Origin of the sequence: Saccharicrinis aurantiacus (assembly GCF_001660705.2) — a bacterium.
Taxonomy (GTDB): Bacteria; Bacteroidota; Bacteroidia; order Bacteroidales; family Marinilabiliaceae; genus Saccharicrinis; species Saccharicrinis aurantiacus.
On record NZ_LYBV02000051.1, the window covers coordinates 1 to 44,301 of the forward strand.

36 protein-coding genes are annotated in these 44,301 nt (G+C 34.1%); 12 read left to right on the plus strand and 24 right to left on the minus strand.

Annotation, left to right across the window (positions count from 1 at the left end; all coding sequences use genetic code 11):
- The 23 genes from A8B35_RS22025 to A8B35_RS22135 all read right to left on the minus strand — a co-directional run.
- A partial coding sequence (locus A8B35_RS22025) for a hypothetical protein (protein WP_139314986.1) occupies positions 1 to 2,450 on the minus strand: 2,450 nt, incomplete at its 3' end.
- A 259-nt stretch (positions 2,451 to 2,709) separates the two neighbouring features.
- A complete protein-coding gene (locus A8B35_RS22030) occupies positions 2,710 to 3,870 on the minus strand; it encodes a BamA/TamA family outer membrane protein (RefSeq protein WP_075604043.1) in 1,161 nt (386 codons plus the stop codon).
- A 28-nt stretch (positions 3,871 to 3,898) separates the two neighbouring features.
- Positions 3,899 to 4,972: a PCMD domain-containing protein gene (locus A8B35_RS22035; RefSeq protein WP_075604044.1), complete on the minus strand. Its 1,074-nt coding sequence runs from the start codon at positions 4,970 to 4,972 to the stop codon at positions 3,899 to 3,901.
- A 17-nt stretch (positions 4,973 to 4,989) separates the two neighbouring features.
- The gene (locus A8B35_RS22040; RefSeq protein WP_075604045.1) at positions 4,990 to 5,751 is read right to left on the minus strand and encodes a hypothetical protein; all 762 of its coding nucleotides are present in this window, start codon (positions 5,749 to 5,751) and stop codon (positions 4,990 to 4,992) included.
- A gap of 12 nt (positions 5,752 to 5,763) precedes the next feature.
- The gene (locus A8B35_RS22045; protein ID WP_075604046.1) at positions 5,764 to 6,936 is read right to left on the minus strand and encodes a DcaP family trimeric outer membrane transporter; all 1,173 of its coding nucleotides are present in this window, start codon (positions 6,934 to 6,936) and stop codon (positions 5,764 to 5,766) included.
- 50 nt (positions 6,937 to 6,986) lie between these two features.
- Positions 6,987 to 7,970: a hypothetical protein gene (locus A8B35_RS22050; RefSeq protein WP_075604047.1), complete on the minus strand. Its 984-nt coding sequence runs from the start codon at positions 7,968 to 7,970 to the stop codon at positions 6,987 to 6,989.
- Between the two features lie 11 nt (positions 7,971 to 7,981).
- Entirely contained in the window at positions 7,982 to 8,158 is a 177-nt protein-coding gene (locus tag A8B35_RS23480; RefSeq protein WP_171973258.1) for a hypothetical protein, read from the minus strand.
- A 19-nt stretch (positions 8,159 to 8,177) separates the two neighbouring features.
- Positions 8,178 to 9,491, minus strand: coding sequence for a carbohydrate porin (locus A8B35_RS22055; RefSeq protein ID WP_075604048.1), 1,314 nt, complete (start codon positions 9,489 to 9,491; stop codon positions 8,178 to 8,180).
- A gap of 44 nt (positions 9,492 to 9,535) precedes the next feature.
- Positions 9,536 to 10,357 (minus strand): hypothetical protein, encoded by an 822-nt coding sequence (locus A8B35_RS22060; protein ID WP_075604049.1) that lies wholly within the window; start codon positions 10,355 to 10,357, stop codon positions 9,536 to 9,538.
- Positions 10,358 to 10,365: 8 nt separating this feature from the next.
- Positions 10,366 to 10,926: a PepSY-associated TM helix domain-containing protein gene (locus tag A8B35_RS22065; RefSeq protein WP_075604050.1), complete on the minus strand. Its 561-nt coding sequence runs from the start codon at positions 10,924 to 10,926 to the stop codon at positions 10,366 to 10,368.
- Between the two features lie 53 nt (positions 10,927 to 10,979).
- Positions 10,980 to 14,210 (minus strand): VPS10 domain-containing protein, encoded by a 3,231-nt coding sequence (locus A8B35_RS22070; RefSeq protein WP_075604051.1) that lies wholly within the window; start codon positions 14,208 to 14,210, stop codon positions 10,980 to 10,982.
- A gap of 106 nt (positions 14,211 to 14,316) precedes the next feature.
- Entirely contained in the window at positions 14,317 to 14,562 is a 246-nt protein-coding gene (locus A8B35_RS22075; RefSeq protein ID WP_075604052.1) for a hypothetical protein, read from the minus strand.
- Between the two features lie 325 nt (positions 14,563 to 14,887).
- Positions 14,888 to 17,524: a LuxR C-terminal-related transcriptional regulator gene (locus A8B35_RS23830; protein ID WP_075604053.1), complete on the minus strand. Its 2,637-nt coding sequence runs from the start codon at positions 17,522 to 17,524 to the stop codon at positions 14,888 to 14,890.
- 275 nt (positions 17,525 to 17,799) lie between these two features.
- The gene (locus tag A8B35_RS22085; protein WP_075604054.1) at positions 17,800 to 18,033 is read right to left on the minus strand and encodes a DUF4248 domain-containing protein; all 234 of its coding nucleotides are present in this window, start codon (positions 18,031 to 18,033) and stop codon (positions 17,800 to 17,802) included.
- Positions 18,034 to 18,710: 677 nt separating this feature from the next.
- Positions 18,711 to 21,815, minus strand: a complete 3,105-nt coding sequence (dnaG, locus tag A8B35_RS22090; protein ID WP_075604055.1) for a DNA primase — start codon at positions 21,813 to 21,815, stop codon at positions 18,711 to 18,713.
- 3 nt (positions 21,816 to 21,818) lie between these two features.
- Entirely contained in the window at positions 21,819 to 22,391 is a 573-nt protein-coding gene (locus tag A8B35_RS22095) for a KilA-N domain-containing protein (RefSeq protein WP_171973259.1), read from the minus strand.
- Between the two features lie 58 nt (positions 22,392 to 22,449).
- A complete protein-coding gene (locus A8B35_RS22100; RefSeq protein WP_075604057.1) occupies positions 22,450 to 22,785 on the minus strand; it encodes a DUF4406 domain-containing protein in 336 nt (111 codons plus the stop codon).
- A 176-nt stretch (positions 22,786 to 22,961) separates the two neighbouring features.
- Positions 22,962 to 23,264, minus strand: a complete 303-nt coding sequence (locus A8B35_RS22105; protein WP_075604058.1) for a helix-turn-helix transcriptional regulator — start codon at positions 23,262 to 23,264, stop codon at positions 22,962 to 22,964.
- 214 nt (positions 23,265 to 23,478) lie between these two features.
- Positions 23,479 to 24,435 carry a hypothetical protein gene (locus A8B35_RS22110; protein WP_075604059.1) on the minus strand — a complete coding sequence of 319 codons (957 nt, stop codon included), beginning with the start codon at positions 24,433 to 24,435 and terminating at the stop codon, positions 23,479 to 23,481.
- Positions 24,436 to 24,841: 406 nt separating this feature from the next.
- Positions 24,842 to 25,318, minus strand: coding sequence for a hypothetical protein (locus A8B35_RS22115; RefSeq protein WP_075604060.1), 477 nt, complete (start codon positions 25,316 to 25,318; stop codon positions 24,842 to 24,844).
- Between the two features lie 295 nt (positions 25,319 to 25,613).
- Positions 25,614 to 26,303, minus strand: coding sequence for a hypothetical protein (locus tag A8B35_RS22120; protein ID WP_075604061.1), 690 nt, complete (start codon positions 26,301 to 26,303; stop codon positions 25,614 to 25,616).
- Between the two features lie 259 nt (positions 26,304 to 26,562).
- The gene (locus A8B35_RS22125; RefSeq protein WP_075604062.1) at positions 26,563 to 27,456 is read right to left on the minus strand and encodes a BRCT domain-containing protein; all 894 of its coding nucleotides are present in this window, start codon (positions 27,454 to 27,456) and stop codon (positions 26,563 to 26,565) included.
- 1,234 nt (positions 27,457 to 28,690) lie between these two features.
- Positions 28,691 to 29,401, minus strand: coding sequence for an SDR family oxidoreductase (locus A8B35_RS22135; protein WP_075604064.1), 711 nt, complete (start codon positions 29,399 to 29,401; stop codon positions 28,691 to 28,693).
- Positions 29,402 to 30,188: 787 nt separating this feature from the next.
- On the opposite strand from A8B35_RS22135, the gene A8B35_RS22140 reads away from it, so the two are divergent.
- The 8 genes from A8B35_RS22140 (at position 30,189) to A8B35_RS22175 (ending at position 38,903) form a co-directional block, all read left to right on the plus strand.
- Positions 30,189 to 31,424, plus strand: a complete 1,236-nt coding sequence (locus A8B35_RS22140; protein ID WP_075604065.1) for a site-specific integrase — start codon at positions 30,189 to 30,191, stop codon at positions 31,422 to 31,424.
- A 112-nt stretch (positions 31,425 to 31,536) separates the two neighbouring features.
- Positions 31,537 to 32,496 carry a hypothetical protein gene (locus tag A8B35_RS22145; RefSeq protein WP_075604066.1) on the plus strand — a complete coding sequence of 320 codons (960 nt, stop codon included), beginning with the start codon at positions 31,537 to 31,539 and terminating at the stop codon, positions 32,494 to 32,496.
- 220 nt (positions 32,497 to 32,716) lie between these two features.
- Positions 32,717 to 33,019, plus strand: a complete 303-nt coding sequence (locus A8B35_RS22150) for a helix-turn-helix transcriptional regulator (RefSeq protein ID WP_075604067.1) — start codon at positions 32,717 to 32,719, stop codon at positions 33,017 to 33,019.
- A gap of 180 nt (positions 33,020 to 33,199) precedes the next feature.
- Positions 33,200 to 33,535, plus strand: a complete 336-nt coding sequence (locus A8B35_RS22155; RefSeq protein ID WP_075604068.1) for a DUF4406 domain-containing protein — start codon at positions 33,200 to 33,202, stop codon at positions 33,533 to 33,535.
- A 62-nt stretch (positions 33,536 to 33,597) separates the two neighbouring features.
- A complete protein-coding gene (locus A8B35_RS22160; RefSeq protein ID WP_075604069.1) occupies positions 33,598 to 34,140 on the plus strand; it encodes a phage antirepressor N-terminal domain-containing protein in 543 nt (180 codons plus the stop codon).
- A gap of 4 nt (positions 34,141 to 34,144) precedes the next feature.
- Positions 34,145 to 34,435 (plus strand): hypothetical protein, encoded by a 291-nt coding sequence (locus A8B35_RS22165; protein ID WP_075604070.1) that lies wholly within the window; start codon positions 34,145 to 34,147, stop codon positions 34,433 to 34,435.
- Positions 34,436 to 34,440: 5 nt separating this feature from the next.
- Positions 34,441 to 37,662, plus strand: a complete 3,222-nt coding sequence (gene dnaG / locus A8B35_RS22170; RefSeq protein ID WP_075604071.1) for a DNA primase — start codon at positions 34,441 to 34,443, stop codon at positions 37,660 to 37,662.
- Positions 37,663 to 38,012: 350 nt separating this feature from the next.
- Positions 38,013 to 38,903, plus strand: coding sequence for an Rpn family recombination-promoting nuclease/putative transposase (locus tag A8B35_RS22175; RefSeq protein WP_075604072.1), 891 nt, complete (start codon positions 38,013 to 38,015; stop codon positions 38,901 to 38,903).
- 62 nt (positions 38,904 to 38,965) lie between these two features.
- Here A8B35_RS22175 and A8B35_RS22180 read toward each other — a convergent pair whose 3' ends face one another.
- Entirely contained in the window at positions 38,966 to 39,253 is a 288-nt protein-coding gene (locus tag A8B35_RS22180; RefSeq protein ID WP_075604073.1) for a hypothetical protein, read from the minus strand.
- Between the two features lie 590 nt (positions 39,254 to 39,843).
- Here A8B35_RS22180 and A8B35_RS22185 point away from each other — a divergent pair.
- The 4 genes from A8B35_RS22185 (at position 39,844) to A8B35_RS22200 (ending at position 44,234) form a co-directional block, all read left to right on the plus strand.
- Positions 39,844 to 40,077 (plus strand): DUF4248 domain-containing protein, encoded by a 234-nt coding sequence (locus A8B35_RS22185; RefSeq protein WP_075604074.1) that lies wholly within the window; start codon positions 39,844 to 39,846, stop codon positions 40,075 to 40,077.
- Positions 40,074 to 40,421 (plus strand): J domain-containing protein, encoded by a 348-nt coding sequence (locus A8B35_RS22190; protein ID WP_075604075.1) that lies wholly within the window; start codon positions 40,074 to 40,076, stop codon positions 40,419 to 40,421. Before A8B35_RS22185 ends, A8B35_RS22190 begins: the two co-directional genes overlap by 4 nt.
- 113 nt (positions 40,422 to 40,534) lie before the next feature.
- Positions 40,535 to 42,547 (plus strand): hypothetical protein, encoded by a 2,013-nt coding sequence (locus A8B35_RS22195; RefSeq protein WP_075604076.1) that lies wholly within the window; start codon positions 40,535 to 40,537, stop codon positions 42,545 to 42,547.
- On the plus strand, positions 42,540 to 44,234 hold the full coding sequence (locus A8B35_RS22200; RefSeq protein WP_075604077.1) for a hypothetical protein: 1,695 nt from the start codon (positions 42,540 to 42,542) through the stop codon (positions 44,232 to 44,234). Before A8B35_RS22195 ends, A8B35_RS22200 begins: the two co-directional genes overlap by 8 nt.
- The last annotated feature ends 67 nt before the right edge of the window (positions 44,235 to 44,301 follow it).

Here is a 44,301-nt window from a genome sequence, read left to right on the forward strand (position 1 = left end):
GGGTTCTTATCCTTAAAAAGGTAATAAGCGCCTGTTCCGATTAGGGCTGCTACTCCTATTCCGATGCCCATTTTAGCTCCTTTACTAATGCCTTTGGGCGTACTAACATTGCCTGGTGTTGTAGGCATCCGAGCCATTGGTGGTGAGGGTTGTACAGCCCTATAGGATTGTCGTGGTACTTCTGTTCTTATTTCTGGTAAAATATTATCTGGGGTTTCTGCAGGTAAGGCGTTCTGCGATTGCATTTGTTGGTATTGTTTTGCCCTTTGTTGAATGGCATCACTCACCTGCTTGCCTTGTTTTGCGTATTTCTCAATCTTTTTAACGGCTGCTTTGCCTCGTATTTTATTGAAGATGTTCTTCACGGGCTTTAACCAGTTTTTGATCTTGGTTAATACGCCTGTTGCTGCTCCTATGGATGCTGCAGTGGCAACAACGCCCAGGTTACCTAAATCATTTAATTCTCCTACCGAATCCAAGCCTTTAAGGTCTGATAATAAGCCTTCCACTCCTTTTAATGAGAAATCAGAGCTCTTCTGCTTGGCTCCTTTTAAAATGGCATTCTTCAGGTTCTTTTCTTTGCCCTGAAGACCATTGAAAAGCTTTCTTACTTTATTGTGTCGCTTCTTTAAGTCCTTTAGCTTGCTTAACGAAATATTGTGTTTTGAAGCTACTGCATCTGGTAGATAAGCGTATTGTAGTTTCTTAGCAATGCCAAACATATTTAGGCGCAATGCTGCTAGTAATCCGCCTCTGATGGCAATGGATAAGGGATTGAAGCGAACAATGGCTTTTACCACCTTTTTAGCTGCTTTACCAATAGCTTTACCGGCTTTCTTGATGCCTTTGCCAACCTTCTTTCCAATTCGTTTGATGGCTCTCCAAAAACGGCCTCTTCGCTTTCTACGCCCCAGACCATCCATCTCATTTTCTAAATCATCGAAATCAAGTAATCCTTCAATAGCATCTCTATCGTATTTAATGAGTCCATTTTCGGCAAGTTTTTCTTCTATTATAGATAGTTTATCTAATACTGCATCACGCTTTGGTGTATTCCAAAATTTAATGGCCTGATTGAGCATGCTAATAAACTGATCTGGATTTTGGATATGTGCCATTTTAGCCTTGTTACTCTTGCTTTTCAATAAGAAGTCACGAGTGCGTATGAGATATTTTAATGTGGCATCTTCTGCGTTACCTAGACCATTGATGCTGTCCTCAAAATCCAATCCTGAAACGATCGACATCAACTCTGTATACTGATTTCCTTCATTGGTATCAATACCTGATAGTGCGTAGATGGGTAAGCCTAAGGTATTGGTTCCCGATATGCCATCGACACCTCTTATACCTGCGACCATTTGAAGTGGTGACATATTAAAGTCAGATTGTTGAAAGCTGTAGGGCTTTTGGTAATCAAATTTTGATAGCACTGGATCGATGATTATTTCGTTTTCACTATCACCGGCAGCAGGCACAAAAACATAAATGTGCTGAAAGTTCTGTTTGCCATCGTACTTGGTAATGCGGAACTTAAATGGAATATCCAAACACTTCAAAATTGACCCACAGAAGATGCTGTAATCATCACAATCAATACCTGATGACTTCTTTCCTTGTTGTTTGAATTTGATTTGACCATCTAGCCAACTACGAGCGGGTGTACGCAGTTGCTCTGTGCCATCTTCATCTTTTTGATATTGTAGATGCTTATAGGCAAAATTAAAGATGTTGCGACAGGTTTCTTTGAGTGTATCAGCTTGTAAATACTGAGCTAGATCTTCCACCTCATGGTAATGGGATGCTACAATATCAATACAGCCTTCAACGGTTTCTAGTACATTGCCATTTTTTACCAGGACTTGATTGCCGTCGGCTTTTTTAATGAGTTTATTGTACTTGGTTCCATCTTGTGTATTACGAGGACCGGATACTATACCGAGTTGTCCCAATGCTAATCCGCTCATATGTTGTTCTTCTTTTAGATTTTGTGTGGTGGTAATGGTCTCGCCATTGATACTTAGCGTTAAGGCAAAACTCATATCAGCTTTTAGCTGTGCAGTGTTTTGAAGCAGTGCCATGGATAGGCCTTTACCTAATAGGTTGAGAAAGGGTACTTGAAAAACGATTTGTGGTTCTTGTGTGGTTCCTGGAGCAATAGTAAGTGCCTTAATCCTTGGAGTTGAATAGGCAATGGCTGCACCTTTATATTGCGCTACAACTTGATTTATAGCTAATGAAACAGCGGCTTTTGTGGGATTATAACAACGCAGTTTAACGGCAAAATGAACTTCTTGTAAATTCAGTTTATGGATGCGAAAGCCAAGCAGTGCGAAGTTCATTTTTGCACCTGAAAGAAGGTTCTGCCCCTTCTTAATAAGGTAGAATCCTCCGCCAATAGCTGCTAAAATGCCAAGTGTGCCTAATATCTTTTTTGTGTCTGCTTCCATAGTGAGAGCAAACATATAGTAGGAGGTAGATTGAAAGTTGGTTAGATTTGGTTAGCGTATCATAAATTTGGTTAGATTTGTTTAATTATGGTTGTTTAAAGCAAAATATTAATTGGAAAATTATTTATGTTTCAAATAAACCTTTGGTGTAAAAAAAGCTAATTTACTTATCCGCAAACAATTCTGTCTTTCATTTCAGTAAGACATTAGAAAATTTAGTCTATAACAGTCACCTTTATTTATTTCTTTACTAAATAGTTTAAAAAGAACTTCCAAAAACTATATAAAATGCAAATTCTTTACCATTACCCCAAGCAAAATCTGTTCCCATGTGAACGCCTAGCATGCGAGCAATCTCATACCTAAAACCAGTACCTACTGTATATGCCCAATCTATTCCATCAAATGCATCAAATGACTGAAAAGCCTTGCCAGCTCCTGTAAAGCCAACTACCGACCATCGTTTATATACATTGTATCTCCATTCGGTTTCTGCCACCATAACATTGTCGCTTTGATATCGCATGGCAGGAATTCCTCTCATTTGTATAAAAGGGTAGGCATAAAAAGGTGCATCGCCAACTAAATAACTTCCTGTGAATTTCCAAGTTGAGTAAGTTTTTTCACCAAAGGGCACAAAACCTTGTATATCTGTATCTAAAACACCATAATCTTCATCAGCTCCCATCCATTTGGCAGAGTAATTATAGGCAAGTTCAGCATTAATACCTTTAGTTGGAGTAAATACATTATCTCTGCTATCATACTCAATCATTGGCTTTAAGGTACTAATAACGGATTCTGTTTCTAAGCGTTTAATAATTTCATTCACCAATGGTTTACCAGGGATCGTGTCTATCCTTATTTGATTATTGAAGTATAGGTAAGAAGCACCTATATAAAACTTGCTTGATGAAATTCTGACTTGTGCACTTTGATAGATAAGCCATGCATCTATGTTTAATTTGATGGGATTTTTGTTTAATAGTGGATTGTTGTTTCCATAATAATTAATCCATACATCTGGTTTAAAGAGAGCCGTGATTGTACGTACTCTATTCTCTCCAAAAATATGTGAATGGAAAGCACCTGCACCCCAGGTTCTATTTTCTGTTCCAAAGCCGGCAATGCCTGTTACGTTAGGAGGCACATTAACGTTATACTTCTTTTTACGAGTATGAAAATAGAGCAGAGCACCACCACCACCATAACCAACAGCAGGTTCAGTTATTAGTACAGGAACAGGGAGAAGCCCACGGTGTTCAATCAAAAAAGAACTCACATCAAAAGCATTATCAACAGGGTCTCTAAAGGAAATTTTATTTTTCTTCTTACTCACAGAAATACTATCATTATTCGCCAACAAACATTGCGGAATGGCAAAAATAAGCACTATAAATAAACTTCTTAAATAACACATAACAAAACCTCCTTAATAAAGACTTTCTTTACTCATAGATTAATTGTACATCATCTATAATTAACATACTCCCAACTGCACCAGAAAAGTTAGCACCATCATAGCTAGAAGATGCAACAAAGGTGATATGTGTTGGCAAAATATACTCAACTACTTCATTCTCTACATAAAGACCATTTTCTGGCTTCATATAATCTGGCGTATCTGGAGGAAGTTCTCCATAAATAAAATCTAATGTTAACTCACTTAAATTTGGTTGCTCATTCCCATCTCTAAACCAAACAGTAGCCAGGCGTCTTATATCATCTGTTCTTATCTCTAAGTAGGCATAAATATCACACATATCCCCATCTGGCAATATATTTCCATCTTTATCTTTATTTTCAGTTCCAGGAGTATATTGGTATTTAAATTTCAATGATTTAGGACGCCCTGCAAATGGAGAACCAAACTCAATGGCAGCCTCTGGATCTGAAGGATCTATAGCATCTTTATCAAATTTCCCCACAAAAATAGAACCTGCGGAAATAGGAGTTCCGAATGCGGCAGCTAAACTTCCATTATCAAGGGTTTCCATTTTAGCAGCGTAATTATCACTTTCAAGTTCAATAGGTGTAGTTGCCGTAAGTCCAAGAATCTGTGTACCTGCATTACCTGTTCCCCAAATTGTTGTAGATTCTGACTCTCCAGGTTCATAATATCCACCTGCAGCTTGGTACCATAAACTAAAATCTCCATTTGGTAATGAAGGGGTTGCGGAGGCGATATAAGGTATAATTTGCCACTTTATAACAGAACCTTCCTCAGACGTTATATTAACCTCCACTTTGTCTGAAAGATCTATAACATCCCCAACATTAATATCTGATTTCGCAAAAGAGGAAAGCTCAAGCGTTTTTACTATCAAACCACTAAGTTCAACTCCTGGAGGTATTTCAACTGTAGCTGTTAAACTATCAGAGTTAATTACAGCCTGACTAGCTTGATTGCTTACCTCTATCATTTTAATATTACCATATTTCGACAATCCAAAATAATCTTCTTTTACACATGCTGATAAAAAAAGAATAACTATTACTGTTATGATATTTAGTTTTTTCATTACAATCAATATTTAAATTAAAAATAATAGGCTAAGCCCATATCAAGAGATAGAATGTCGATATTAAAATTAACATTATGCCTAACATCTTTGGATTGTTCAATCCCGTCAATTTCAGTATTAGTAATTTTAACATCATAACCTAGTACATTAAGCTGTACCTCAAAAGCAAAGTTTTCCATAGCAAAAAAGGTAACCCCAGGACTTATTCCAATCCCAATATTATGGGTTGTAGAAAAGGTTTTCGAAATTTCATCAATATTTTTTATATCCCTCGTATTAGTAAGTTCAATTCCATAACCAACACCAATCATAGTGAAAAAACTTAAACGTTCATTTCTCGTTAAAGGAACAGATGATCTAATATTAGGCTGTATACTATAGCCTCTTGTAATAGAGTTAGTTTGAAGTGTGTCGGGATCTCTAAATACCATACCAACAAATTCACTTTCATACATTTCTAAATTAAGACCTACCATACCATAATCTCCTGTATAATAACCACCCTTAAGTTGTATACTATAGTTTAGATCATTACCATCAAGCACATTTTGCAAGAGTCCCTTAGTGTTCAGACTCTTTTGATCACTAAAATCAAATCCCATTCCCACATACCAACTTCCTTTTTTAAAAGGTTTAAAATCATTATGATAATAACTCGAAAGCAATTCATAAGGAGAGTATTCCGAACTTTTTTTATCGTCTTGACCATATGCCAATAAAAAATTGAATGCAAGAGATAGAACAACACCAATCGATTTTGTTTTTTTTAGTCTCATAAGTTAAAGGTTTTAACGTTTTTCATCAGCTACTGAGTTGTGATAACCAAAGGTATATTTTGCAGCAAATTGAATTCTATGAAAAGTGCCACTTGTACCATCAAGTAGTTCACGTCCGGCGTAGATATACTCAACACCTAAACGCAGTTTAGATACTGGATCCCACTTTAGATTACCTGAAATACTATAACTCATATCGTTAATATCATTAGATACAAGTTCGTTGTTATGCATGGCTTTATAGGCTGATAAACTAAAACTAGAACTCAGGGTTTTAGGTTTCCAAAAATGATTATATGCTATATATCCATTTATGGTTTGTATTACATTAAGTTTTTGATTTTCGTCTACTACTGCTCCAGATAAGAACCCTGCTGCTAAATATCGGCCTAAGCCACTTCCGTAGGTAGCCACCGCTCTAAAGTCGTCCCCTTGACCACCGACAACAAGTTTTCCACCTGTTGTAAGTCCAAAACCGACTGTACTATTGCTTAGAGAGTCTCTTTTATGCAAAGTTCGTCCTATAGCTGCAATTGTCCAGTTACCCCAATGACCCGAAAAGTTTTTACGCACTATAATATCTGGTAATATTTCAGAATCTGTTACATTAGTAGCGCTGCCTTGGTATTCGGTAATTGTTGTTTCCGGATTTTCGAGGGCAAACCACCAACTACCAGCTTTATATCTTATTTGCAGTTGGCGCACAAACACTAAACCATCCAAAGCGCCTGAAAAGTCGATTTCATCTGGCACAACTACAACCATAAAACTACTCCACGTTTGCCCAACTAATAATCTATCCCATTCAAAATAAGCATGTCGCAATCTAGGATTAAAAGAGTTACTTACTTTCTCATCACCTGCCGACGACAGCATAAAATCAAGCTCTATGAAACCATGAATTTCTTTTCCTAAAATATTACTTTTTACATCGAAATTGAATCTTGATTCTTTGGTATGATAATCTAAATCAAAATTTTGGTCAGATGGCCCAACAGGTATATGTCCGGGTAAATGAAAATCTCTCAAAGGACTTCGTTCACCAACATCACCATTTTGATACCATGTATTGATAAAATCGGCTTTAATGTATCCACCAAAATTGAAGGAAGTAACTTTTTCTACATCTTGAGCACATAATAAGATGTTACTTAAAAGAAAGAAAGAAGTGAATAGGTATTTCATATGCTAGTTTTTAAAGTTTAAACTATACAGCCTTTTTCAAAAGGGGATATTTAAAAACCAAAACGGTAATTCGCAGATATCATTACTTGATATTTTCCGGGTAGAAAACCTGCCTCAGTTCTAATTTGCCAATCTCTATTTATTTGCCATTGACCCCCAACTATAAAATTCCAGTTACGCTCTAACCTTTTATCAAATTGGTAATGAACAGTTGTATTCTCAAGGTCATCTAATCCTTCATTCATTTTGTTATACAAATAATCATGTAGTTCATTAGGATTTTCGATAGAACCATACCAATCGTCAAGATCTTGCCTTGCTCCTCCCTCTACATCAATTACATCAGCAAGCCTTACGTTCCCTACTGTACCGGCATCAAGGAATTGAAATTGAGCACCTGCCCATGCTCCTACAAACATGTCGGACTTATTTTTTATACCCCAATTTTTTATAAACCTTACTCCAGCAACATTTACTAATACAGGTTTATCTAATAATTCATTTTGTGACCAAGACCAACTATAATCTACTCCTAAGTTTATTGGACCCAAAGGAGCTACAGCCAGTACATTAAACCCCCAATAAGCACCATCACTTTCTGATTTAGCATTTAACTCCAATGGCTTTTCAAGTGAAATACGTGTTTCGCTAGTAAAACGCCCATAATAACCTCCCAAACTTAAAAATGGTAATATCCATACATCCGCACGAGCGTTCGCTGTAAGTACTTTTACTGTTGAAGGACCAAAATCTATTATATCACTCAAATCTTTTAAGTCAGGTGTTTCTCCTGATTTTACAAAATCGAGCATAAAATTTTCTAAAACAATATTTTGTTTCGTAAATATTGAATTAAGCATTACACCAAAGGGCTTAGGTAATTTGTAACCTCGCTCATATGATTTTTGACCTAAAATAGGCAATATATATGGATATTCTTTCCCCACCTGTGTACTATCTATCCCTTGAGAGTATATAGAAGTAATGGATATTAGTAAGGCCAGTACAGTAATTAATTTTTTAACTTTTGACATACCTTAGGTTTTTAATAATTCTGTAATTCGTGCGAGTGGCGATAATCTTTATCTCCACCAAAAACAACTTTATTTCCTAACAGAAACCAGTTATCCCATCGGTCGATATCATCCTGTCCAAAACAGAACTTACATTGGATGATAATGAATAAAAATGTTAATAATTTTAATTTGGTTTCTCCATCCATATTTATAATACTTATGCTACTACATTGTTATTCTTCCTCTAATACCAAAATAACTTAATGTATTAGAATCTGGGTTAAATGTTGGATTAATTATAAACTGATAATCCGGAGTAATTTCTAAATGGGCAGTCAAATTAAAGCGATAGAAAACTTCAACGGTCATTTGATCTTTTGAGCCAGGAATATTTGTTTCGGCCCAACTGAATGAGGTACCTAAAATATCGTGGGATTTAAACCTTAAGCCATGACCAATCTGTAGATCTTTTTTATAAAAAGCATTCTCCCCGTTGCCATTGGAAAAACCGAATCTCAAATGAGGAATGAATCTTTCTGCGAAAAACCAATGCGATGATATAGCTAATCCTTGCGCAAATGCGACTTCTCCTCCTGCAGGGTTAGTATATGCATCAGTATCCCAATATGTAACACTTATTTTTTTGAAATAACGTTCTGCCATGCTTGGCACATAACCTACCTCTAAAGCCTTAAAAAAATTACCTTTAAAAAACTGATCTCCAAAATGTAAAAACTCACCATCATTGAATCGATCACCATAAGCATCAGTTAGGGCTCCCATAGCGTAAATATTATCTGTAATTTTATATCCGGCAACTATACCTACTCCTTGATTTGGCCAATTTACAGTTCCTGAAACTGAAGATCCATAACCCAAATAATGTTGCCAGGGCACAATTAACCCATGAAAGTTAAAGTAGTTTGTTACATCTACTTTTCCTAAAACTATGGTCAACTTATCGTTTATCAAGTTTTGTTGCCAATTTAACTCTAGTGCTCTAATACTATAGTTATTAAAGCCCGTAGCAGGCAGTCCATAATAACCCGATTCGAAAATCCCATGAAACATTGGGTTAGTAAAGTCGCCGTAGGCATGCCGACTATTAATTTTAAGAAATAAAGTTCCTTTGTTCTTACCAGTCTTCCTGTTAACCAGATTCCACCCAGCTTGTAGATCCAAAATCCCACTACTAGTATTATTGCGATTGACATCTGATATAGTGGCTGTTGAATGCATAAATACCGAGGTGTAATTTACCCCAAACTGAATCCCGAATTTTTCATTAACCTTTTGTTTCATCTCATACCATGGCTGCATAACCCTCACCGGAACTCTAAAATAAAAGTCCTTTTTCTGATTGTCTGCCTGCAATTGAGCCCCAACTGTTTTTGGTCCTCCCATAGCGTCATTATTCTGATAATTCGATTCTGTTGAGTCTGTTAATACTACTGTTCCTTCATTTTGTGCCTGTGAAGTACCAATACTAACATCAAGAATGAGTATTAATACCAGTATTATTGCGTATTTGTATTTCATTACCTATATGTTTTTATAAAACTGGTTATTAGCGTAACTATTAACTACCCCCATGGTAGTTTTATCACCGGAGTTATCTGAAAAAACACACCCCAACTTTGCCCCGCATAATCTGGTCGAGTTACAAAATATTGCCCTTGCAGAGTAAGTTTAAGAGGCATTTTGCCTACAATTACTGTTTTGGCTAAGCCAAGGTTCACAGGAACTGAAAAATCAGTATCAATTGCATTAACATAATTTGCAGTTAATGTAGGGCTTCCTCCAACTTGCCAACCATTTCCTATTCCGAACCAATAAAACGCCTGAAAAGTACCTAGATTAACGTTATCATCACCGTGTCCTACTCCATAGTAGTGTTGCCATAAACCTCCAAACACCCCCCATTTCCGTATAAATGCAAATACTGCTGAAGGTCCTACCTGAAACTGTCCACTGCCAATAGCTTCGTCAGTTGCTGTTGGAAAAAGAAAATTTGGACCTCCTCCTAAAACGATACCGCTTTTAAAGATATACCCATACATCGCCATCAGACCCAAATCACCTAAACCTCGTTTTTTTTGCCAATTACCATATTGGTCTACCGTTAAACCCGCAGAAACAGGAACAATAGGTCGAAAAATTAAATTACCAGTCTTTAAGGATACGGGAAGTGTAGGAAGGAAGGTTAGTGTGCTAGTATTTTGCGAAGTAACATCTTGCGCAGAACCTCCCCATTGTGCATAGTTACCTTGAAAAATAAGACTACCTAAAGCACTTACGGGATTAGACAATTCACGAGCTATTTCATCTGCCGATTTTTGCTCTGTCTGAGCAAAAACACCAGAAATACATACTGTTATAAACAAGAGGGTTATAAGTATTTTCATAGAAATAGTTAATTATATTTTTGATAGAGAATTGGTGTATACCAAATAATAAATCCGGTAATAATAAATAATAAAAGCGCTAAGCCGAGTGTGGTGGAAAATACCAATTTGAAAAAACCATTAGAAAAACCAAACCACTGATCAACAATGCTGCCATCATGAATTTTTTCAATTATATCAGCATTTCTTTTACCTATATGTAACAATTGTCCATTACTTCCATCTACCTGAACCATCCAATAATTAGAAAATCGAACTTTAGCCACTCCTTTTTCCGGCCTGATATCAATTCTATCAATTCGTAAAGTGTTTTCCGAAATTTTATCAGATAAATAAAACTTTGCCATTTCACTGATAGAATCTAAAGGAATCCAATCTTTTAAGTGAACGGATCTGCCACTATACGTATTTGGTGTAATAAATTCACCACTATGCTTCTTCCAGCCTAATAATATACCTGTTATAGAAAGTATTAATATAAAAACCATTAAAGTTATACCCGATTTTCTATGCACTTGTCTAGCAAATCGAGCATTTTTTGATAATTGTTGTAATTTTTTTTGGTTCATGTATGAAATAATAATGTGGAAGACTATGTTTCAAGTCTCCCACATTGATTTACCTATTTTAGCAGTTTATTGAATTTCGCTAGTTGAGGTTCTATATTTTTTTTATAGGATGCATCTGCTTTTTTAGCATCATTTAACACACCTTGATACTCAACTTTCATACTTTCGGAAACAGGTCCTTCAGAATGATCTAAAATTCCGCTCATAAACGACATTTTAAACAGCAAAGTAGCTGGTAAATTAATAACCTCAGCCAAAGTTCTACCTGTTGAAACAAATGCTGCTTCATAATTATTTACCGTAGAGGCAATAATATCGTATTGTTTTTGAGCTTTCTTAATAGTACCTGCCGATGCACCTGACGTTTTCAATGTCTCAAGCTTTTCTTTGGCTTCATCTCTTACTTGCAAGGCTTGAATAACATTGTCGGTCATTTGTGCAGCCTCATTATACATTTCCATCCAAAATTCAAACTTGGCATCGGCTTGTGCCTGTGTATAATTTTCTTTAGGACTCATATTTATCTTAAAGTTCTGCGTTTCAGTAGTACCATCAACCAACAGTTTCACCTGATACTCTCCCGGAGGAACAATTGGCATAATTGCTGTTGGAGGTCTTGTTGGTACTCTAGGTAGCATATCTATGCGCATGTCCCAAACAAACTTATTTAGTCCTGAGTTAAAATCGTCCTCTTTACCATAGTTTAGCATCATTTCTGCTTTACCATAATTTCTAATAACTTTGCCATCCTTGTTTAGAATCTGAATAGCAATTTCTTTAGGCTCTTTTTCTAACTTAAAATAAAACACAGGGCCTAATGGTTTTGGGTCTCCAGCATCGATAAACTTGCGCTTACGCTCACCATTTACTAGTTTAAAAGTTTCTTCATAATAGGTTAAACCAGGGCGCATATTTTGAACAAAGTAGTTCTTTTTTGTACCAGGGTCACCGCCTGGAACATAATCTAACCACCAATTATATCCAAAGCGAGTGTAATCAGGAATTGGATATAGATGAACAGATTTTTTATCTGATTCGGTTCGTAATTCACGTAATGGAGTTATATCATCCATAATCCAAAAACCACGACCGTTAGTAGCAATTACTAAATCATTGTCTTTAACTTTCATATCAACCACAGGTACTGCTGGTAAATTAGCTTTTAACTTATCCCAGCTTTTTCCATCGTTTAACGAATAGTAAACACCATTTTCTGTACCAACAAACAACAATCCTTTGCGCACTTTATCCTCGCGAATGGTACGAGAGATCTCCGTTTGTGGAAAATTTTCTGATAGGTTTACCCATGTTTGTCCATAGTCCGTTGTTTTATAGATGTATGGTTTGTAGTCGTTATAGGTATTGAAATTTGAAAACACCACATAAGCTGTAGCAGCATCGTATGGCGATGGCTCTATTTCATATACCTGAGAATATTTTGGCAAGTACTTATCTTTAATAGAAATATCTGTCCAATTGGCTCCTCCATCTTTGGTAACATGAATTCTACCATCATCAGAACCTGTCCATATAACACCCTGTTTAACAGGTGATTCATCCATGCGCTTGATGGTTGAGTATATTTCTTGACCAAAATATTCAGATAACCATGGCGTACCTGTTATTTTCTGGCGTTCTTTTAAATCATTGGTTAAATCAGGACTAATAACTTCCCAGGTTAAACCTTCATCGGTAGTTTTAAATAATACATTACCACCCAAGTAAATCGTTTTAGAATCGTGTGGAGATAAGAAATAAGCTAAATCCCAGTTGAAGCGGTATTTTAAATCGTAGCCATTTAAGCCGAATAATGGCACAGGCCATACTGAGCGTACTTCGTTTTGTCCGGTGGCGATATTATTTACTGTAAAAGGAGCTCCACTACCCATTGGCGAGCCACCTGAAATGTTGTATACAATATTTAAATCATCCGGATTAGGGATAACACTACTAATTTCACCATTACCAATAATAGTAGTCTCATAACCTGAGATACCACCCCAGCGAGAAGCACTAGGTACTTTATATGCCAAAACATCTTGTCCACTACCATATACATTATACGGGAAATCGTTATCCACGTTTACACGATAAAACTGTGCGGTTTTCTGTGTATACTGACTGCTCCAGGTTTTTCCGCCTGTCATACTCACCTGGCAACCACCATCGTTTGTACCAATGATGCGGTTAGGGTCTTTAGGGCAAATCCAGAAATCGTGGAAGTCATCTTTAATACCCGGTTGAAGTTCCCATGTTTTACCACCATCGTTAGAACTAAAGGTACGGTTATTAGGACACCATAGTACTTTGGCATCGTGCGGACTTGCCATAATATGACTGTAGTAGAAAGGACGACCAATTATCTGGAAGAAATCAGAAACAAATTCCCAATTCTCACCCAAATCGTTGGAAACATATAAACCCGGTTTTGTTTCAGAATCAATTAAAGCATAAATCTTTTTAGCATCGGCTGCCGACATGGTAATACCTGTACGACCACGTCCTTTTGCAGGTAAACCATTATTGTAAGTAATCTCGGTCCATGTATCACCACCATCGGTAGATTTGTACATACCAGACTCAGGTCCACCTGTTTTTGGTCCCCATGCTTTACGCTCAAACTCCCACATTACAGCAAAAAGCTCATCCGGGTTCGATGGGTTCATCACCAAATCAATCACCCCGGCTTTTTCACTTTTAAACAGTACTTGCTCCCAAGTTTTACCACCATCTTTGGTGCGGTAAACACCTCTGTCTTCATTAGGTCCAAAAGCATCGCCAAAGGCACCAACAAAAACTACATCAGGATTTTTAGGATGCACACGCACCTGAGAGATATGCTTAACATTTTTAAGTCCTACATGCGTCCAATTATCGCCGCCGTCGGTAGATTTGTAAACACCATCGCCCCAACTAACGTTGTTTCGCATTTGTGGTTCACCTAAACCTACATAGGCAATTTTGGGGTTTGATTCTGAAAACTCCATAGCTCCAATACTACCATAATTAAAATCATCGTCGCCAACAGGTTCCCAATACACGCCGGCATCTTCAGTTTTCCAGAGTCCGTTACCGGCTCCGTGAAAAAATGTATAAGGTTCAGTTGGGTGCCCAAGAACTACAGATCCACGGGTTCCAATCATAGGACCAATAAAACGCCACTCTAGTGCGTCAAATTTTGTTGGACGCTCATATGCGTTAATGGTACTCGTTTGTGCTTGAATGTGAATTCCTAAAAAAAGAAAGAGCACAGCTAGCAAATTTAAGTTTAAATAACTTTTCATAATTTGATTATTTAATAAGAAAGATTAGCATTTATTTATATCGGATAATAATTTACATTTACTATTTATGTATTAGTAAAAACTAATGATGTTTTTGTTTGAAAGATTAACACAGTTTTAAAACAGAAACGATAGTGTATCTATTATCTGTCAATGAGGTGAGCAGCCCGTTAAGTGCAGCTTGATCCTTTACTACACCCGTTATAGTAGAAAGTAACTTAGCATTAAAACTAGTTTTATTGATACTCATGCCGTATATGAGCGGAAGATTAGTATCGTTAATATTACCTTCCACCGTAATTTGATAGGTGGCTGTACATATAAATGTCTGAACTATGTTATGAACCTTCATTTTTTTAATTAGATTGATTCTAAACAAATTTAAAAAACGCTTTACTATTGCCAGTATATTAGGGGGTGTAAAAAGGGTGTAAAAATTGTAATGAAAATGAATTTCTTCGATTACATATGGGGGCTATACATGGGTATGTTGTGGGTAATCTTCTATTGATGACCAGAAATGATTTCATTGTAAAACTGAAAACATAAGTAACCTTTTGTAGATGTATATTTTGTTTAAATATACGATTTAATAAAAGTACGCTATCTAAAATAACCGTGGTGAGGATTGGAAAGCAAATTATATTTCTTGTTTTGTGATTTAATAAAGTAAAGCACTAATTGTGAATTTCATGTGCCATTTTAACAGCCTGTTTTCTGTTTTTAATATTCATTTTTTTATAAATATTTGCAATGTGTCTTTTAACCGTTTTTTCAGAAATATAAAGGGTTGCACCTATTTGCTTATTTAACAAACCCTGTTCTATCAATCGAAATACTTCTAGTTCTCTTTTTGATAAGAGTTCTATATTTGTACCGTCAGCTTCGGTATACATTGATAATAGCTCCTTATAAAATCTTAAATCAGAATCATTAAACATTATATCGGAGAAAGCATACAAATAGTCTCCCAGTATAGCAAATGGTAGCTTAATTTGAAACGATCTTGCTGTTTGTATTAGCTCTGCAAATAACAATCGAGCATCTTCTACCCTATTTAGATGTGATAAAACTAAAACTTTAAGGATATTGGTATTTATTGTAAAAACAATATTGTTATTACCTTTCAAAAAAAGAAGCAGATCATTTAATAGTTCTAAGGCCTTGGTATAACCCTCTATTGTGTTGGAGGTGGCTAATATTGAGGCTTGTTGTATTGGAGCTGAGGTGAAATCAGACATTGGTATAAATGGTCTTAAATCAGTTGTCATCGCCCAATCTAAAGAAGCCGGGTCTTGATTAAACACCCATTTAGTGCGTGCTGAAATAGCCAAATACAAATCAATATAAGTTTTTGATTTGCTTTTGAATGCTATAAGTTCCAACTTATTCAAGAATGCATCCATATGATTCTTGCTATCATTTTTTAAGCTAAATAAAACCATTGCTGCTAAACCGAAAAATTGATGAACAATAATGGTAAAGTGCTTTAACTCTAAAAATTCATTAAAGTCATCTTTGGCATCATCTTTATTACCTAAATAGTAGTTTGCTATTCCGGAAAAGTAATAACTATTTGCCAGGGCTTCTTTATTATTTGCGTACTTAGCAAATTTATTTAAATATATTGCGATATTCTTCAATTGTAAAATATTACCATCCAACCAGTTTATATAACAAAGTATTAAATACAGATTGGACTTAATACAATTCTGCTCTATCTTATTTATTTGAATATTAATATTTTCTACTGCTTTCTTACTTTTACCCAAAGCTTGCATTGATCCTCCATAAAAAACCCATGCTATTCCGATGGCATAGCAGTTGTTTTCCGTTAATAAGTTGAGAGCCTTTACAGAATAATCTAAGGATTTATGCATATCTACATCATAATTGTAATAATAGTAGGCTTTCAATGCAAAAAGTTCACCCATATAATGGGAATAATCCGGCTTATCTTGGAAATCTTTTTTGATTGATGCCTCTATTTTGTCAAAATTCTCCTTGAGGTTTAGGATATCTCCTGAATATATATTTGACCAAGCTTTTGTAATAAATAGTATAGCATAATCAAGTTGGTTCGTATCCTCAAATACATTCATCAAAACTTCCAATGAAATCCAGTCAGAATTGTTAAAATATCGTGATCGAGCAATGCCAAAAACCTTTAAGGCCATGTGTATATTATTTCCTTTAAGGTAGGAGACAGAGGCTTCTCCGTATTCAAATTTTGACAATTGCATGTGTCCTACGGCAGAATAGAGGGCTTGAATAGTTTCATTCGAAAACTCAACCTTTGCAATGTTCTGCAATAACTTTTGAAATAGATGGTGATATCGGTAATGGTTGTCATCATTATCCAAAGCAATAATAAAAATACTGTCTTTAATAAGTTTTTGTTTTATAGCCGTAAATGAGATTTTTTCGTTCTTTGCTATTACACTCTGGAGTTCGTTAAACAAATCACAATTAAATTCATTAGAAAATGATAGTGCCAGAATAAGTTTCCTTTCACTTACAGAATATGCATTGAGTAAATGAACAACATACTGTGTTAACACCTTTGAGTCCAAATGATGATTTTGCATATCAACTTTAGATATTGGAACATTGGCTAATTGTAATATTTTTAATCCTGATACCCAACCTTCCGTGATTTGATTAAGACTTTGAACATAGTTTTCTTGCGGATATTGAGCCTTGGAGGCTTTTAGAAAGGCATCTGTTTCATATTCGTTAAATTGTAAATCATTCACTCGAAATTCACAAATGAGTTGCTTCATCTTCCATTCTAGTAATGGCAAAGATGGGTCGTTTCTACTAATTATAATCAACTTAAAGTTTGGGATGTCATAACAAAATAATTCATTTATGAAATCATTTACCGTTTTTGTATTAACGGTATGGTAATCATCCAAAACAAAGCAAATAGTTTTATTTAGTCGTTCAAGGTTTTTAACAAACAATTGAACAACTATATCTATATCATCTAATGCTAGTGCTTGATTACAAATTTCAATAATATCATCGCCGAACGAGGGAACCTCTTTTTTTATAGTGTATATAATATACTCTATAAAAGTTTTGAGTTGCTTGTCATGCTTAGTAAGGGTGAGCCATACGGAACAATTTTCAGTATTAGCAAAAGATGCTCCTAATAAACTCTTTCCATATCCAGAAGGGGCAGCAATAAGTACAATTTTACATGTGCTATGTTGTTCATACCTTTCATGAAGATAACTCCGTTTAATGTAATTAAACGGGAACTGAGGTAGGTGCATTTTTGTTTTTAAAATATGAACTGGTAATTTCATTCGTAGGTTTTGATTCAAACTGGCTTTAACATAGTTGTTCTTATCGTATTATTGCATATAAGTGATAAACAAATTTTTGTCAATAATGTTTATTGCCTGATAATTCAAGCATAATTCTACTATTTATTTGCCAGAAACGTACATGGCAATTTAGATATGTGATCAAATTGTCTTATCCTTAAAAGCAAATTAATATAATTTGTGTAAAAAATATTTAATATTGATGTTTGTAATATCGGTTACATAAAATATTATAACATTTAGTCCAATACTTTTTAAAGCTGTTCAAATTCTTCGAGAGTTACACAAAAATGTTCCAGGATTAAAAGTAGTTGTTGTTTATTGTAATAGTGACGTTTAGTGTTTCCTGCCAGTTCAATTTGTTGCTTGAGTGCCGGACAAACATCAATTTCGTTTCGGAGCTGCTGCATTGCCGATCTGATGGAAATACTATCAGGATAAAGTTTCTTCACCAATTCCTGCTTTAATATCGTTCTACGCACTATCATATGCCTAGGTTTATATTGATTAATACGCTTAAAGGCAAGTGAAATATTGATACAAGTAGCCTTGTAATGTATATCTTGAGTGCTTGAGACTGCTTTTTAAAGCTTTTTTGGAATTGGGGATGTCCTAACTCTATATTCAGACTATATCTAACGTACTTTTCGAGATATTGCCCAAATAGAAAGACTACTTGTTTAGTACAATAAGAATTTTGGCGCATAATTTATACAATTATACCCCTGACAGCTATGATGTAAAGATAACTTATTGATAATTAATAATGGATGTGCATATCTATAAAGAACATATATTTACTAGACTTACATTACTTAGCTTACTTAGTCGGGTTAAAAGACTAGTTTATTGTTGATTACATTATTTAGCAATCCTTTATTTTCTAAGTAACTAAGTAAGTACTATTAGAAATACCTACTTACTAAGTAAGCCTAAGTAACTGCAAGTAACGCCTCATAGAAACACAATACCCCATAAGCTGCTGATAATTAATTGTTAATATCATTATAAGTAATATAAGTACCCTAAGTAACTAAAATTACAAGAGCATTTCATGTTTTGAGCAAAAAGTCCAACTGACTATTCTTTCAACCTTTAACTAAAAAAACGAGAGTCTCTATTTTTAGAAACTCTCGTTTATATATTTGAAGTTGACCTTGGCTATTTAAGTGCTTCTATTAGGAACCTCAATGCTCACATTAAGCATGTCAAGATGAAATACAAAGGCAGTTGTACTGGTAAACCTTTTGTTACCTACTTCATCGAATTCCTGGCAACCTGTTTTGGCATCAATCTTTTTAAAACTAACCTTCTTGGTATCGCATATAAAAGCTGGGCTATTTCTTAGGTAGTATTCTACAGTTGCATCTGGTAGTGGCTTATCCCCTTCTCTTAATGCTTGTGATTTGTATAAACTAAATACTCTGCTAACGGATAAGTATAGAACATATTCTGCCTCTTTTAATATGATATCGCTCTTTTGCCAAGATCCATTCTCTTTAAAGGTTCGGATTATTTTATCGGCATAAACTATCTTATAATCTCCTCCTTCAAACAGCATATTTGAACTGATCAGATATTGTACAGTTTTCCAGAATATTCCCAAATCATCATTTCGGGCAGTTTCTTTGTTTTGTGTAATCATCATTTGTGTAAATAGCTGAATGATGTCGTTGTATTTAAACGGAAGTTCTACAATATGCGCTACTGTGGCATAGGCTGAAGCTATGGTGAGCCAATTATTAAAGATTCGGGTTTCGATGGTGGTTGTTCCCAGGAGCTCACGAAACTGATCACTTACAGCATTTACTGTTTTATTATAGTTCTTGGCAAAGGTTTCTCGGTGCTTCAGTAATTGATGAGTTATTTGAGTAAGTCCCTGTTTGTTGATTTGCTCCAACTCTTCAAAGAGCTTTTTCTCTTCAAAAGAGAAAGTTGTTTTAGAAAAACCCAAGGCTATAAAACGGCTAAACAAGGCAATATCAGCTGTGGCAATTTGCTGACCGCAGACTATAATTCCCTGGCTTACTTTTGAGGTTTCTTTTTTCTTGTCCTTATCCATATTCATGCGAGTTCGCCCAGTCTTATCCCAAAACCCTTTTAATAGTTCTCGCTTTTCCATTTCTAAGTCGTTTCGGTATTCATCCAAAACACAAACTGCATTGGCACTAGATGCTACATGGTCGGCAATGGATGGTTTACTTGAATTGTGAAGATTGGGCACTTTGCCCTTCCGACCATACATATACAGAATACTTTCGGCACAGGTATTTTTCCCTGATCCTTTTTGGCCATACATGTTTAAAATGGGAAACTTATCAAAGCGTTTAGAGATAATATCCATAAACAAACAGGCAAAATAGAACGATAAGGTTACAATACCATTTTCGGCAAATACAACGGTGTATTTCTGCGCATACTCGTAAAGTGTAATGTTTCCTTCGTTATGAATAAAGTGTCGCTCAAATTCGAATAGAGTGTCATCCGTTTCATAAATCTCGGAACAAGCAGGAATATAGAAGTACTTTGAGATGTGCTGTACAATTCCATATCTATCGGCCTTTATAAACTTATCACCATCAAATATGCCGTTACCCCAACAAAAGAAACCTTCACGCTGCCATCCCATTTGAGTGATTTCTTTGCAGCTCTTTGTCTTTTCGTAGAGCCAGGCTTTTAGTTTATTGAGTTCGCTCTCCCCTCCTGTCCACAAGAAATTTCCCAATGATTCTATTTGTAATTTGAATGCAGTAATGCTCACTAGGTCTCTTTGTGGAAGTTCCATTATTTTAACCAAGTTATGACGGTTTTTTATCTCATATAAACGCTTGGCATTTATGGGACTTTCAATATGAAAAAGCGGAGCCATCACAAAATTAGAATGTGTAACAAAGTCATCTCCTTTTTTATTACGAAATACATAGCAGTTATTCTCAACATAGAAACCCCATCTATTAAATTCGTTTAAACTGACGTCTTTGGGTATGGTGTATTGCTGCAACCTTTTGGGTTCATCCTTACACAATTCCTTTACAGCATCCTGCCATGCTTTTTTGGGCTTGATTTGATCTGCAGCAAACTCAATATATACTTCCTGCTTTGTTTTATCGTAATTGGCAATGAGTTTTGATATACGCTTTATGGCTTCGGATTTGAATACAGGATCTGAACTTGACTTTTCGGTATATTGAGCCGTTTTAAAGATGATGTAATCCGTCTGCTTCTCATTGTATTCAAGAAACACATCCTTACTTACAAATAATGAATCCGGATCTTGTTTCTCAGGTAAAATAATTACTGATACATGAAATTGATTTTTAATGAGTATTTCTGCATTTCTATCTGTTGCTCTTAATCCTGCAGCGTCACCATCATAAATAAGCGTTGCTTTGTTGGTATATCGTTTTAATAATTTAGCTTGTGCTGAGGTTAATGCAGTTCCTCCAGAGGCAACAGTATTGATTACGCCAATGGAATGCATCCTGAGCACATCTGAATATCCTTCTGCTATATAGGCTCGTTCTTCATTCCTTATGGCAAAACGAGCGGCATTTAATCCATACAACTCGTTTCTTTTTACATAGATGGTACTTTCTGGTGTATTGAGATATTTGATCTTTGGATTCTCGTTTAAGTCACGGCCAGCGAAAGCAATGGTTTGTCCTGTAGAATTAGAGATAGGAAATATCAAACGGTTTCTCAGAAAGTCGTAAATACCTTTCTCATTACTTTTTAGTACGCCAATCTCTTCTAGTATTTCTGTTTTAAGTCCTTTTTCTCTAGCATAAACCAACAAAGCATTACCATCAGGCGCATAACCAATGCTAAAACCATAACCGTTAGGAATAACTAGATTCCGTTGTTTTATATAGTTCTGAGCTTTATTGTGATTCAAATTATCAGTAAAGAAATGCTCTACAATATTGCATGCAATGTGCAGACTCTCGAGATGTCTATATTTGGCTTCATCGAATTTAGTACTGGGCTTCCACTCAAATGAAACATTAAGTTTCTTTGCTCCTATCTCAACCGCCTCTTTAAACTCTACACCCTCGTGTTGTTTAATAAACTCAATAGCATTACCTCCCTTATCACATCCAAAACATTTAAAGATTCCCTTGGCAGGATTAACCATAAATGATGCTGTTTTCTCATTATGAAATGGACAACAAGCTTTGTAATTGGTTCCGGACTTTTTGAGTTCAATAAAATTAGAAATAACGGTTAGAATATCTCCATTTATATGTTCTATTATTGTATTTGCATCCATAACTTACCAATCACTCTTTTTATAATGTGCAATATCTTCAGGAAATAGATTCAACTTAAGCTCCTTTGTGGAATCTCGGATCGCTTTTAGCCTTTTACGATTAGCCTTGGTAAGCTTGCCTTCTAATTCTAAGAACTTATAGAAATCATCTGGATATTTCTTCAACATTTCCTCCTGCATAAGGTCTCGCTCCTTCTCTATTTTCAATTTTGCAGTGGTAGTTTCTGCAATATCCTTGTATTGCGCATTGATCATCTTATCGATGGTAAAGAAAATCCACAGCTCAAATTTAGGACTAAGCCAAGCTGCTAATTTCAAAGCTAATATTCGGTGTACAAAAGTTCCGGTGTGTCCTCTTGATTTTATAATCAACTCTTTATTCTTAGGATCTGAATTTCCCCCAAAAAGGGTAAATTCAAATTCTTGAATGAAAGCTTTGGTCTGATCTGTTTTCAAAAAATGATCCAATCGCTTATCAAATGTCTTTACCATTTGGGTGGCATTTACCATAATATTACTATCGCCCTGAAGAAATTCAATAACTTGGTCCTTATATATAAACTCAACTGTTTTCATATCATTACATTTATTGATAAAAGTGGAGCTGCCCTTGTACAACTCCACCAAAACCATTCTAGCTGTCAAGGGTGGTTATTAATTGCTTCAAATCTTTTGTGCTCACAGGATGAAATAAGGTATGTAACTTCATATCCATAGCAACGGTTAGCTCAATGCGAGACATAATATCATCTCGCCAATTGGGTAAAACATAAACCGCCTGGCTATCTTTAATTAATTCGATACGGTTATTTAAGTTATCCGACCATCTCATTTGAGATAATACAGACTCCGTTGGATTTAACACCTTACATTTCATGGATTTTAATCGTGTGGTGATCTTCACAAGATCTGATGAATCTTCTTTTGAAACAGGTATGGTATCGCCTCCACATATATAAATAGTTGTCATTTGGAGGAGCTTATATTATTAATATCTCTACTGATTTTGCATTCTGAAATACTTTGTTTTTGCGTCCTTCTTAAAAATAAGGATGTTAATTTAGAAGACTTAATTTTCTGCTTTTTATGAACTACTAGGTGTATCTCTTTTTTCATATTCAATTAGGTTTTAGCTAACATTTAGGTTTATAGTATTTGTTCCAATTCATCCAAAGAAGCGTGGCGCCCTGCCTTAATCCATTCTTGTATTTCGCTTTTTTTGAATAACAATAGTTTGCCTCCTGGTTTATAGTATGGCATTTGCCTATTCTTTACACGAGCGTAAATTGTCTTTTTACTTTCCCCCAATAATTGAGCGAGCTCATTTGCATTTAAATAGTCAGTTCCGATTGAAATTTTCCTCTGAATTGTAAGCAATTCTGAAACCTGTTGGTTAAGTAATTTCAAATAGTTAACTCCTTTCTGATCCTTATTTCCTTGTTGATCCATGTTCTTATTTTTTCATAAAGATTTGTTCAACAAGTATAAAGGATCTGAATTGTAGTATTAACCGTTGGACTGTCCGAAATTTTAAAAATAAATTACAGACAACTAGTTATCAACTAAATACAAAGTCGCTCATTGCCGTTTTTATACGAAAAAGCAAAAAGCGTTGGATACTCTTTGGGGTACTAAATGGTAACAAATAGAATATGCCTGTTTTTTAGCAGCTGGGAATTAGTTTAAAAATGACTTTTTCGATCTCTGTTGTTGGTAAATTACTCAACTGAAAATGTGTTTTAACGATCTTCAAATCGGCAATAAGCTTCTTATTATCTTTTATAAAAGGAGCCTTATTGGCCAATTTATAAAAGTAAGTATTCCGATAATCTGAAGGATTAGATTTATTTATGATTAGTAGAAATCGTGCTAAGATTGAGGCATCTAGATTTTCTTTTAGATCTAAACCCATCAGTTTAAACATGAAGAATGCCCAAAGAACTTGTTGCGAATTGCTCAGTTTTAAAATTTGTTCTAGTGCTTGTGGAATTTGCTTTATCTCATCCAGTGGCGCACTGGCAATCTTATCTTTTGCTGCTAAATAATTGGTCAGTTGAATCTTTCCATAATAATCGCAGAAAAAATGGTAATATTTTTTGGAATCGGTGGTAGTGAGATCTACCAGAGGTGAGTAATAGTATAGCTCAAGCTTATGGTATTCTATTGAAGTTTCCTTAACCCAGAAGAGATCGCTGAATTTACTTTTGGTAAATAGCTTGCGAAAGTTAAATCGTAATTTACCAATAACGCGATAACATATGTCTCCTTCATGATTATATACTTCAAGTCGCTTGAGGTATGTATTGGCTGCCAAGAATGGCAAAGAAAAGTAACGCTCATCAATAGTAACAAAGCGTTCTGTATCTTTTTCTACTTCCCTTAACTTAATGGATCTATTGATAATACAATCAATATTTTCCTTAAGAGCAAGGTAATGGTAATCGAACAACCCCATCAGCTTCACAGAAAAAGGATCTGTTGGAAGATGTGTTAGTTTGTCCATAAGCTCGTCCATATTGGACTCCCAAGCTATGGTTTCTGAGCCACGTTTATATCCTTGTAATAAACGCTCAAATACTAGAAGAGAATCATTTTCAAAGCTCGAAGCTTTTTTTTTCATTCAATGTCATATGTGTAATTTTTAGATTATTACTATGACTAAGGTAAAAACATGACATTTGTTTGGTTTTTGAGCACTCTTTTACTGAATAATAGCCGACAAAATATATAGGTTTTATTAATTAACAAATATTAACACAGTCTATTTAGTGCGATATTATACCTCTAATAGTATGAGAAAATGTATGATAGGCAAAATTTAAGAATTGACTTTTATGCATGTAATACATTACATATAAGTAGGTTATATAAGTAGTATATATTTTTGGAAAATACCCTATATTTATTGTTGTGTTTTCGTTTATTAAATCCTACGATTTATTGAATAGTCTTATATTAGTTCATTCTTTATGAATTATAATTAAAGAGATATTGACATCGTTTCTTAAAGGAGTATGCTTACTAAGCTATATTTTTTTGACTTCACAATAAAGAGGGTGCATTACTTCATAGTATACATAATCATCTGAGTTTAATTCATCGTACTTGTCCTGACTTATTTCATATTCTACATCATCAATCATAATATAGAAGTAATAGAAAGTTCTATGATAAGCAGGCTGACGCTCGAACCATTTTTTTTGAATATAACCATTAGCACATTGTTTCTCATTTCTTTCTAGTGCTATTTTAGATTCCTTAATGTTTATTACAAACCCCTTTAACAGAGGTATAAAATATAGACAAGATCCTATAATTACCACAATTGTAAATATTGCGAATATTAGACTTTTAGATTGATAGCTCGCATAAATTAAGGAACCGATTAAAACAATAGGAAGTAGAATGAAAAATGTTATAGATAGCTCGTCAAATGCTATGCCAGATTCTATGCGCTGTTTTTCATCATGAGATAAAGGTTTTATGTCAAAGTTTGTATTCATTTATTTTTATCTTTTAAATCAATATACGTCCTCTATGTCAATTTATATTTATGAAAACAGTTAAAACTGCTTACTCCTATTGTTTTTTTAATGAAACACAACGTTGACTGGATGAAGCTGTAAGCGATTTGAAAAGCCAAACCGACCAAAAACCCACTAAGCCAATATTTTTATTTTTGTTAAACTTAACGCTTTCTGAACATAAATAAAAATTTTGGCGGATTTCAAACAACCTACAAAACCTCCAAATTACTGCTGACGCTTATGCTTTATGCCAGATTGTTGTGTGGCGTTATTACATTTTTCTTGTTCCTAATATTTGTTCTTTTTCTGTGTCTATTACAATTCCAACATCCTTCTTGTACGTACAGTTTGGGTCATTCCAAAATAAATTAAATCCAAGAAGAGCAACTATACTTTCTGATTCTATAATTGCTTCATCAAAGTGTATACGGAATTGTTTCGATTCTAGAGGCTTGAATAAAATACAATATTTGTTATTACACTTTTCTTTTGTCAACTCATAAAGCCTTTGGTTTAAATCGTCAGTTATATTCGTAGTATTAATAATATGCCGTGCACAACTTTTACTGTAGACGGTTTTTTTAGCGAAACTCTTGTCGTTATTAGTCGTTAGTCCAAAATAATCAGGTATCGGAATCATTAATTCTTTTTCATACGGATTTGCTACTTCAAACTGAACTGTTAACATATATCCGTCTTTCTTTTCTGGAACAGAATAAGTATCAGCCTTAATTGAAAAGGCTTTTTTGACATTAGTCTTAACTAATCCACTTACTCGCATCTTAATAATGTATTCACTGTCCTTAAGGTGATATTTTATAATTCCTAAAGAATCCATTGAGTTTAAGTAAGCAGTCTTGTTGTACTCTTCAATTTTTGTTTCGTAGTAACTCTTCTTTTTTCTTTCAGACTTACAAGAAATCAAGAGTAGCACTGGTAATATTAGGATCAAATATTTCATTTCTGATACTTTTTTATGTATAAATCTTTAGGTGTGCCTGATTTTAATGCCACACAACGTGTGGCTATGTGTAGTAGGGCATTTAGAAATCATTTTCCTTTTTGACCGCCACTTAGCCAAATCAGAGATTTTACTGTGAACTTTCTAATTCAGACACTGTCAAATCTCTGATTTGGCGTGCTGCTAGAAACTGCCGAAGAACAAATGACAGCCTTGCTTGCCCTATTACATATAGGTGATGTTGTGTGCTGTAATTAATTCATTCTAAATCTTCTAGTATATCCCAAAAATCATATTCGTGTATAATTACGATGCTTTTCCCTTTTTTTCTTAAATTTATAGCGGTCTCAACTTTTCGACCATAGCAGGCAAAAGCCCAACAAGGATTATCATTATTCCCAACTATTAAATAATCAGTATTGCCTGATACTGTATTTTTAAAGATACCTCCTTGGTTTGTAATTCTTTCACCAATTTCTTTTCTTGTTCCTCTTTTTGATAGACCAGTTAAGCAAAACGTTTTACCGTCAAAATCAATTTCAGGGTCAGAAGTACAAACACCCTGAATAGGAACTCCAATTATCTCATCTTCGACCTTTTTTGCAATTTTTTCGTCAGAGATATTTACGAATTCATTAAAATATGCAAAAAGTCTCTTTCTTTCATCGTCATCTATTATGCCATCAGCAAGGATTGATAAGATTAAGCTCTTTATCTCATCATATGGGTAATAAGATGTTAAATGAGTATGTGCATCTAACCATTTAGACAATTCAAAAACTTCTTTATCCTCTATTATTCCATCAGCTAGAATTCCGTGACAAATGCCTTGGAGTATTTGCAGCTCTGAAGTGACAGCGTTGTAGTAGATGTTATCATTTTCATATTTTTGGCATAACCACGTTAAATCTTCAATTAGCTCAAGTCTATTTTCAGGCTCTTTAATCGCGCCTTGAATAGTAATTATAAATTCTTTGAAATGATTTCGTCGAATTAAATTGTTATGCTTTTTGCACCAATGGTCGAGTTCTTTTAACTCATCATCATCTACAATTCCATCAATTGCAATTCCAATAAGTAATCCTTTAAGTGAATTTATTGCCTTATCAGCTTCACTTTTAGCTGTAAATCTTTGATAACTTAAATCTTCCATCTTTGTGTTTTTTTATGTCTGATTACGTGTTTTTGTTTTATAGCACACAACGTTTGGCTATGAAGCGAAAGTGAGATTTTAATAGTTCTCACTTCCAAACTTAACAAAGCCAAAGCGTTGTATTTGTTTTTATTTTTCATTTTAAAAGCCAAATCAACGAGTTGGCGCTACTCGCCGAAGTTGCGAACCAACCAAAACGAGTTGGCTCACTTATGCTTTATTAGCCATTGTTGTGTGTCGGTACTTTATAAGATTGACTATAAATATTGCATTCATCCTTAACCTTAAAGAGGTAAGAAATGTTATTCATAATATTCTCATCTTCGATTCTGTCACAATTAGGGTATAAGAGATAATGCTTTTTATATCTTGCTCCTCCTTTGACAGGATTCATTATTTCTATCATTAAGCATTTTTTAGTGTTTAAATTTTCAATTTCAATCTTATTGATTCTTGAACAACTATCGAAAGGTTGTGACAGTTGACCATTTATCAAGAATCCATCGAATGTAATTCTTATATTTGGCTTTACTGTGTTATAATAAACATTCTTAAGAATTTTGAATTTCATCATACTAGAAACTACTATAGGAACGGAAAAAGAAAAGATCAGAAATATTATACCATAAAATATATCATAAGCATAAAAATAAACGTAGCATATAAACGAGACTATACCCAAGTATACTAATGCATATGTTTTATAAATCTTCTTTTTTTTCCTTTTTACAATTTCGAGAGCATAGGGTAACCACTGTTCGTATGAATAGAACCATTCTAATAATGGCTTCTTGTTATTCTTTATAAGTTGCATCTTGGTTGTCTTTTCTATTCGCATAAACTTAGTCATATAGACAACACAAGCTATCAATATCAAAAATGAGAAGATATACGCAATAATATTGTCTGTATTGATATTATTACTATTACCAAAGAATTGAAATGTTAGCACTATACAAAAACCTGATGATATACTAAAAAATAGTATCCATATAAATATCTTTAAATTATTCATATTAGTTATATACTGTGTACTAGGTTATATATATTCCTTTTATAATGTATCATTACAGGGCAGTTAATTTTTGTATGACACCCAACGGCCACTTATAAGCGTAGTGCGGGTTTCAACGCACTTTCCTTTCAATTTACCGCTATATTTGTTTATTTCACTTTCGTTTAAATTACTCACTTCGTCCCGCATTACGTTTATAATTTGTTGGCACCAGTAGTTTTATATGTTATGGTCTTTAGGTAAAATCATCAGTTTTGGAATTCTAACATGATCTGGTTGATTTATTATAAACCTAACTGTATCCACAATATCCATAACAGTCAGTGGTTCATGAATATTCATACTCTCTTTTGGATGAACTTTCCATTCATTATGAAGTTCTGTCATAACCAATCCTGGCTCAATACAACTAATCTTAATATTAGTACCAGTCAACTCCATTCTTAGAGCTTCTGATAATGCTTCCATTGCAAATTTTGTCGCAGCATATCCACCTGCTGTGGGTCTAACTTTTGTCCCGAGCACACTTGAAATATTTACTATGTGACCAAAACCCTGTTTTTTAAATAGCTTTAAAAGCTTATATGTCAATCGAAATGTTGACTCAACGTTTAATCGAATCATTGAGGTCAATTTATCAATATCAATATCCTCAATAGTTCCAACCTCTAATGTTCCTGCACAGTTGAATAAGAAATCACATTTTCCATACTTATCAAAAGTATAATCCACAATTGAATCTTGAAATTCTGGAGAATTTAAATCTCCTGCAAATAAGTCATTTGAATCTAAACCTAATTCTGTAAGTTTATCCAATCTACGAGCTGTTGCAATTACTCTATAATTATCGTTATGCAATGCTCTCGCAATAGCATACCCAATCCCACTACTTGCTCCTGTAATTAGACAAATCTTTTTGTTATCAATCATATATGTCGTGTCTTTCTTCTATTGGTGCCAACGGTTATGCGTAAATGGCGTTGTGCGCAAAATTACCACTTCCCCATTTTTTGCACACCAAACTTAACAAAATACATTTTAACTTCAAATACCAATCTGAGCACTATGCCATTTGTACGCTGTGTTGGGCTTTCGTTATTTCTTTTTCTAGCCCTCATTTGAAATTCCTTTCCAACATTAATTCCTTATGAGTGGCAACATTTGGTCTGACTGAGATTAATGCAAAACTTTCTAGTCCATAAATTCAAAACCCAAAAGGTCTAGTTACAAGTCCGAAAAAGTCAGTCCATATTTTGTCAGTCAAAATAACCAAGCTGTAAATAATTAAATCATGGTTAGAAGGAGAAGTCATGAAAGTCCAGCACTAAGAAACACTACATCATAAATTTCTTGTTGTTTTCTGTAAGTTTCCTTGATTCCTAAATGTAAATGAAGCAAAGTAAGATTTTTAAAAAATTGTCAGAACATTATTTTCCTGTTTTTAAAGACGTAAAGTACGTTTGGAAATTCTGACGAAATAAGTAATGAAGCCCAACGGCTCGAATAAGTAACCGTGTCTTTGTTTTTATATGCTTGTATATTCTTTTATTTGTTTGTTTATCAACAATTTACAATTAATTTTATTTTGATATACTTGTATGTTTTAATACATTTGAAGTATAAAAGTATGGCAAATTTTATGGTACATGTTTTGGCGAACCTTACCATAAATAATTGCCATACGAAATTAGATGTATAACCAAAACAAGTTTCAGTTATGGATAGTAAAGTTAGCACAGCAATCGTGCTTTTCAAAAAAAGAAAGAAAAAAAATGGGAAGTACCCAGCTAAACTGCGATTAACACACAATCGCAAACAGATGTATTATAATATCGATAGCAAAAATCGAGTTTATGAATTTACTTCTGATGAATTTGCTAAAATAGTAGCTTCAAAACCTCGTGGTGTATATAAAGACATCCAACTTGAATTTTCATTAATTGAAGAGAAGGCTCGTAAAATTATTCTAATGATGAGTGATTTTACATTTGACCTATTCAAAGTACACTTTGGCATAACGGGAAGCAATATGCGTAATATATATCATTACCTAGACATCAAGATTATCGCTTATAAGAAAAATGGGTATGGTGATAAAGCGGCTAGTCCAATGAAGAAAGCGCTCCAATTATTCTTTAATCGTGAGTTCAATCTTGAATTTAAGGAACTAACTGTAAAAAAGCTTAAGGAGCTTGAACTCTTCATGAAAGAACGTGGGGTAAAGCAAACCACGTACTATAGATATATTACTACACTTAAATCAGCATTCCGCATGGCGCAAAAAGATGGTGTGATTCCCCTAGATTTGTTTCCTTTTGGAAGAGATCAGTATAGTGTACCTAGATGTATTACCGTTAAGAGAGCCCTCAAGATTAGTGAAATAGAGAAGATTTACAAATATGAACCAGAGCCTTTTTCTAATGAAGATGAAGCAAAAGATTTTTGGATACTCTCCTATTTGTGTAACGGTATAAACATGACCGATCTGTACAAACTCAAATATGCTAATATTAACAATGACTTCATTTCCTTTATTCGTCAAAAAACTGAACATTCATCAGGCGTTCAAAAACCTATATTAATTCCAATAACGGATGATATACAAAGGATTATTGATAAAAGAGGTAATCCTGATAAATCACCAAATAACTATGTATTTCCATTATTAAGTGATGATCTTAGTTTTAAGGATAAGAAGTATAAAATTGCCTGGCGTGTTCGCAAATTCAATGTGTGTATGCAGCAGGTGGGTAAAAAACTTGGTATCGAAAAGCACATAACTACCTATACGGCTAGGCATAGTTTCGCTACAGTATTGAAACGTTCAGGAATATCGACCGAATTTATTAGCGAAAGTCTTGGTCATAGCAATGTCAAAATTACAGAATCATACCTTGATAGCTTTGAAAACAATCAAAAGAAAGAAGTTGCTAAGTTTCTCACATCGTTCTAGTATGTATTAATATATATTATGTATTTAAGTGTTTAATTAACATATCAAAATTTGTCCTTCCTTGTTTGTATGTGAACACATATTATAAATTAATAACCTAAATTTTAGTCTGATGTTAGAACAAGGAAACGACAATTTTGAAAAAGATTGTCTTGCAGTATTTGAAAAACTACTGCAAGGCTATAAACGTGCCAAAGAATCAAATGTTTGGGAAGCAAATATTGATAAACTCATTGATAAGATAACCCAAATTCCAACTGAACCTTTCTCCAAAAGATTAATGGGTATTTTCGATTACGATTATCTAGTTAAGTCAGAAAGCATTGAGAGTATCATTGAAAAGTCTTTGCTTATTCGGGAACAGATGGAACATACACAAAGGTTTGTAAGAGTTAACGAGAAATACTTTTCTCTACCATTTGTACCAGCCAAAACACATCGCAAAAAGCTTGAGGTTTATAATAACAAGGGAGAATTGTGCTATACAGAAGTGGGTAAAGTACATATTAATATTAAGCAACTCATACTATGGATTTTCTTCAAAAACAGTGATTTTAAATTGCAGGATATTTTTAATATTGAGCAGAGTACTAAAGAATTCAAAACCTTAGAAATCTATTTCTATTCTGAGCACATTAACCTATCAACAACAGATCATAAAGCCTACTATACCTTCTTTTGTGACTACTATGGCAAACACAAGTTTCTTAAATACCTTAGTACTAATCAGGATGCTAGTGAGGATAAACCTAAAGCAACTGGTATTAAAGCTATCACTGAGTTGAGTAAAGTTCGCCAAGTGATATGGGCAAACTTCATATTTAATCATATCGGATTAAAGCTTCGTGAAAACCTTGACACTAGCTCTTTGACGAAGTTTTTACTCCTATTAAATAAGAACAATCTTGATGATTACAAGAATTCGTACTTCTATAAATTGGCTGGGAAACTGCATGAATTAGATTCTAGAAAATATCTCAGAGACTTAGAATATATGAGAAATCTCTTCCTGGATCAGAACCTTTCAACGAGAGATATTGATCGTGAAATAAAAAAGATGAAGAGAAAATAGGTAGACAGTTATCAATTCTTGTAAATGTTGCTATTTATTTGGGTAAAAACTATCCGACAGAATTGATAAAACTATCCGACACCCTCAAAAACCACAATCATAACTCCCTATATACGTGAGTAATGAAATTTATTTTAAAAATATCGGATAGTCCGACGTTGGAAAAATATACAATCACGGCTTAAACTTGTCAGCATCAATCACAATTTAAAAATTGATTATGACCGCACAAGAAAAACTCTTTCCGGAGATGCAAAAAAGCCTCGACAAATTGAATAATCAAATGTCGGAATTAATAAGACTCCAGCGTAGAAGTACTACAGGATATGATTATGTCAATGTAACCGAACTAGCTCAACTATTGGGTGAAAGTATTCACACTGTATACTCCAGGGTACACCTGAAGCAGATACCTTACTATAAGCCTGGGGGCAAAGCCTTATTATTCAAAATGTGCGAAATACATGATTGGATAATAGCAGGTCGCCACACCCCTATCGATGAACTTATAGAAAATATATAATCGTTAGTAACCGTAAATTTTCATGAACCTGGAAACTGATAAGAATAGGCTAAAAGACAAGCCTATAAAACAAGGTATCAAGTTCTATTTTATCAAAAACCTGATTAAAAACGATTCTGAGAATCTAAGCATTCCGGAGCACCTTGTTTGTAAACACAAAAACATTAGAAATTAAGAAGTATGAAAAGAATATACATCTGTGGAAACGATGCTATGGTAAACGACAGCCAACATTCAGTGGAAACCAACAAGGTGAAGAAAAAGTTGGAGTCTATGAGGTGCTCTGTAATCAATCCCCCTGAGATACAATACATCGATTTGGGGTGGACAGATATAATGGAAACTAGAATTAAGCAATTAAAGAAGTGCCAGGCTGTCTATGTATTTCCTGATTGGAGAAGCAATATAATGGCTCGAATAGAACTGACTGTTGCGATGGATTTAAAGTTGCAAACCATTTTTCATCCATCAAGCAACAAAGAGATCAGACAAATTATAACCTCCCTTGGTAATTAGCTAGGTTTCGGCAGAGTGGTTCAAGGGCTGCTCTGCCATTTTTAACAATACAACGAACGATTATGAAAGCGAAAACTAAAACAGTTGCTAAAATTAACGATGTAAGTATCATGCTTATTGATGGAGCTGAAAAACTTGTTCCCATAAAACCTATTTGCGAAGCATTAGGTATTGACCCCAAAAACCAAAGGTCAAAGATTAAGAATGATGAAATCTTAAATCCTATTGGGGTGCTGAGCACCTCAACTGGTAGTGATGGCAAAAAATACGAAATGTTCTGTTTACCGTATATGTATGCTTTAGGATGGCTCTTCACCATCAATGCCAAAAACGTTAAGCCAGAGTCCCGAGAAACTATCTTAAAGTATAAGATGGAATGCTATACTGCCTTATTCAATCATTTCTCAGACTATTCGCAGTTTTTAGAACAGAAACAAATCGCCCTCGAGAAACAATTGGAGGCGGTTGAGCGTGTAAATTCCGATTATAGCAGAACTAAGAAAGAGCTGAATAGTGCAAGAAAAACACTCAATGAGGTTAAAGAAATGACCTTTGACCAATGGCTACTTAACAAACGACAACTTACTATTGATTTTGAAAACTAATTCTATGACAGCTTTATCCCCCAATACAGTTTCAAAACTGTATTACTTTGATAGTCGAATCAAAAGCTTTTATGAGAAGAACGGCTATACTTCCCTACCCTTTGATGGCGAAAAAGTTCAAGAGATGATTGATGATTCGCGATTAGAATTGAATGCACTCTTCTATAAAATATGGGGTTCAACAATGGGCTTCCATCTCTTAAGTAAGTTCTATAGTTCAAATGGAAACATATACGAGCTCTTTATGAGTCTCGATCCAGAGAACAAAGAAAAATTTACAACGATAAATTGGTAACTCACATGGATGTAAACAGAGTTGTAGAACAAATAAACGACAATACTCTTATCGTTGTAGAAAATTTCATCAAAGTGAAAAAGGCAGGAAGCAATTACAAAGCTTGCTGTCCTTTTCACAATGAAAAAACAGCTTCGTTTAGCGTTAACCCAGCAAAGGGTATCTATAAATGCTTTGGTTGTGATAAGGGTGGTAATGCCATTGAATTCATTAAGGAGCATGAAGGTGTTGACTTTAAAGAAGCAGTTGAAATTGGTGCAAAGATTCTAAATATCAGCTTTGGATGGAAAAAGAGCACCAACTTCGATGAAGCGAAATTCAAACATGAAGAAAGCCTAAAGATAGCTTGTAGCCATATTGAGAAATTCTTCTTGGAACAAGTTAACAACAAGGAAGCTCAAGCGTATATAAAAGAGCGTAAGCTTGCAATTCCTGAGCATGGCAGCTTTAATATTGGTTATGCTCCAAATGGAAATGCTTTACTCTCCCATGTTCGAGAACAAGGCTTAAAAACAGAAATCCTTGAAGAAATTGGCGTATTAATGAGTTCAGATAAAGGTTTGTATGATTTCTTCAGAAATAGACTCGTATTTCCCATATCAAATTCAAAAGGTCAAACTATTGCATTTGCTGGGCGTAACTTGAAAGAAAACCCGAAGGTTAAATACATGAATACTCCAGAGAGTTGTATTTATACCAAAGGAAATGAGTTATACGCTTTAAACGTGGCTCGTTTTGCGATACAAAAACAGGATCAGGCATTTTTAGTAGAAGGCTATTCCGATGTGCTGCGGATGCATGATATAGGTATAGAAAACACGGTTGCTACTTGTGGTACTGCTCTAACTCAAGCACAAGCAAAACTCCTGAAACGCTACACCAACAAAGTAACTTTAATATTTGATGGTGATGCTGCAGGTTTACTAGCTACTGATAGAAATGCAGAGATATTAATCAAGAATGAATTTCATGTATCAGTAGTTTTATTGCCCGAAAAGCAAGACCCGGACTCCACTTTTACAACCAAAGAAGCATTTCTTCAGTACACCGAAAAGCAATCGGATTATGTGGTATATAAAACAGAATCGTATAGCGAGAAATTTGCAAACGATCCGCTTAAAAAGTCCGAAGCCATTAAACGTATAGCTTCACTAATTTCTAGCTACGATAGAACAAACCAAGAAGTATATCTTGATTTTGTATCGGAACTAATTAAACCAAAGAAAGCTTGGCAAGATGCACTAAAGGAATACAGTCAGCCTATCGAGAAAAAAGCAAAGAAAAAGGAGAATATCAGCGAAATCATTAAGCTGAAAAAGGAACAACAGGAGAACCTTCTGGAGAATCAGTTTTATGAAGAAAATGGGGCTTACTATACTGTGGAGGGAAAAAACCCAAAGCAAATATCCAATTTTACTTTTGAGGCCTTATTTTGTGTTTTTCACAAAGACCCACTAGGTAGATTGGATTTGAAATATGTATTACGCTTGAATAGTCAATACGGAAGAAAACGTCTGGCCATTATCACATCTGATGACTTTTGTACACCTGCATCGTTTAAAAAACAAGTACACCGCAGGCATGGTTTCTTTTGGTATGGCAACGACAGCCAGCTGGATAATATTAAGAATGTGAAACTATTGGGCATACCAGAAGCCAAAGAATTGAAACGTGTTGGCTACAACGAAACTAATAACTTTTGGGTGTTTGCTAACGGATTATACTATAATAAGAATTTCCATCCTATCGATGAGTACGGCATCACTACCCATGCTACTCAAATAAACAATTTGGATGAGTTTGATCAAATACCACCCGAAAGCCAAATACGCATTAATGATACCTTTCATGTATTGAATACCACTGCCGAATTTATTGGTAGATATGGTAAAAAGAAACTGGAGCAATCTATTACTAAAGGGCAAGTTCATCTGCTTCATTTCTTTTATTTGCCTTATGGTAAATCTTTAAAAATTGGCAGTTCTGATGGTGGTAATCCTTTTAAGGAAAACTCTAAGTATGTGCATCCAATAAAAGGTAGCAATTGGAACTTTGATAGATGGGCATCTTCCATGACAAAGGTTTATCCTGGGAATGCTGAACTTCTAATAGCTTATTACATTGCCACCATATTCAGTGATTTAATCTACAAAGCCAACTTTGGATATTTCCCTATTTTGTTTCTTTTTGGAAAACGCCAATCGGGTAAAAGTACCGCTGCACGTAGCATCATGTACATGTTTGGTAAACCTCCCATGGAAGATGGAATCAACTTAGCATCTGGTAGTACAAGCACGGGTATGCAGCGTAGTATGGATTCTACCACCAACCATCCGTTTTGGGGTAACGAGTACAAGAATAGTATACACAAAAACACCATTGAGGCTTTAAAAGGTATTGCCGATCGTAACGGTAAGCTTACAGGAGTTAAATCAGGCGGTAACGAAACAAAAATTGCAAGGCCCAGAGGTTCTGGTATCATTAGCGGTCAGGATTTACCAACGCAAGACCCTGCACTAAGTAGTCGTAGTTTATTGGGCGAGTTTGACGATACTAACCGAGGCAACTATGCTGACTTGAAATTATTTAAAGCAGCCGAAGAGAGCTTACAGTTTACCAACATTACTTGCTCTGTATTCGATTACCGATATTTGATTGAAGAACACTATTCTAAACTTGAACCTGATATTAGTTCAGAACTTATGGATGAATTGATAAGCGAGTATGGTAACGTTGATCGCAGAACAGTACTTAATATCTCATCTGTTCTTACACCTATGAAAATACTGATGGAGCAATCGGATTTAAGTTTTCCCTTTGAATTTGTAGCTGCAAAAAATGCCTTAACACGCTCTGCAAGGTTAACCATATCAGTACAAAACCAGAGCGATGAAGTAGAACAGTATTTCCATGTACTCCAATCTCTGCTTAACTTATATAAGCTATCTGATAATACCCACTATAAAATTGTAGCAGCCGAGAATAACGAAAAGCATCTTTATCTACGAGTTGGTGCGATTCATGGTTTATACCGTGAGCAAGCACGGAAAGAAGGAATAACAGTATTAGACCAGGCTGTTATTGGTGAGTACTTAAAGAAGCACCGCTCATTTATCGACTACCGTAAGAAGAATGTCAAGTTTGGCAGTAACAGAACAAGTGCCTACATCATGAACTATGATACGCTAAAAGATCAGGGCATAGAATTGGAACGCTTTAGCTTATAACTACAGTAAAATATATTTTTAAGCCTTAATTATGGTAGTAATGCAAAAATCGTCCTCATTTCCTCACTTAGTAGTTAAGAATATAATAACATATTGATATATAATGCATTATTACTTAAACCTATTAAAATAAGTGAGGACGAGTGAGGAAAAAGGCAAAAATATGAGGGACAAGTGAGGAATTATTTATGTTTTTCCTCACTCCTCCTCATCGTCCTCATTTTACATTACTAATTATCAACACTATAACTCCAAAGTGAGGAATGAGGACGCTTTTTTAGAAATACCATAGGTCGTACAAAACCACTTTTAAAAAAAAGCAAAATATCAATTTTAAAAAATAGTATTCAATGAAGACCAAATATAAAGTACAGAAAAACAACAACATACACGACAACTTCTTTAAGAGTATGTTTTCAGTAAAAGAGAACCTTGTTGACCTACTACATGGCTCATTACCAAATGATATAATACAGCGTTTGAAAATTGATAGTTTAGAATACGACCCAACAGAGTATGTCGACCATGAACTTGCTCCATATTTTAAAGATATTTCATGCAATATGGAGTATGATAATACTGATATTAAAGTTTCATTGCTTTACGAACACAAGAGCTATCCGGATAAAAACATACACTTGCAATTGTTAAGGTATATTTTAAATGTTTGGGAGAATCAAGCTAGCAATAAGCAAAAATTGACGCCTGTAATTACTATGGTATTTTATCATGGCAAACGCAGATGGGTAGATAAAGGATTTGTTGAAGTTCCCCAAGAGCTCAAGCGATTTGTGCCCTTATTTGACTATGCCCTATTCGATACAAAGGATATTGAAGACCATGCAATAATACGTCATTTCAAACGCCCTAGCGTGAAAGTAGCGGTATGGTTTATGAAACGAAGTGATAACCTTATCCAGTTTATTAGAAGTAATCCTGAGTTAGCACGAGAGATGTTTAGCCAGTTGCAGGAAATTGATGAAACTATCTTTCAGAAAATAGCCTTATATTTGTATAAGGTTTCTGATATGGAATCGGATAAAATTGATGAGATTATGGAAACAATTTCAGTACAAACAAAAGATGCTTTTGCAGAAGCTAGACGTGATTTAGAATTCTCGGCTGTTAAACGTATTGCTATTAATATGATTAATGAAGCTGCAAGTGATGCCTACATCTGTAAAATGACAGGATTAAAACCTAATCAGGTACAGCAATTACGTAAAGAGAATACGCATTAAAAATATTATAAGATGATAGTAACCCGTTATCAGTTATGGTATCGGGTTTTTATTTTTGCTGTCTAGCTTGGAACCCTGTTGTTTAAAAATGTTTCATTAAAATCATTAGATAAATGAAGAACAATAAGGGCTTCTACTTTTTCTTTGCTATAATGAATAGATAATCTTTCAACCATCCAACATTCACCTTCTTCAATTTCTCTCATCCTTTTTAGGTCATCTTCGTCTTCAATATAGTCTTCCCAATCACAGCTGAAAATTTCTCCATGAGTGGGAAATACAGCAGGGTCTTCAATTCGAATATTTCTAAAATGTCCGTAATCAAATGCCACAACTAAACTTTTCTTCATTTTTCGGGTCTTTTATTTCTATCACCAATATACTCTGATTATTTCTATTTACTAATACTAAGCAAATTTTACAGATTAGATATTTTCCTTATATTTAACAAGCTAATTACCAAGGGTGTAATATCTTAATTTATGCCCAAAATAAGTCGTATATCATTAAAAATAAGCCTTGTAACGAGGCTTTTGTTGTTTAAGGATGTTCCATTTATTTGCATTTGTTACTATATGCTTTGTTTTATTAGTAGCAATATTCAAACAACATATCAGTATGTTATATCTATTGGTAAGCTCCATCAAATAATTGCCAAATATTCACTCTTTTTATTAGATGCCAGCTTAAATTCGAATCACTTTCTAAGCTGCAGACAGCATTTTCTTGTTTTTGGATCAATGCTCTTGAATTATAGTCTTCAAAAAGTAGATTATTCAGCAATGCAGCCTGAACAATGTCTGAATATAAGCTCAGACTGTCTTAGTGTTCAAAAAAGCTTTAAAAAGCAGTCTCAAGCACTTAAAATATACACTACAACACTGCTTTTAGTATTATTTCAAGCACGTTACTGTTCTTCTTTCAACCTAAACACAGCATTATGATAGTACAACGAACCATATTAAAACAGGATATAGTAAGAAAGTTATATCCAAACAGTAACTCAATTCGTTCAGCCTTGCAGCAGCTAAGAAATGAAATTGACTTTTGCCCTGAACTCAAAAAACAGATCGAACTGGCTGGTAATACAAGACGACACTATTATACCAAACAGCAGCTCCTTTTAATTCTAGAACACTTTTGTATAACACTCGAAGAATTTGAAGAACTATGAACTATTTTAATGGTATCACAGATTTAGAACAAGCCAAACAACGCTATCGAACATTAGCAAAGCAATTGCATCCTGATAAAGGAGGAACTACTTATGAGTTCCAAAGAATGCAAGCTGAATATAAAGAGCTTCTTTTAGGTATTAAGCACAAACGCAATATCGTTATAAACACACATCAACCATCTCCCGAAAATGAACTATTAAGTGAATTAGGGAATCTTGCTAGAGTATTACTAAAAAAGCAAGTGCCTCAAGATTATTTAAGGAAGAAGATGCATGCAACAGATTCTCTATTGAAGAAAGGTTTGATTGGTGATATTGTGGATTTGTTAGATAACTTGTAAAAAACCAAATATGAGATTTATATCATAAGATAAGAGATAATTAATCGAAATTTTATAGTTTAGTAGCTGAAATATTTAATTTCGAATGAATAAAAAAAGGACCCTAATTCAATATGATCAATATTGCTGAAATTAAATATAAACTCGATAATAATAAAGCCTTAAAATTTAACCTTGATTTGCTAGTAGATTATAGTATTTCAAGTAAAACTTTGATTTTCAATCAGGATATTGACGGAATCGCATTCGAAAAACTTTCAGAATATCAGATTATTAAACTTCAATCTAATAAATATCATTTGATTGATTTTGAAGTTTTTGGCTTCTGTATTTATAACTTATACAAAAGAAAAAGTAAGATAAAGCTCACTTGTGATTTTAATACCTTCGTATCGTTGCTAAAAGAAATTGAAGCTGATTATAAATCAAGTAAATTTACTAGAAACCTTACAACTTTAATGAATCAACTTTGGGCTATCGCTATTCTAGATTCGAATCAAAACTTTAATATTGACTGTACTGTTTATCTTAGATCATTAGACACTAAAGCAAATAGAGACGATTTATTCTCCTTTAATGAGGGGTATAGCAGTGTATTGCCTTTACTAAATATCAAAGTTGCTGAGTTCTATCAAAATGGCATTCGGTTAATAAATTGTACAAAAAGTGATGTCAATTATAATATGCCCCTTGGTAGTATAATAAAGGGTATACGCAATAAAATAAATCAAAACGTAGAATGGGGACTTAGATGCTTTGAGCATTCAATAACGCAGCCTGATTTGGAGATTAACTTCTTAATACCAATAATTACAGGTTTGTATGATGAATTGAGATCATCCTTTTACAGGAAATATCTTGAAGATAAAATTTTTACCAACACCTTAGATGTCTCAATTATATGTGGTTTGTCTAGTGTTCAATATATAAAGGACGAAGAATGTGAATTATTCTTTGAAATATTTAACCAAGTTGATAAAGGCAATACCCATGTATTAGTGAATCTTCCGAAATTACTTTTTGCTATTATAAGGTCAAAGGAAGTAGGCCTAGATAAAAAGCATATAAAGAAATCTTTTGAACTTTTGGCAGATCTATTAGAAATTGACAATACTAATTTGATATGCCACATCTTAAGTGAAAATGAATTTCAGGACGACCATCCAAAATTAAGGCAAAGATTAATAATTAACTTCATTAGGAAGCGTCATTTCAAACAAGAATACTTAAATTTTATTAATCACTTTCTTTGGAAGCTTAACGACGTAATATATCTCGAAAAAGTGTTATATGCCATAGCTGAAGTATTACCTTTTAAATCAATTTCAAAAAATATTTCATCATCACTTAATGAAGTTCGTTCTAAGCACACAATGGAGTTTGATAAGATAATAGTTCATCTATTAATTAAAGATATTGCGTATTTCAGGTTTTTAGCTACAGATATTATTAATGATTTATACTCATCAAACTATAGCTTTGCTTATAATATACTCGAACTAAACTCCTTAGATCAATATAAGCTTTGGGTTTCACTGTTTCAAATAAATCGAGAGCCTAAGTACTTACTGCCCTGTCTTCTTCCATTACTAAAATCTAAATCTGAGTTAGTTAAGGAATCTTTCGTATGTAAGTTAGAGGAATATACTGAAAGCTATGGAAGTTCTGTTACTAAAATTCTTAAACAGAAGCTTGATTTCAACGATAATGATTTAAAAGCTGTTTTTAAAAGAGTACAAAACCACACTGATGAATTTTATAAGAAGAATGTACTAGTAAAAAATGGAATAAAAGAATTAAACCCATCATTCTCTCAAAATAAATTATTTGTTGACTATAATAAAAACCACTCAAGACGTTTTAGTCTTCAAATAAAAAAAAGTAGCGAAAACGATAATTCTTTTATGAATTTAATATCTAAAGTAGTGTTGTTAAAAGGTGGTGGATGGAAAATGGATGGAAGAGATGAAATTTCAAAATTGGGTAATTTTGGAACTAGTTTTTCTTTACCAAGAAAGTACTTTATTAATCCTGAATTATTTGATTATGAATTCCATAAAGAAACCAGAGGTGATTGGGATAAGAATAGCTTTAAAGAAATTAAACGGTGTTTAGATAATGAATAGTAATAGTATCATAGTACAAGAATATCTAGGTAGTCTGAAAGAGGATAAAGAATTAGACTACTTGTTTCCTATTTTATTAAATGTTATGGGATTCCGTATTGTTCAAACTGCTCTTGAATCAAAAGGGCAATCTCAATATGGTAAGGATATTATTGCTATTGGGAATGATCAAAATGGAATTAGGTATCGATGGTACTTTGAATTGAAAGGTTTTAAAGACAGGAATATTACAGATAAAAACTTCTCAATACCTGATGGTATCAGAGAATCTATTATTGAAGCAAAAGATACTGCTTTTAACGATAGCTCAATACCAGAATTTAACTCACTCCCCGTAAAGATAGTAATAGTACATAATGGTGTAATAAAAACTAATATAAGACCCACATTTGATGGTTTTATATCTAGGGAATTTAGTCCTGGTGAATTTGAACGTTGGGATATTTATTACTTGACAGATTTATTTAGCAAATATTTGTTTAGCGAATATCTATTATCTGATTCAGAGAGTAATAGATTATTAAAAAGGACCTTGGCATTTTTGGATTCTCCAGATAACGATTTCATGGACTTTAAGCAATTAGTCGAAATACAGGTCGATAAAATAGATTCAATTAAGGGACGTACTTTTAAAAAGTTCTTTGCCACAATTAATCTTTTATCCTCAATCGTCTTCCATTATAGTATTGAGAATACAAACCTTATTGCTGCTAAAGAGTGTTCAGATTATATCGTTTTAAGAGTTTGGTCTTGGATTTTGAAACAAGGCTTAGAAGAAAAACAGGCTGTTTTAAAAGAGTTCCGAAAGTTGCTGAAAATACAATATGATATATTAAATTTATATTTTAAGAAAACGTTTAAAATTGCTTGTTTAGAGAATGGCTTGTATGCGGAAAATGGTACTTTCTTTGAATCAATTGGTTACCCTTTAAGGTGTTTTGATTATATAAATGACTTGATCTACTATTGCGAACTTAAATGCTATTATCCTGACTTTCGGAAAGTATCTAATCAACAACAACTACGCAATCTTCAGAAGGATAAAATCATCAAGTTAATAAAAAACAATAGTGGTGCGTATCGCCCAATAATTGATAACCATTCTATAACAATATTAAATACACTTCGTTTTTTTTCAGAGAAATCAGATATAAGACAAAAAGATGTTGACTTTTTGGCGTCGTATATTTTTGGTGTTATAAATGGATTGCTTTTAATTAAAGTTAATAGCAAACGCCTTCCTGATGGTTACAACAGGATAAATTTAGTTTCTGAATTTGTCGCTACGGGAGAAAAACCAGAAGAGTATACGGATGAATCATCTATGTTAATAGCCGTTCTGTATGAACTATTGGTTTTATTTGATGCTGAGGATACTTATCTAAATTTAAAAATGCATCTTGACGATAAAGTAAATCTTCAAATCGCTCATCCAAATATTAAAGAATTTAATATTGAAGAATCATTGTTTGAAAGACACATGGATACAGAGTACTACATTGATAGTTTTCAAACTGTTCCTGAAAATTTCGAAGAATTTAAGAAAAAAGTTAAAGAGAAAGAATATGAAGAAATTAAATATAGAACCGATAAAGCAGGATTTCCATACTTAAGAACACTAGCGCATAAGTACTTTAAAAATGAAATATTCCCTGATGAATGGAGAAGATTAATAACTAGGGATTAGTTAATTTATTAAGTCGGCACTCCACCGACTTTTTTTATACTTCAAAGTAAGAAACAGCCAATTCTAT

What these genes read in the sequence shown, in the direction of transcription:
- A8B35_RS22200 (WP_075604077.1), top strand. Translation starts at nt 42,540, where the DNA reads ATGAATAGTAATAGTATCATAGTACAAGAATATCTAGGTAGTCTGAAA.
- A8B35_RS22115 (WP_075604060.1), bottom strand. Translation starts at nt 25,318, where the DNA reads ATGAATACAAACTTTGACATAAAACCTTTATCTCATGATGAAAAACAG.
- A8B35_RS22050 (WP_075604047.1), bottom strand. Translation starts at nt 7,970, where the DNA reads ATGTCAAAAGTTAAAAAATTAATTACTGTACTGGCCTTACTAATATCC.
- A8B35_RS22045 (WP_075604046.1), bottom strand. Translation starts at nt 6,936, where the DNA reads ATGAAATACCTATTCACTTCTTTCTTTCTTTTAAGTAACATCTTATTA.
- A8B35_RS22070 (WP_075604051.1), bottom strand. Translation starts at nt 14,210, where the DNA reads ATGAAAAGTTATTTAAACTTAAATTTGCTAGCTGTGCTCTTTCTTTTT.
- A8B35_RS22155 (WP_075604068.1), top strand. Translation starts at nt 33,200, where the DNA reads ATGAAAAGAATATACATCTGTGGAAACGATGCTATGGTAAACGACAGC.
- A8B35_RS22145 (WP_075604066.1), top strand. Translation starts at nt 31,537, where the DNA reads ATGTTAGAACAAGGAAACGACAATTTTGAAAAAGATTGTCTTGCAGTA.
- A8B35_RS22160 (WP_075604069.1), top strand. Translation starts at nt 33,598, where the DNA reads ATGAAAGCGAAAACTAAAACAGTTGCTAAAATTAACGATGTAAGTATC.
- A8B35_RS22175 (WP_075604072.1), top strand. Translation starts at nt 38,013, where the DNA reads ATGAAGACCAAATATAAAGTACAGAAAAACAACAACATACACGACAAC.
- A8B35_RS22040 (WP_075604045.1), bottom strand. Translation starts at nt 5,751, where the DNA reads ATGAGACTAAAAAAAACAAAATCGATTGGTGTTGTTCTATCTCTTGCA.
- A8B35_RS22065 (WP_075604050.1), bottom strand. Translation starts at nt 10,926, where the DNA reads ATGAACCAAAAAAAATTACAACAATTATCAAAAAATGCTCGATTTGCT.
- A8B35_RS22055 (WP_075604048.1), bottom strand. Translation starts at nt 9,491, where the DNA reads ATGAAATACAAATACGCAATAATACTGGTATTAATACTCATTCTTGAT.
- A8B35_RS22110 (WP_075604059.1), bottom strand. Translation starts at nt 24,435, where the DNA reads ATGAAAAAAAAAGCTTCGAGCTTTGAAAATGATTCTCTTCTAGTATTT.
- A8B35_RS22125 (WP_075604062.1), bottom strand. Translation starts at nt 27,456, where the DNA reads ATGGAAGATTTAAGTTATCAAAGATTTACAGCTAAAAGTGAAGCTGAT.
- A8B35_RS22135 (WP_075604064.1), bottom strand. Translation starts at nt 29,401, where the DNA reads ATGATTGATAACAAAAAGATTTGTCTAATTACAGGAGCAAGTAGTGGG.
- A8B35_RS23480 (WP_171973258.1), bottom strand. Translation starts at nt 8,158, where the DNA reads ATGGATGGAGAAACCAAATTAAAATTATTAACATTTTTATTCATTATC.
- A8B35_RS22185 (WP_075604074.1), top strand. Translation starts at nt 39,844, where the DNA reads ATGATAGTACAACGAACCATATTAAAACAGGATATAGTAAGAAAGTTA.
- A8B35_RS22085 (WP_075604054.1), bottom strand. Translation starts at nt 18,033, where the DNA reads ATGATAGTGCGTAGAACGATATTAAAGCAGGAATTGGTGAAGAAACTT.
- A8B35_RS22190 (WP_075604075.1), top strand. Translation starts at nt 40,074, where the DNA reads ATGAACTATTTTAATGGTATCACAGATTTAGAACAAGCCAAACAACGC.
- A8B35_RS22140 (WP_075604065.1), top strand. Translation starts at nt 30,189, where the DNA reads ATGGATAGTAAAGTTAGCACAGCAATCGTGCTTTTCAAAAAAAGAAAG.
- A8B35_RS22120 (WP_075604061.1), bottom strand. Translation starts at nt 26,303, where the DNA reads ATGAAATATTTGATCCTAATATTACCAGTGCTACTCTTGATTTCTTGT.
- A8B35_RS22105 (WP_075604058.1), bottom strand. Translation starts at nt 23,264, where the DNA reads ATGGATCAACAAGGAAATAAGGATCAGAAAGGAGTTAACTATTTGAAA.
- A8B35_RS22030 (WP_075604043.1), bottom strand. Translation starts at nt 3,870, where the DNA reads ATGTGTTATTTAAGAAGTTTATTTATAGTGCTTATTTTTGCCATTCCG.
- A8B35_RS22180 (WP_075604073.1), bottom strand. Translation starts at nt 39,253, where the DNA reads ATGAAGAAAAGTTTAGTTGTGGCATTTGATTACGGACATTTTAGAAAT.
- A8B35_RS22100 (WP_075604057.1), bottom strand. Translation starts at nt 22,785, where the DNA reads ATGACAACTATTTATATATGTGGAGGCGATACCATACCTGTTTCAAAA.
- A8B35_RS22095 (WP_171973259.1), bottom strand. Translation starts at nt 22,391, where the DNA reads ATGAAAACAGTTGAGTTTATATATAAGGACCAAGTTATTGAATTTCTT.
- A8B35_RS22150 (WP_075604067.1), top strand. Translation starts at nt 32,717, where the DNA reads ATGACCGCACAAGAAAAACTCTTTCCGGAGATGCAAAAAAGCCTCGAC.
- A8B35_RS22165 (WP_075604070.1), top strand. Translation starts at nt 34,145, where the DNA reads ATGACAGCTTTATCCCCCAATACAGTTTCAAAACTGTATTACTTTGAT.
- A8B35_RS22075 (WP_075604052.1), bottom strand. Translation starts at nt 14,562, where the DNA reads ATGAAGGTTCATAACATAGTTCAGACATTTATATGTACAGCCACCTAT.
- A8B35_RS22195 (WP_075604076.1), top strand. Translation starts at nt 40,535, where the DNA reads ATGATCAATATTGCTGAAATTAAATATAAACTCGATAATAATAAAGCC.
- dnaG (WP_075604055.1), bottom strand. Translation starts at nt 21,815, where the DNA reads ATGGATGCAAATACAATAATAGAACATATAAATGGAGATATTCTAACC.
- dnaG (WP_075604071.1), top strand. Translation starts at nt 34,441, where the DNA reads ATGGATGTAAACAGAGTTGTAGAACAAATAAACGACAATACTCTTATC.
- A8B35_RS22035 (WP_075604044.1), bottom strand. Translation starts at nt 4,972, where the DNA reads ATGAAAAAACTAAATATCATAACAGTAATAGTTATTCTTTTTTTATCA.
- A8B35_RS23830 (WP_075604053.1), bottom strand. Translation starts at nt 17,524, where the DNA reads ATGAAATTACCAGTTCATATTTTAAAAACAAAAATGCACCTACCTCAG.
- A8B35_RS22060 (WP_075604049.1), bottom strand. Translation starts at nt 10,357, where the DNA reads ATGAAAATACTTATAACCCTCTTGTTTATAACAGTATGTATTTCTGGT.